57 protein-coding genes (2 of these 57 running past the window's edge) are annotated in these 55,639 nt (G+C 62.0%); 28 read left to right on the top strand and 29 right to left on the bottom strand.

Translation table 11 applies throughout. The features are described from left to right. From ACSSVG_RS14450 to ACSSVG_RS14440, 3 genes are all read right to left on the bottom strand, one after another. Positions 1–291, bottom strand: the 5' portion of a protein-coding gene (locus ACSSVG_RS14450; RefSeq protein ID WP_492415314.1) for an adenylate kinase. 288 nt of this gene lie to the left of the window's left edge; the window shows 291 of its 579 coding nt (coding positions 1–291); the start codon lies at positions 289–291; its stop codon lies off the left edge, out of view. A 102-nt stretch (positions 292–393) separates the two neighbouring features. Next, positions 394–891 (bottom strand): SRPBCC family protein, encoded by a 498-nt coding sequence (locus ACSSVG_RS14445; RefSeq protein ID WP_492415313.1) that lies wholly within the window; start codon positions 889–891, stop codon positions 394–396. Further along, a complete protein-coding gene (locus ACSSVG_RS14440; protein WP_231341970.1) occupies positions 888–1,253 on the bottom strand; it encodes an ArsR/SmtB family transcription factor in 366 nt (121 codons plus the stop codon). Before ACSSVG_RS14440 ends, ACSSVG_RS14445 begins: the two co-directional genes overlap by 4 nt. Positions 1,254–1,392: 139 nt before the next feature. Between ACSSVG_RS14440 and ACSSVG_RS14435 the strand changes: the two genes are divergently transcribed. After that, positions 1,393–4,065 (top strand): exo-rhamnogalacturonan lyase family protein, encoded by a 2,673-nt coding sequence (locus ACSSVG_RS14435; RefSeq protein WP_492415312.1) that lies wholly within the window; start codon positions 1,393–1,395, stop codon positions 4,063–4,065. Positions 4,066–4,084: 19 nt separating this feature from the next. Here the strand turns inward: ACSSVG_RS14435 and ACSSVG_RS14430 are convergent, their stop codons facing one another. Continuing rightward, complete coding sequence (locus ACSSVG_RS14430; protein WP_159705853.1) at positions 4,085–4,963, bottom strand: MurR/RpiR family transcriptional regulator; 879 nt, start codon at positions 4,961–4,963, stop codon at positions 4,085–4,087. 108 nt (positions 4,964–5,071) lie between these two features. Here ACSSVG_RS14430 and ACSSVG_RS14425 point away from each other — a divergent pair, with 108 nt between their 5' ends. From ACSSVG_RS14425 to ACSSVG_RS14415, 3 genes are read left to right on the top strand one after another with little or no spacing between them, the layout of a single operon-like run. Then, positions 5,072–6,460 (top strand): MFS transporter, encoded by a 1,389-nt coding sequence (locus ACSSVG_RS14425; RefSeq protein ID WP_492415311.1) that lies wholly within the window; start codon positions 5,072–5,074, stop codon positions 6,458–6,460. A gap of 5 nt (positions 6,461–6,465) precedes the next feature. Next, a complete protein-coding gene (locus ACSSVG_RS14420) occupies positions 6,466–6,960 on the top strand; it encodes a GAF domain-containing protein (protein WP_492415310.1) in 495 nt (164 codons plus the stop codon). Then, positions 6,961–8,193 carry a metal-dependent hydrolase family protein gene (locus ACSSVG_RS14415; RefSeq protein ID WP_253464412.1) on the top strand — a complete coding sequence of 411 codons (1,233 nt, stop codon included), beginning with the start codon at positions 6,961–6,963 and terminating at the stop codon, positions 8,191–8,193. It abuts the gene before it with no gap. Positions 8,194–8,276: 83 nt separating this feature from the next. On the opposite strand, the gene ACSSVG_RS14410 is transcribed toward ACSSVG_RS14415, so the two are convergent. Further along, the gene (locus tag ACSSVG_RS14410) at positions 8,277–10,310 is read right to left on the bottom strand and encodes a rhamnogalacturonan lyase (RefSeq protein WP_492415309.1); all 2,034 of its coding nucleotides are present in this window, start codon (positions 10,308–10,310) and stop codon (positions 8,277–8,279) included. 587 nt (positions 10,311–10,897) lie between these two features. Between ACSSVG_RS14410 and ACSSVG_RS14405 the strand changes: the two genes are divergently transcribed. The 3 genes from ACSSVG_RS14405 to ACSSVG_RS14395 all read left to right on the top strand — a co-directional run bounded on the left by ACSSVG_RS14405 (position 10,898) and on the right by ACSSVG_RS14395 (position 12,623). After that, positions 10,898–11,068: a hypothetical protein gene (locus ACSSVG_RS14405; protein WP_018778796.1), complete on the top strand. Its 171-nt coding sequence runs from the start codon at positions 10,898–10,900 to the stop codon at positions 11,066–11,068. 242 nt (positions 11,069–11,310) lie between these two features. After that, entirely contained in the window at positions 11,311–12,441 is a 1,131-nt protein-coding gene (locus ACSSVG_RS14400; protein WP_492415308.1) for a glycosyltransferase family 2 protein, read from the top strand. Between the two features lie 5 nt (positions 12,442–12,446). Next, on the top strand, positions 12,447–12,623 hold the full coding sequence (locus tag ACSSVG_RS14395; RefSeq protein WP_200846855.1) for a hypothetical protein: 177 nt from the start codon (positions 12,447–12,449) through the stop codon (positions 12,621–12,623). A gap of 73 nt (positions 12,624–12,696) precedes the next feature. On the opposite strand, the gene ACSSVG_RS14390 is transcribed toward ACSSVG_RS14395, so the two are convergent. Continuing rightward, complete coding sequence (locus ACSSVG_RS14390) at positions 12,697–13,986, bottom strand: hypothetical protein (protein WP_492415307.1); 1,290 nt, start codon at positions 13,984–13,986, stop codon at positions 12,697–12,699. A 320-nt stretch (positions 13,987–14,306) separates the two neighbouring features. Between ACSSVG_RS14390 and ACSSVG_RS14385 the strand changes: the two genes are divergently transcribed. After that, complete coding sequence (locus ACSSVG_RS14385) at positions 14,307–14,786, top strand: NUDIX hydrolase (protein ID WP_492419209.1); 480 nt, start codon at positions 14,307–14,309, stop codon at positions 14,784–14,786. Here the strand turns inward: ACSSVG_RS14385 and ACSSVG_RS14380 are convergent. Continuing rightward, positions 14,781–15,560 carry an SDR family NAD(P)-dependent oxidoreductase gene (locus ACSSVG_RS14380; protein WP_492415306.1) on the bottom strand — a complete coding sequence of 260 codons (780 nt, stop codon included), beginning with the start codon at positions 15,558–15,560 and terminating at the stop codon, positions 14,781–14,783. The genes ACSSVG_RS14385 and ACSSVG_RS14380 overlap by 6 nt on opposite strands. A gap of 82 nt (positions 15,561–15,642) precedes the next feature. Between ACSSVG_RS14380 and ACSSVG_RS14375 the strand changes: the two genes are divergently transcribed. Beyond that, entirely contained in the window at positions 15,643–16,242 is a 600-nt protein-coding gene (locus tag ACSSVG_RS14375) for a TetR family transcriptional regulator (protein ID WP_231342969.1), read from the top strand. Here the strand turns inward: ACSSVG_RS14375 and ACSSVG_RS14370 are convergent. The 3 genes from ACSSVG_RS14370 to ACSSVG_RS14360 are packed head-to-tail and all read right to left on the bottom strand — an operon-like array spanning position 16,239 to position 17,698. Then, positions 16,239–17,018: an alpha/beta fold hydrolase gene (locus ACSSVG_RS14370; protein ID WP_492415305.1), complete on the bottom strand. Its 780-nt coding sequence runs from the start codon at positions 17,016–17,018 to the stop codon at positions 16,239–16,241. The two genes, ACSSVG_RS14375 and ACSSVG_RS14370, sit on opposite strands and share 4 nt — an antisense overlap. A 54-nt stretch (positions 17,019–17,072) precedes the next feature. Then, the gene (locus ACSSVG_RS14365) at positions 17,073–17,264 is read right to left on the bottom strand and encodes a helix-turn-helix transcriptional regulator (protein WP_159705893.1); all 192 of its coding nucleotides are present in this window, start codon (positions 17,262–17,264) and stop codon (positions 17,073–17,075) included. Then, entirely contained in the window at positions 17,261–17,698 is a 438-nt protein-coding gene (locus tag ACSSVG_RS14360; RefSeq protein ID WP_492415304.1) for a hypothetical protein, read from the bottom strand. The genes ACSSVG_RS14365 and ACSSVG_RS14360 overlap by 4 nt, the downstream gene beginning before the upstream one ends. A gap of 64 nt (positions 17,699–17,762) precedes the next feature. On the opposite strand from ACSSVG_RS14360, the gene ACSSVG_RS14355 reads away from it, so the two are divergent. Further along, complete coding sequence (locus ACSSVG_RS14355) at positions 17,763–18,335, top strand: MOSC domain-containing protein (protein ID WP_492415303.1); 573 nt, start codon at positions 17,763–17,765, stop codon at positions 18,333–18,335. 98 nt (positions 18,336–18,433) lie between these two features. Here the strand turns inward: ACSSVG_RS14355 and ACSSVG_RS14350 are convergent, their stop codons facing one another. Both ACSSVG_RS14350 and ACSSVG_RS14345 read right to left on the bottom strand, forming a co-directional pair. Next, the gene (locus tag ACSSVG_RS14350) at positions 18,434–20,404 is read right to left on the bottom strand and encodes an ABC transporter ATP-binding protein (protein WP_492415302.1); all 1,971 of its coding nucleotides are present in this window, start codon (positions 20,402–20,404) and stop codon (positions 18,434–18,436) included. Further along, positions 20,401–22,134, bottom strand: coding sequence for an ABC transporter ATP-binding protein (locus ACSSVG_RS14345; protein ID WP_492415301.1), 1,734 nt, complete (start codon positions 22,132–22,134; stop codon positions 20,401–20,403). Before ACSSVG_RS14345 ends, ACSSVG_RS14350 begins: the two co-directional genes overlap by 4 nt. A 263-nt stretch (positions 22,135–22,397) precedes the next feature. Here ACSSVG_RS14345 and ACSSVG_RS14340 point away from each other — a divergent pair, with 263 nt between their 5' ends. After that, complete coding sequence (locus ACSSVG_RS14340) at positions 22,398–23,234, top strand: alpha/beta fold hydrolase (RefSeq protein ID WP_253464433.1); 837 nt, start codon at positions 22,398–22,400, stop codon at positions 23,232–23,234. A gap of 50 nt (positions 23,235–23,284) precedes the next feature. Here the strand turns inward: ACSSVG_RS14340 and ACSSVG_RS14335 are convergent, their stop codons facing one another. The 5 genes from ACSSVG_RS14335 to ACSSVG_RS14315 all read right to left on the bottom strand — a co-directional run bounded on the left by ACSSVG_RS14335 (position 23,285) and on the right by ACSSVG_RS14315 (position 27,842). Further along, positions 23,285–24,811, bottom strand: a complete 1,527-nt coding sequence (locus ACSSVG_RS14335) for a CYTH and CHAD domain-containing protein (RefSeq protein ID WP_492415300.1) — start codon at positions 24,809–24,811, stop codon at positions 23,285–23,287. 136 nt (positions 24,812–24,947) lie between these two features. Next, entirely contained in the window at positions 24,948–25,451 is a 504-nt protein-coding gene (locus tag ACSSVG_RS14330) for an SRPBCC family protein (protein ID WP_492415299.1), read from the bottom strand. 120 nt (positions 25,452–25,571) lie between these two features. After that, positions 25,572–26,027, bottom strand: a complete 456-nt coding sequence (locus ACSSVG_RS14325; RefSeq protein ID WP_492415298.1) for a hypothetical protein — start codon at positions 26,025–26,027, stop codon at positions 25,572–25,574. 400 nt (positions 26,028–26,427) lie between these two features. Continuing rightward, positions 26,428–26,691 (bottom strand): hypothetical protein, encoded by a 264-nt coding sequence (locus ACSSVG_RS14320; protein ID WP_492415297.1) that lies wholly within the window; start codon positions 26,689–26,691, stop codon positions 26,428–26,430. A 386-nt stretch (positions 26,692–27,077) separates the two neighbouring features. After that, on the bottom strand, positions 27,078–27,842 hold the full coding sequence (locus tag ACSSVG_RS14315; protein WP_253464441.1) for an IclR family transcriptional regulator: 765 nt from the start codon (positions 27,840–27,842) through the stop codon (positions 27,078–27,080). Positions 27,843–27,972: 130 nt separating this feature from the next. On the opposite strand from ACSSVG_RS14315, the gene ACSSVG_RS14310 reads away from it, so the two are divergent. The 3 genes from ACSSVG_RS14310 to ACSSVG_RS14300 all read left to right on the top strand — a co-directional run bounded on the left by ACSSVG_RS14310 (position 27,973) and on the right by ACSSVG_RS14300 (position 30,700). Then, the gene (locus ACSSVG_RS14310; RefSeq protein WP_253464444.1) at positions 27,973–29,208 is read left to right on the top strand and encodes a CaiB/BaiF CoA transferase family protein; all 1,236 of its coding nucleotides are present in this window, start codon (positions 27,973–27,975) and stop codon (positions 29,206–29,208) included. After that, the gene (locus tag ACSSVG_RS14305; RefSeq protein WP_492415296.1) at positions 29,205–30,038 is read left to right on the top strand and encodes an enoyl-CoA hydratase/isomerase family protein; all 834 of its coding nucleotides are present in this window, start codon (positions 29,205–29,207) and stop codon (positions 30,036–30,038) included. The genes ACSSVG_RS14310 and ACSSVG_RS14305 overlap by 4 nt, the downstream gene beginning before the upstream one ends. Positions 30,039–30,103: 65 nt before the next feature. Next, positions 30,104–30,700, top strand: a complete 597-nt coding sequence (locus ACSSVG_RS14300; RefSeq protein WP_492415295.1) for a nucleoside/nucleotide kinase family protein — start codon at positions 30,104–30,106, stop codon at positions 30,698–30,700. Between the two features lie 632 nt (positions 30,701–31,332). Here the strand turns inward: ACSSVG_RS14300 and ACSSVG_RS14295 are convergent. Next, the gene (locus ACSSVG_RS14295; RefSeq protein WP_492415294.1) at positions 31,333–32,064 is read right to left on the bottom strand and encodes an NUDIX hydrolase; all 732 of its coding nucleotides are present in this window, start codon (positions 32,062–32,064) and stop codon (positions 31,333–31,335) included. A gap of 106 nt (positions 32,065–32,170) precedes the next feature. On the opposite strand from ACSSVG_RS14295, the gene ACSSVG_RS14290 reads away from it, so the two are divergent. From ACSSVG_RS14290 to ggt, 5 genes are all read left to right on the top strand, one after another. Further along, positions 32,171–33,187, top strand: a complete 1,017-nt coding sequence (locus ACSSVG_RS14290) for an SPFH domain-containing protein (RefSeq protein WP_492415293.1) — start codon at positions 32,171–32,173, stop codon at positions 33,185–33,187. 9 nt (positions 33,188–33,196) lie between these two features. Next, positions 33,197–34,099 (top strand): diacylglycerol kinase catalytic domain-containing protein, encoded by a 903-nt coding sequence (locus ACSSVG_RS14285; protein ID WP_492415292.1) that lies wholly within the window; start codon positions 33,197–33,199, stop codon positions 34,097–34,099. Positions 34,100–34,411: 312 nt separating this feature from the next. Then, entirely contained in the window at positions 34,412–34,858 is a 447-nt protein-coding gene (locus ACSSVG_RS14280) for a hypothetical protein (RefSeq protein WP_492415291.1), read from the top strand. A gap of 126 nt (positions 34,859–34,984) precedes the next feature. After that, on the top strand, positions 34,985–35,926 hold the full coding sequence (locus tag ACSSVG_RS14275) for a hypothetical protein (protein WP_492415290.1): 942 nt from the start codon (positions 34,985–34,987) through the stop codon (positions 35,924–35,926). Between the two features lie 107 nt (positions 35,927–36,033). Then, positions 36,034–37,869, top strand: a complete 1,836-nt coding sequence (gene ggt, locus ACSSVG_RS14270; RefSeq protein WP_492415289.1) for a gamma-glutamyltransferase — start codon at positions 36,034–36,036, stop codon at positions 37,867–37,869. Positions 37,870–37,877: 8 nt separating this feature from the next. Here ggt and ACSSVG_RS14265 read toward each other — a convergent pair whose 3' ends face one another. Continuing rightward, entirely contained in the window at positions 37,878–38,480 is a 603-nt protein-coding gene (locus ACSSVG_RS14265) for an NUDIX hydrolase (RefSeq protein WP_492415288.1), read from the bottom strand. Positions 38,481–38,819: 339 nt separating this feature from the next. On the opposite strand from ACSSVG_RS14265, the gene ACSSVG_RS14260 reads away from it, so the two are divergent. The 4 genes from ACSSVG_RS14260 to ACSSVG_RS14245 all read left to right on the top strand — a co-directional run bounded on the left by ACSSVG_RS14260 (position 38,820) and on the right by ACSSVG_RS14245 (position 41,347). Next, on the top strand, positions 38,820–38,978 hold the full coding sequence (locus ACSSVG_RS14260) for a hypothetical protein (protein WP_231343151.1): 159 nt from the start codon (positions 38,820–38,822) through the stop codon (positions 38,976–38,978). 7 nt (positions 38,979–38,985) lie between these two features. Beyond that, on the top strand, positions 38,986–39,135 hold the full coding sequence (locus ACSSVG_RS14255; protein ID WP_253464466.1) for a hypothetical protein: 150 nt from the start codon (positions 38,986–38,988) through the stop codon (positions 39,133–39,135). 83 nt (positions 39,136–39,218) lie between these two features. Then, a complete protein-coding gene (locus tag ACSSVG_RS14250; RefSeq protein WP_492415287.1) occupies positions 39,219–40,136 on the top strand; it encodes an ABC transporter ATP-binding protein in 918 nt (305 codons plus the stop codon). Then, positions 40,136–41,347: an ABC transporter permease gene (locus ACSSVG_RS14245; RefSeq protein ID WP_492415286.1), complete on the top strand. Its 1,212-nt coding sequence runs from the start codon at positions 40,136–40,138 to the stop codon at positions 41,345–41,347. Before ACSSVG_RS14250 ends, ACSSVG_RS14245 begins: the two co-directional genes overlap by 1 nt. 496 nt (positions 41,348–41,843) lie before the next feature. Here ACSSVG_RS14245 and ACSSVG_RS14240 read toward each other — a convergent pair whose 3' ends face one another. Together ACSSVG_RS14240 and ACSSVG_RS14235 are read right to left on the bottom strand one after the other, a co-directional pair. After that, entirely contained in the window at positions 41,844–42,329 is a 486-nt protein-coding gene (locus ACSSVG_RS14240; RefSeq protein ID WP_492415285.1) for a DUF6301 family protein, read from the bottom strand. Then, on the bottom strand, positions 42,326–43,492 hold the full coding sequence (locus tag ACSSVG_RS14235; protein ID WP_492415284.1) for a TY-Chap domain-containing protein: 1,167 nt from the start codon (positions 43,490–43,492) through the stop codon (positions 42,326–42,328). The genes ACSSVG_RS14240 and ACSSVG_RS14235 overlap by 4 nt, the downstream gene beginning before the upstream one ends. Positions 43,493–43,633: 141 nt before the next feature. Between ACSSVG_RS14235 and ACSSVG_RS14230 the strand changes: the two genes are divergently transcribed. Next, positions 43,634–44,068, top strand: coding sequence for a hypothetical protein (locus ACSSVG_RS14230; RefSeq protein WP_492415283.1), 435 nt, complete (start codon positions 43,634–43,636; stop codon positions 44,066–44,068). Between the two features lie 249 nt (positions 44,069–44,317). Here ACSSVG_RS14230 and ACSSVG_RS14225 read toward each other — a convergent pair whose 3' ends face one another. Further along, positions 44,318–44,812 carry a DUF6301 family protein gene (locus ACSSVG_RS14225; protein ID WP_492415282.1) on the bottom strand — a complete coding sequence of 165 codons (495 nt, stop codon included), beginning with the start codon at positions 44,810–44,812 and terminating at the stop codon, positions 44,318–44,320. Between the two features lie 208 nt (positions 44,813–45,020). On the opposite strand from ACSSVG_RS14225, the gene ACSSVG_RS14220 reads away from it, so the two are divergent. After that, on the top strand, positions 45,021–45,347 hold the full coding sequence (locus tag ACSSVG_RS14220) for a hypothetical protein (protein ID WP_253464482.1): 327 nt from the start codon (positions 45,021–45,023) through the stop codon (positions 45,345–45,347). 142 nt (positions 45,348–45,489) lie between these two features. Here the strand turns inward: ACSSVG_RS14220 and ACSSVG_RS14215 are convergent, their stop codons facing one another. From ACSSVG_RS14215 to ACSSVG_RS14205, 3 genes are read right to left on the bottom strand one after another with little or no spacing between them, the layout of a single operon-like run. Beyond that, on the bottom strand, positions 45,490–46,812 hold the full coding sequence (locus ACSSVG_RS14215; RefSeq protein WP_253464484.1) for an MFS transporter: 1,323 nt from the start codon (positions 46,810–46,812) through the stop codon (positions 45,490–45,492). Further along, positions 46,809–48,401 (bottom strand): acetate--CoA ligase, encoded by a 1,593-nt coding sequence (locus ACSSVG_RS14210; protein WP_492415281.1) that lies wholly within the window; start codon positions 48,399–48,401, stop codon positions 46,809–46,811. The genes ACSSVG_RS14215 and ACSSVG_RS14210 overlap by 4 nt, the downstream gene beginning before the upstream one ends. Positions 48,402–48,418: 17 nt before the next feature. Then, positions 48,419–49,183 (bottom strand): enoyl-CoA hydratase/isomerase family protein, encoded by a 765-nt coding sequence (locus ACSSVG_RS14205; protein WP_492415280.1) that lies wholly within the window; start codon positions 49,181–49,183, stop codon positions 48,419–48,421. A gap of 116 nt (positions 49,184–49,299) precedes the next feature. Here ACSSVG_RS14205 and ACSSVG_RS14200 point away from each other — a divergent pair, with 116 nt between their 5' ends. The 3 genes from ACSSVG_RS14200 to ACSSVG_RS14190 all read left to right on the top strand — a co-directional run bounded on the left by ACSSVG_RS14200 (position 49,300) and on the right by ACSSVG_RS14190 (position 52,376). Further along, positions 49,300–50,193, top strand: coding sequence for a LysR family transcriptional regulator (locus ACSSVG_RS14200; RefSeq protein ID WP_492415279.1), 894 nt, complete (start codon positions 49,300–49,302; stop codon positions 50,191–50,193). A gap of 876 nt (positions 50,194–51,069) precedes the next feature. Beyond that, entirely contained in the window at positions 51,070–51,507 is a 438-nt protein-coding gene (locus tag ACSSVG_RS14195; protein ID WP_492415278.1) for a hypothetical protein, read from the top strand. A gap of 146 nt (positions 51,508–51,653) precedes the next feature. Beyond that, positions 51,654–52,376, top strand: coding sequence for a hypothetical protein (locus ACSSVG_RS14190; protein ID WP_231343094.1), 723 nt, complete (start codon positions 51,654–51,656; stop codon positions 52,374–52,376). A 138-nt stretch (positions 52,377–52,514) separates the two neighbouring features. Here ACSSVG_RS14190 and ACSSVG_RS14185 read toward each other — a convergent pair whose 3' ends face one another. The 4 genes from ACSSVG_RS14185 to ACSSVG_RS14170 form a co-directional block, all read right to left on the bottom strand. Then, positions 52,515–52,700, bottom strand: a complete 186-nt coding sequence (locus ACSSVG_RS14185; RefSeq protein ID WP_253464506.1) for a type 1 glutamine amidotransferase family protein — start codon at positions 52,698–52,700, stop codon at positions 52,515–52,517. A gap of 962 nt (positions 52,701–53,662) precedes the next feature. Beyond that, positions 53,663–54,877 (bottom strand): Gfo/Idh/MocA family protein, encoded by a 1,215-nt coding sequence (locus ACSSVG_RS14180; protein ID WP_492415277.1) that lies wholly within the window; start codon positions 54,875–54,877, stop codon positions 53,663–53,665. Between the two features lie 3 nt (positions 54,878–54,880). Next, on the bottom strand, positions 54,881–55,624 hold the full coding sequence (locus ACSSVG_RS14175; protein WP_492415276.1) for a ThuA domain-containing protein: 744 nt from the start codon (positions 55,622–55,624) through the stop codon (positions 54,881–54,883). A gap of 1 nt (position 55,625) precedes the next feature. Next, a protein-coding gene (locus ACSSVG_RS14170; RefSeq protein WP_253464508.1) for a Gfo/Idh/MocA family protein crosses the window boundary here: on the bottom strand, positions 55,626–55,639 show its 3' portion. The gene runs 1,090 nt beyond the window's last position; the window shows 14 of its 1,104 coding nt (coding positions 1,091–1,104); its start codon lies beyond the right edge, outside the window; it ends in the stop codon at positions 55,626–55,628.

Genomic DNA, 55,639 nt, shown 5'->3' with positions numbered 1-55,639 from the left:
CAGGGCTCCGATCTGAATCACCGTTCGCGGGTAGCCGTCCAGCAAAAACCCGTCGCCGGCATCGGCTTCTTCCATACGCTGCTTGAGCATGTCCGTGGTGACGTGGTCCGGTACGAACTCACCCCGATCCATATACTCGCCCGCCTCCAGGCCGAGATCCGTTTTGTCCCGGACGTGGGCGCGGAAAAGATCGCCTGTGGAAATAGCGGGGATCCCAAAATGCCTGGCGATGTGCTCCGCCTGAGTGCCTTTACCGGAACCCGGAGGGCCCATGATGATCAATCGCGCCATGACACTGGTCCGTTTCGAGAGGCAGCCGGGACTTAAACCATACGCCGACGACGGCGGGAGGCACCCGCCGTCGTCGGCTTCTTTTTGCTTTCGGTTCAGTCGTCAGACGTTGGCCGGTTCCGCAAGAACGGCATCGATCTGCTCCATCGCCTCACGCATTCCTTCATCCATGCCCATCTCGGCCATCTTCTGCATCTGTTCCTCGGACTCGAAGCTGGAGGTGATGGTCATTCGCGTGCGGCTATCCACGGGCTCGAGCTTCACGACGGCGTGCGTGATGCCGAGGTCATCAACGGGCTCACCCTTCTCGTCAGCGAAGCCGTCGTCAAACTCCAGGTGGTCCGGGGCGTTGATGGCAGTGAACTTCCACCAACCGCGGGCTTTGGTACCGTCCGGGCCGGTCATGTAGTAGGCGGCCTTGCCCCCGGCAGTGAACTCGTGGGTTTCAAAAGTCGCGGGCCAGGTTGGCGGTCCCCACCAGCGTTCGAGCTGCCGGGGGTCCTCCCAGATCCTCCAGACGCGCGTCACCTCGGCATCGAATTCGGCCACGATGGTGAAGCTCAGGGCCTCAGCATCCTTGCTTACGCTGACAACAGTCATGGCAGATCCCTTTCGTCATCTTCAGCGAGTATGTCCGCGATCCGGCTGGCCCGTTGCCGCCAGATTATTTCGAAGTGGTCCAACAGATGCCGGGCTTTTTGCAGTCCATCGTGATTCCCCCGCACAATCTGTTCCCTCCCACGCTTTTCCTTGGTCACCAGGGAGGCCCGTTCCAGGACCGCAACATGCTTCTGCACGGCCGCGAAACTCATGGCGTAGAGCGCAGCCAGCCCGGAGACCGAGTACTCCCCTGCCGTCACCCTGGCCACGATGTCCCTGCGGGTGGCGTCGGACAATGCCTGGAACAGGCGGTCGAGTTCGAGGTCCCGTTCGGGTACTGGACTGAGCTGATCTACAACCATTTGGTTGTACGATACGCCCGGGCTGGACGGGTGTCAATGGACCAGGGCTTGACCACCCCTTGCGGCCCCGCACCACCACGGGTAAGTTATTGAAACGTCTCAAGAAAGCGTTTTCCCAGACTCTTAGGTGGAATAGACCATGACTCAGCACGCCCCGATCACGTGGATCGATGGCGAACCGCCCGCCGGACTCAGCGGCGGCACGACGTGGGGAATGCCGTTCCAACGCGGCACCGTGCACGACGCGGCCGCACTCAAGGTTCTCGACTCCAACGGCAGCACCGTCAACGCCCAAACCTGGCCCCTTGCCACCTGGCCCGATGGCTCGCTGAAGTGGGGCGGCGTTGCCCTTGGCGCAACGGATCAGCCTGCTGACACCTACTTCGTCACCCACCCGACTGAAGCGAACGACGGCGGCGCGGCAGCCGCCGTCGAACGCTCCACCGAGGTGACGGTCACCGAAGAAGAAGGGACCATCACCGTGTCCACGGGCACACTGGAGATGGTCCTGCACAGGAGTGGCGACTCCCTGTTCAGCGAACTCCGCCGCACCAATGAAGTGGTGGCAAAAGACGGCCGCCTGGTGAGCCTGCTGCAGTCGGGGCTGGCCGAGGGTACAGGTACCACCACCCGCATGGGCTTCACCGGCCACACCACCAGCGTCACCGTGGAGCAGGCTGGTCCCGTCCGCGCGGTGGTCAAGGTGGAGGGCTCGCACCGCGCCGATGACGGCACCAAGGAATGGCTCCCGTTCACCGTCCGCTTCTACTTCTACGCGGGCGCCCGCAGCGTGAGAATGATGCACTCGTTCATCTGGGACGGCGACGCCGACCAGGATTTCCTTGCCGGGCTCGGCGTCCAGTTCACGGTGCCCCTGGAAAGCGAACTGCATGATCGGCATGTCCGGATCGCCGGGGCCGACGACGGATTCCTGGTGGAAGCCGTCCGCGGGCTGACCGGGCTACGGCGGGATCCCGGCGAGGAAGTACGCGCCGCGCAGATCGCCGGCCGTCCAACGCCGCCACTGGGCGAATGGAGTCCGCTGGTTTCCGAGCGCCTCCATCTCATCCCGAGCTGGAACGACTACACCCTCACGCAACTGACAGCCGACGGCTTTGACCTGCGCAAACGGACTGCTCCCGGCCACGGCTGGGTGGGGATTTCGGGTGGCACCAGGGCGGCCGGGTTCTGCTCGTTGAGCGAGGCCCGTGGCGGCTTCGGTGTTGGCATCCGGGACTTCTGGCAGTCCCACCCCGGGCAGCTGGACATCCGCGGGGCAGCCACCGATCAGGCGACGGTCACTGCCTGGCTCTACTCACCCGAAGCCCAGCCGATGGACCTCCGCTTCTATCACGACGGCCTGGGCCAGGACACGTTCGAGGACCAGCTTGAGGGCCTCGAAATCACGTACGAGGACTACGAGCCGGGCTTTGGCAACCCCACGGGCATTGCCCGCACGCACGAACTGACGCTGTTCGCCTACGACTCGACCCCCAGTACGGAGAATCTCTCCGCGGATGCCCGGTCCGCGTCCACTCCCCCGCTGCTGCAGCCCTCGCCCGAGTACCTGCACGCGGCAGGCGTCTTTGGTGACTGGGCGCCGGTGGACCGCAGCACTCCGGCGAAGGCGGAGCTGGAAGACAAGCTGGATTTCCTGTTCGACTTCTACCAGGGCCAGACCGAACAGCGCCGCTGGTACGGATTCTGGAACTACGGCGACGTCATGCACACCTACGACACCGACCGGCACGTGTGGCGCTACGACGTGGGCGGCTACGCGTGGGACAACTCTGAGCTCTCCCCCGATCTCTGGCTCTGGTACATGTACCTGCGGACAGGCCGTGCGGACGTCTTCCGCTACGCCGAGGCCATGACCCGCCACACCGGTGAGGCGGATGTCTACCACTTGGGTCCGTGGCGCGGATTGGGTTCACGGCACAACGTCCAGCACTGGGGCTGCAGCGCCAAGCAGCTGCGCATCAGCACGCCAGCCTACCGGCGCTTCTACTACTACCTGACCGCGGATGAGCGCACCGGCGATCTCCTCACCGAACTGGTGGACAGCGACCAGAACTTCCTCGGCTTGGACCCCGTCCGCAAAGTCAGGCCCGACGCCGATACGTACCGTCCGGACCGCGGCGCCTTGGGCGTCGGGCTGGGTACGGACTGGGGCTCCCTGGCCGCCACGTGGCTCACCGATTGGGAGCGTACCGGCAACCCGCGCTCACGGGATCGACTCCTCGGAACCATGGCAGACATCGGCGCACTGAAGTATGGCTTCTTGACGGGCGAGGCGCTGTACGACCTGGATGCAGGAAGGTTCGACGCCGGCAGGGAAGTCATCAGCGTCTCGCACCTGAGTGCCGTGTTCGGTTTGGTGGAAATCTGCAGCGAACTGATCAACTTGGTGCCGGACAAGGACTTCGAGGAAGCCTGGATGCAGTATTGCCGGCTCTTCCTGGCCACCCCCGAGGAGCAGATCGCAGAGGTGGGCCAACCTTTAGCGGGCATCTACCTCACCCAGGCGCACAGCCGGCTGACGGCCTATGCCGCGGCCCGGCTGGGTTCGCCGGAACTGGCGGAGTTGGCGTGGGAGAGCTTTGCCGAGGGCGGGGAGAACCTGAACCACGCCGAGGCTTTCACGCTCAAGAAGATCCTGCCGCCATACGTGCTTCAGCCGGTCGATGAAGCCCCTACCGTGTCCACCAACGACACCGCCCAGTTCGGCCTGGCCGTTATCCAGAACCTGGCCCTGGTCGGTCACCACCTGCCGGCGGCGGCCGATGCACCGCAGGAGGTCCCGGCGTCGTAAGTCCTGCCTGGGCGCGGACCTAGGAACTGCTTCGCGGATGCATGATCCGCATCTGGTCCCAGGTCCGCTCCGAGGCGGCGATGTTCTGGTTGGAACGCTCTCGGTCCAGGGAGGCAAGCTCGACGGCGATCGCCTGGACCGCGGACACCGCACCTGTCAGGGACGGGAAGAAGCCGGCGCCTTCAGTGGGCACCACAATCCTGTGATCAGCATGCACCGCGACGGGCGATCCCGCACTGTCGGTGATCGAAACGATGGGCGTGCCCAGGTTGTGCGCGATCTCGACGGCCCGCATGGTGCTGTCGTAGACCCGCCAGAGGCTGATGGCGATGACCAGGTCTTCTGCACCAAGCCGTGCAATGGCGTTGGTGAGGGCGGCGACGTCGGCGTCGAGGAGCCGGACGTTGTAACCGGCGATGATCGCGTTGTGCTCCAGAGCTTTGCCCGGGATCGCGTAACTACCCGCGGCAACGATGTAAGTCTGCCGTGCGCCTGCGATCGCCTCCGCAATATTATGAAGAGTGTGGGCGTCCAAAGTGCGCTCGAAATGCGCCAGGTTCGCCCGGTCGGTGGACACCGCCGCCTGTGCAGGACTACTGATGTGGCCGTTGTGTTCGGCCGCAACCTCCACTGCGCTCAGCGACGCAAGAAACCGTGAACGCAGCTCAAATTGGAAGTCTGCCCACCCCTTGAAGCCCAGTGTTTGCGCGGTTCTGGTCACGGTCGAGGCGTTCGAGGCGGCCACTGCGGCGATGTCGCTGACCGAGCCGTAGGAGGCAAGGCGGGGCTGGGATCGGAGGATGCCGATCACTTGCATTTGGCGTGCCGCGAGCTTCCGTCCCTGGACACGACTATCCAGCCACTCGGTCAACGTTGACGAGTCGAAATCTTCTTCCACCTATTGACCTACCTCACACTTTGGCCGTAACTTCGATACATCGCTTCTGCACAGATCCGTGCATATTCCTAAAAATGTACAACTTGGCCCACTTTGGCAGGAATCACCATGTCACTCACAGCACGCCTTGATCGTCTGGCTCTCAGTCGACCACACTACAAGCTTCTCCTCATAGGAGGCCTCGGCTACTCCTTCGACGGCATGGACGGTGCCGTGGTGGCCTTCCTCCTCCCCCGTATCCAGGAACTATGGGGCCTCAGCACCGCCAGCCTCGGACTGGTGGGCTCAGCAGCCCCGTTCGGCTTCTTCTTCGGCGCGATCCTTGCCGGTTGGATGGGCGATCGCTTTGGCCGCAAGAAGGTCATGCTGTGGGCTCTGGCCTTCTACTGCCTCATGTCGGTAGTTGCTGCCATGGCCCCCAACTTCGAAATCTTCCTGATTGCACGGATCTTTGCAGGATTGGGCGCAGGCGCAGAAAGCGTGATCATCGCCCCGTTCCTGTCGGAGTTCATTCCCCCGAAGCGCCGCGGCTGGTTCATTGGAACCTTGGCCGGATTCTTCTCCTTTGGCTTCGTGGCTGCGGCACTGATCGGCCGATTCGTTGTTCCCCTCGGCGAGGACGGCTGGCGCTGGGCGCAGGTCATCACCGCCGTTCCCATCCTTCTCCTGCTCTGGTGGCGTCGCAGCCTGCCCGAGTCCCCACGCTTCCTCATCAGCCGGGGCCGCATCGCAGAGGCAACCGAAGTGGTGGACCGGTTTGAGCAGAGTGTAGTGAAAGCCACGGGCAAACCACTCCCGGCCCTGCCACCCGCAGAGGAAGAGATCACCAAGCACGAACAAAAGATCAGCATCTGGAACGCCCTGAAGTTCATGTGGTCCAAGGCCATGCGTCGCCGGACCGCCGTGATCTGGCTGATCTGGTTCGTGATTACGTTCTCCTACTACGGCTTCTTCTCCTGGATTCCAACGCTCCTTGTAGGACGCGGCATCACCATCACCAAGAGCTTCGAGTTCTCCATCCTCATTTACCTGGCACAGATCCCCGGCTACTTCTCCGCCGCCTGGTTGTGTGACCGGATTGACCGCAAGAACACCATCGCCCTTTACTTGGCGGGATCGGCCATCAGCGCTTTCTGGCTGAGCCAGTCCAACGATTCCGGCATGATCCTGCTGGCCGCCGCAACGTTGTCCTTCTTCCTCAACGGCACCTACGCCGGCGTCTACGCCTACACTCCGGAACTCTTCCCCACATGGATGCGTGCCACCGGTGTTGGCCTGGCCAGCGCAGTGGGTCGCATCGGCAGCATCCTTGCACCGTCCATCATCGGCATCTTCGCCGCCTCCCTCGGCTTCGGTGGCGTGTTCACCATGACCACCGTGGTGCTGACCATCGGCGTCCTGGGCGTGGTCATCTTCGGCGCCTCCACCGCTGGCAAGTCGTTGGAGAACATCAACGCCCGCGCCGAGCATGACCCGGCAGCGGCAGAAAGCAAGTAAGAGTGATGAATACAGACGCAGTTTTCCAGCAGACCTTCGAGGCCATGCAGCAGGAACCAGGAGTCATTCTGTTTACTGCACTGCAGTGGATCCCGCAGCGTTCCAGTCTCAAACGCCTCTTCACCAGCCACCCGGACGAGTATCCGGTGGGGGCCGAGAAGACAGTGGAGATCTCACCCGGCTGGCTGGGGACGGTCATCGAGGACAAGAGGCCCTTCCTGGCCGCGGACCTGACAGCACTCCGGGACGTTTTCACAGATTCAGAACTCATCCAGCAACTGGGTTGCGGCGCCGTCATCAACGTGCCGGTCCTCGACCGGGAGCACAACGTGGTGGGCGTCTTGGCGCTCCTTGATGCAGAAGGCAAGTACACGCAGCAAAGTGTGGGAATCGCCGTCGACGTCGTCAGCTCCAACGTGGCCCACCTTGTTCAGGCCTTTGAAGCCCACCCCACCGAAGTCCCTGAAGGCACCGAAGAACCAGCGAAGGACAACGTTTAAATGAGCACCGCCCCAGAAAGCACTCCCCTGGTCATCCGCAACGCCAGCGTCCTGGACGTTGAAGCGGGCACCTACTCAACTGCCGACGTCGTCAGTGTTGACGGGAAGATCAGCAGCGTCGGGCTGAATGCCGAAGCGCCTTCCGGCGCGCGGGTCATCGACGGCACTGGCAAGTTTGTCATTCCCGGCTTGATTGATGCCCACGTCCATGTGGTTGCCTCGAGCGCTGACTTCCGGTCGCTGACCTACACGCCGGCGTCGTATGTCTACGCGCAGACTGCCCGCATCATGGGAGAAATGCTGCGCCGCGGCTTCACCACCGTGCGCGACCTGTCCGGCGCCGACTTCGGGTTGGCCATGGCACAAGAGGAAGGACTGCTGGAGGGACCGAAGATACACTTCTGCGGCCATGCCCTCAGCCAGACCGGCGGTCACGGAGACATGCGCCTCCCGGGCGAAGACCACGATCCCAACGGCCGTGGGTGCTGCGGCATCGGCCGCGTAGCCGACGGCGTTGACGCTGTCCGCGCCGCCGCCCGCGACGAGATCCGCAAGGGTGCCCACCACATCAAGATCATGGCCTCCGGCGGCGTATCCTCCCCCACGGACCGCATCGACTCCACCCAGTACTCCATGGAGGAGATGCGCGCAGCGGTGGAAGAAGCCGAGGCGGCAAACCGCTACGTTGCCGCCCACGCCTACACCGCCAGGGCCATCAACCGTGCCTTGGAAGCCGGCGTCCGCTCGATTGAACACGGCAACCTCCTGGACGACCAGAGCCTGAAGCTGTTCCTCGAAAAGGACGCGTTCCTGGTCCCCACGCTTGTCACGTACTGGGCGCTGAAGGAAGAGGGCAAGGAATTCGGGCTCACGGAGGAAATGTGGGCCAAGGTGGATTCCGTCCTCACCAGCGGCCTCGAAGCGATCTCGCGTGCCCACGAAGCCGGCGTCAAAATGGCCTTCGGCTCGGACCTCCTGGGTGGCATGCACCGCCACCAGAACGAGCAGTTCAGGCTGCTCGGCAAGGTCCAGCCCGCGATTGACGCCATCCGCTCCGCAACCACGACGGCGGCCCTGCTGCTTGAGCGCGAAGGCGAACTGGGTGTGATCGCAGCTGGGGCAGACGCTGACATGCTGGTGCTCGGAGCCGACCCGGTGGCGGATATCTCCGTGCTGGCCGACATTTCCGAACACCTGGAGTTCCTCGTCCAGAATGGCCGGGTTATCGACTGACCCCAGAAAGCAACGCGGGGTCACTTACGGCCCTTAAAAGGCGCCCGAATGGGCCGTAAGTGACCCCGCATTGCTGCTGTGCGCTACTTCTTCGCGCCGGTGTAAACGACGGCGGGAATCGCCGGAGCCTGCATGCCCTCACCGATGAAGAAGCTCGGGTGCGGCGGCTGGTTGTAGGCAACATTCTCCCGGGCAACGGCCGTCCGGTACACGGTGTCGTGCATCAGCGTCCGCAGCCGCACCTCCGTGGGAGCCGTGGTGGTGTAGATCCGCAATTCGGTGCTGTCCGTGGACGGCCAGGCGATCTCTTCGCGCCAGTCACCCAGGATGTCGGCCTGAATGGAAGGGTTGCCCTTGGTGGTGTTGTTGCTGCGGGCACCTTCAGCGGTCAGGAGCCGGTCGCTGGTTTCCGTTTCCCAATTCCACTTGGAGATGGTGGGTACGCCGCGGGACACTGTGGCGTCGTAGTCGTGGTCCACGATTTCGCGGAGCAGGTCGCCATCCCACCAGGCCAGGAAGTTGGCGGCTGGGATCTTCTCCGCGATCAACTCACCGTTGGCGGACATGAGCTGGCCAACGGGTGAATCCCACGCCGCAGAACCGCCGATGGCCCACCCTTCAGCTCCCGCGTACCGCGGATCAATATCGCCTGCCGCGCCTCGGCCGGTGTCCTTGATGGCAGGGATGCTCCACAGCACTTCACCGGTGGCGGCATCACGGAACGTTGCCCCGCGATTACCGCTCTGGCTCATGCTTTCGTGGACGGCGAACGTTTCCAGTCCGGGCCGTGACGGGTCGAGGTCTCCGGTGTGGATGGCATCGCCGTGGCCGAGCTTGGTGTTGTACAGCGGCTGGCCGTTGTCATCGATGGTCATGGAGCCGAAGACGAACTCGTCCTTGCCGTCCTGGTCAACGTCAGCGACGGACAAGTTGTGGTTCCCTTGCCCCTTGTACTCATCCCCGGCGAGGTTGGAATCGAAGCTCCAGCGCTTCACGAGCTTGCCATTGACGAGGTCGTACGTGACCAGCACCGTGCGGGTGTAGTAACCGCGGCTGAACATCATGGAGGGGTGTTCGCCGTCCAGGTAGGCCACGCCGGCCAGGAAACGATCCACGCGGTTACCGTAGTTATCGCCCCAACTGGCCACTGTTCCGCGCTCGGGCTCATACGCGACCGTGTCCATGATGGTTCCGGTGTCGCCCTTGAAGACGGTAAGGAATTCAGGGCCGGCCAGGACATAACCCGCCGAGTTGCGGAAGTCGGCGTCGGCGTTTCCAATCACGGTACCTGCCGCGTCCCGGGTGCCATCAGCTGTCTTGAGGGACACCTCGGCCTTGCCGTCGCCGTCGAAGTCGTAGGCCAGTACCTGCGTGTAATGCGCGCCGGCCCGGATGTTTCGTCCCAGGTCGATGCGCCACAGCTTGGTGCCGTCCAACTTGTAGGCATCCACGTAGACGTTGCCCGTATAACCGGACTGGGAGTTGTCCTTGGCGTTGGACGGCGACCATGTCTGGATGACCTCGTACTTGCCGTCGCCGTCGAGGTCCGCCACCGTGGCGTCGTTGGCGGAGTAGGAGTAGGCCTTGCCGTCCGGCGTGACGTCATCGGCAGGCTTGTCCAGCTTGATGGCCAGATAGTTCTGGGTCAGCGGCTTCACGGCTTCGGTCAGCTTGTCCTGTCCCTGTCCGTTGCCAAAAGTCTTGATGACATAGCTCGACTCCGCAGTGCCATTGGGGTCCACGAACATGGTGGAGTTGCGCAGGGGCTCCGGGGTGATGTTGACGCCGTCGCGCAGGACCTGGAAGCCGATACTGTCCTTGTCCAGGCCCAGCATGCGCCAGCTCACCGTGACACCGTGATCGGTCAGAACGGCAACCGGAGCGCGGTCAAGGTTTTCCACCTGGCGTTTCAGCGCGGCTGGATCTTTTGCGGCAGGCACGACGCCGGGAAGGTTGGCTTGCGCTGCCTGCGGGACCTGGACAGGGGCTGCTTGCGCGAGCGGGACACCGGTCAGCGCCATGGCGGCGGCGGCGAATGAAGCAGATGCTGCGAGGGGAACCGCCTTCCACGAACGAGCGCGGGAGTTGCGGTAGGAACATTTCGAGGGGTGAGTCAAAGAACATCTCCTTTGATGCTGGGCGGCAGTGGGTCTGCCCGCCCCGGATTGGAACGTTTCACTCATGCGCCGCATTGCCAACCAAGATTGATGGGCGATGGTGGGGTGGGTGAGAAAACGCTTTCCGCCAACAAGATTTACCAGCGGTTCCACAGCATCGTCAAGGGTTTGACGGGAAATGACTGGGAGATTTCGGTGCTATTTGTTCGCAGTTGTCCGTCTCTTCACCACCGGCTTTGGCCTCGCCTGAACGCGAAAACAACCACATCGGGCCACTTTCCGGGGAGTGGGCCTTCAAAGCAGGTGGGGACGGTGCGCCGAAGGTGCAGTTGGTGGCTTACACGCTGGACTTGCCGGGTTGGACCGTTGGAGGAAACTGAGCGTGCGCTCCGGTTACACAGAGTAATCAGCAACGTGTAATCGGTCACACTTGGCCGGATTCGCTTGTCAACCGTGGTGGGCACCATGAACCATGAATGAGGGAATTCGTTTCCCATACAAGCTGAATCAGCAATCCTCACCGACGAGGATGCGGCCCCGGGCGAAGAGGCTTGGGGCTGTTAACGGCCTGAGTGAAAGTACTGACAATGACGACACATACTGACTCCATCACGCTGAAAATCTGGGACAAGTCGGCCATCGACCACACCATCGACGCCGCCATCCAATCCCTGTCACACCGGGCAGCTGCAGAAAACTGCGGAATCGCAGTCACCCTCAGCGGTCCCAAAACCTTCACCGTGAGCCTGAGCCGCTAAGCAGCTCACCGCAAACACAAGAGGACGACGCCGGTACTTACCGGCGTCGTCCTCTTGCGTTTAAGGCGCGTCCCCCGTGGCGCTCAAACCGCTCAAGTGGTCCTGAACCCCCGTTCGTGACGCCGTCAAGGAAGTCCTGAGCAAACCTTGAGACTTCCTTGACGGTTTCCCTCCCCTGATCTTGCGTTCGCATTGGAACTCTAAGTGAGTCAACGCTTCAAGGCACGAACGGAGGGATCACAATGCTCACGGAAATCACGGCCGACACAGCCGCAACGGACACTGCTGCTGCGCCACGCGGATCCCACCGTGCGGCCGGTGGCGTGGTCACCGTACTGGTTCCGGCCCACAACGAATCGGCCGGCATCACGGAAACCCTTACCTCGTTGAACAACCAGACCCGCCGTCCGGACCGCATTATCGTCGTGGCGGACAACTGCACCGACGACACCGAGACTCTCGCGCTTGCCCAGGGCGTCGAGGTCATGCGGACCGTCGGCAACAAGGACAAGAAGGCCGGTGCGCTCAACTTCGCCCTCAGCGAGCTGCTTCCCGACGCCGACCCCGAGGATCTGGTCCTGGTTCAGGATGCCGACTCGCAGCTCGCCCTGGACTTCATCGAGAACGCAACGAAGAACCTCCTGACCGACGAACTGCTCGGCGCCGTGGGCGGCGTGTTCAGCGGCGGGCCTGGCGGAGGTTTCGTCGGGCACCTGCAGCGCAACGAATACGCCCGCTACGCCAGGGACGTCAAGCGCCTCCATGGCAAGTGCCTGGTAGTGACCGGAACGGCAGCCCTGTTCCGCGTCAAAACACTCCGAGACGTGGTCGCAGCCCGGCTGGAGGGCACACTTCCTCCCGGCAACGGCAAAGGCGGTGTCTACGACACGTCAGTCCTGACCGAAGACAACGAGCTCTCCTTTGCCCTGTTGACCTTGGGCTACCGCATCGCCTCTCCGTCCAACTGCACGCTGGTTACCGAGGTGATGCCCACATGGCGTGAACTGTGGGCCCAGCGGCTCCGCTGGAAGCGCGGCGCGGTGGAGAACTGCGTGCAGTACGGGTGGACGAAGATCACCAGGCCTTACTGGGGCCGTCAGTTCCTGTCCATGATCGGCGTCATTGTGACCCTGGCCTACTTCGGCTCCATCATCTTCGCCCTGACCACCGGAATGGGACTGAACCTTCACCCGTTCTGGATCGCAGTCACCGGCATCTTCGTCCTGGAGCGCATCGTCACGGTGCGGTTCCGGGGCTGGAGGTACATGCTGCTGGCCGCCACCATGTACGAAACCGTCATCGATATCTTCCTCCAGGCTGTCCATGCAAAGGCCTACCTGGATGCAGCACTCAACCGCAAGAAAGTTTGGTAGCAGTCATGTACAACAACCCAGTAGCTCCCCTCACCGGTGTCACCGCGGCCGGAATGGGCTCAGGCACACTCGCAGCGACCGGAGCCGGAGACCTCTTCTGGTTCGCGCTGGCGGCTTTCGCCATGCTGGCCCTGGGCCTCGCCATCAAGAGGATTGTGCCGGTCCGGGCACAGAAGAACTAACAAGCCCAACATGCCCGCAGTTGTGTCGCTTTTCCCCCAGCGCGACACAACTGCGGGTTTGTTGTATCCGCGCCTACGTCACTGGTGCTGTGCTTGCCGAGGTCTTGGCCACCGTGGTGTAACCAGCCTTGGCCCCCGTGACCCGAACGCTCATGGTGTCCGCCTGATCAGCGCTCACCAGCACGTAGTTCTTAGCCGTCGCCCCGGAGATGGCCACACCGGACCTGTACCACTGGTAGGTCAGGGTGGTTCCGGAGGTCCAGGTGCCAGGGTTGGCGGTCAGCATGGAGCCAACTGTCAACGTCCCGGTGATGGTCGGAACGGGTGCCACCAGGGTGCCAGCTACCACTGTGGCCGTTTGGGCCGATTCCTTAGTGGTTGTTGCGTAGCCGGACTTGGTTCCCGTGACCCGCACTGTCAGTTTTGTGCCTTGGTCTGCAGCCGCGAGAACGCGGGTGGACCCAGTAGCTCCGGAGATCGCCGCCCCGTTCCGGTACCACTGATAAGTCAGTGCAGTTCCCGTGGTCCAGGTTCCCGGGTTTGCTGTCAGCGTTGAACCGACGGCTGCGGTGCCTGACACCGTAGGAGCCGGAGCCACCAGCGGGATGCCCGGAACGAAGGAGAAATCGCGAATAGTGACGGTCTCAGGGGCAACGTGTGCCGCATCCCCGCCACCGCCACCGGTCACCCAGAGGTTGAAGTGAATTTGTTCATTGGCCGGCAGCGGAACGGTGGATCCCGTCAGGACGGTCCTTTTCAGAAGGGTCCCGCTGTAGCCCTCGCCGGCGAACGTCTCGAAGGTCAGCTTGCCTGGCTCCCAGACCATCCTGTGGGTGAGAATCGGGGCGTTCGTGACATCAAACGTGACGGTGTTGTTGCCCTGGCCCGGAGGTTTCGTGGCATCGAACCAGTACCCGTGACCCTGGGTTACCGGCCAGTCTTCACCGTAGGCGGCCCCTCCGCCCCACGCTGATGCTTCACAGAGGTCGATCTCCGTGTACCCCGGCTCCGCAGCGGGGTCGTAGGTGAACAAGCAACCCCACACAACTTCTTTTTGGAGCGCACTGACGTCCTTCTCCACCGTGGTGCTGTACGTGCCGTAGCCGAACCCTTCACGGGTGGACTGGAACTCTGCGCCCTTCGGAGCGGATCCGGTGGGGTTGGAGATGGAGAGTTTGACGTAGCCGTTGGCGTCGGGATTGCTTACGTTGTTGGCATCCCAACTCGCGTTGTACATGGGTGCCCCACCCCAAAAACGCTTCTGCCAGTTGAACCCTTTCCAAGCAAAGCTGCCCACAGGCCCGGGATCCTCGGCCATGGGAGTGGTATCCGCGGCTTGCGCGGAACCAATCCCAGTGAACATCGATAAACCTACCGCCATAACGACGGCCAAACCCATGACTTTTCTTCCCCCATGTGGAAGGAGCCTCACTGACAATGCCATAGCTGTGTCCTCCTGCTGATGCGCCCAGAACGCCTTCGGCAATTGCCGAAGACCGCAGTCACGTTCCACCCCCGAGGAACGTGCAACTCCTCGATTATCAATTAGGCGGGACGCTGCCGGAAGCGAAATGAACCAGCAACATCGGCAATTCAACGTCAATTCGATAACGGCACCGCGGGGCGGAGTAACCTTGACCTGTCCGTCCGACTCACCCGCAGCACCATCACCCGGGGGCTCTCATCGCCATTCGCAGCGCAGGCATACTCCTTTACCGACAGACCTCGGCTGGGCCATTGGAATTGTGGATCGCCCACATGGGTGGGCCCTTCTGGGCTCGGAAGGACCAGCATGCCTGGTCCATACCCAAGGGTGAATTCCCCGAAGATGAGGACCCTTTGGCCGCAGCGAAACGGGAATTTACGGAGGAAATAGGTTCCCCTCCCCCGCCCACAGACTACGAATTGTTGGGCGTTTTTAAGCAGCCTTCCGGCAAACTCATCACCACTTACGCCGCCGAGGCCAGCGACTTTCAGCCGGAGCAGATCGTCAGCAACACGTTCCCTATGGAATGGCCCAAAGGTTCAGGCGTCATCAAGGAATTCCCGGAAATTGACGACGCCCGTTGGTTTGAAGTGACCGAGGCCCGGACCAAGCTCGTCAAAGGGCAACTGCCCATAGTGGACGCGCTGATCCGGCACCTTGGCGGGCAATCCCTATAGAGCCGACCAGCCGCCGTCGGACGCCAGAATGGCGCCGTTGACATTTGTGCCGTCCTCACTGAGCAAGAACGTGATGGACGCGGCCAGCTGTGCTGCGGTGGCAGGAGTCGGAACAGTCGCCTGCATCAAGGGGCCCAGCCGTTCGGCAGCGAGCTGCGATCCCCAATTGGCCACAATGTTGGTGATGGTGGGGCCGGGGGCCACGGCGTTGAACCGCAGACCCTTGGGTCCGTACATCACAGCGGAGTTCTTGGTGAGGCCAACCACGGCGTGCTTGGACGCTGTATAGGCGGCACCGGCAGCAGAACCACGCAGGCCTGCCTCGGACGCAACGTTCACCACAGATCCGGTTCCGGCTTCCAGCATGAGCGGCACCACTGCGCGGGTCAGGCGCATGAGGGAGGTGACATTGATGCGGAATACACGTTCCCAGAGCTCGTCATCCACCTCATGGATGGGGGCGAAGTTGTCCATGATGCCGGCAACGTTGGCCAGGGCGTCCACTCGTCCGGCTGCGGCAGCCAGGACAGCGGCTACGGTTTCCTCAGTGGAGATATCACCCGCCACGGGCACCAGATCGAGGCCACTGTTCTGCTCCACCAAGGCGTCCAGACGTTCCTTGCTGATATCGGCCGCGACGACCCTGCCACCTTCCTTGGCGATGCGTAGGGCAGTAGCTTGGCCGATGCCCGAAGCCGCGCCCGTGACGATGATGGTCTTGCCGGCAAAACGGCCAGAGGTGGTGGCCTCCTGCCATGAAGCGTCGTTGCCCATGATGTCCTTCCGATGGTTGCTGAGTGGTTCACCCCCACCTTATGACACTCTGTGTCATTATGTAAGAGTGAATACTGGAGGGATGATTTCGGAAGATGCCAAGCCCGCGCGCGCCAGCGGTCGTCCAGCCACCATCGACCCCGACGCTGTGGCGGGACTCGCCTTGGACTTATTCGCCGAGCACGGGTATGAGAACACCTCCATGGAAGACATCGCCCGTGCTGCCGGCATCGGCCGCAAGAGCCTCTACCGCTATTTCGCCAGCAAGGCGGATCTCGTCTGGGGCGGCACCGAACCTGTGATCGAGGCGTCGACGCTCGCCTTCGGCTCGTTCCACAAACACGGAAAGTCCGACGGCGATGTGCTGGCCGGGTTGCGTGAAGCAGCGATCGCCGGAGTCGCCGTGATTCCGGATCTGTCGGTAACCCGCGGGCGCCTCCGCTTGATCGCCGAGCATGCCGAACTGACCAGCCGTAGTTACGAATCTTTGGCGCCACGGCGCGAAAGGGCCTTGGGCTTCCTCATCGAGAACGGCCTTTCCGATTCCGCGGCACGCTACTTGAGTGCCGCATACCTTGCCGCAACCTTCGAGGCGTGGATGCAATGGGCCGCCGGATCAGATCCGGATCCAGTGCCCTATTTGGTGGCTGCGCTTGAGGTGTTGCGGGTTCCTGCGCTTTAGCTGCTCTTTCGGGCGATGAACTGCCGGATCCATTCGATCGTCTCGGGGTGGTCCAGGTGCAGGCCGTGCCCCCCTCCGGGTACGCGGACCAGTACCGAGCGAGGGATGTGTTCACGAAGGACCAGGGCATTGGGCAAGGGAGTGAGTCGGTCGTCCGTACCGTGAAGGATCAGCGTAGGAGCCTTGATGGATCCGAGCTCGCTCCAGGCATCGTGATCACGACTGGCCTTGAAATGTCGTGCTTTGGCCCACGCCGAAGCCTGGGAATTGAAGAACGTGTACGTCGCTTCGGGATTGGCGCGGACCCATGCAGGGTCGAAGAAGAGCTCTTCGAGCCGGGACATGTCGCCGCTGACCAGGGCCGCCAGGGCAGCTTTGTCCGGTTGGACACTGGCGTCCGGCCACCTTCCTCCACTCGTCGCCGCCAGAACCAGGGTCCGGACTTTCTGGGGGTAGTCGATGGCCAACCACTGGCCGATTCGCCCGCCCATCGAGTGGCCGTACACGTGTGCTAAATCCGCATTCGCCGCTTTGAGGACGGCAGCAGCATCTTCGGCAAGGAGTCTGGTGGTGTAGCGCTCGGCGTCGCCCTTCCCACTCCGCCCTATCCCCCGGTGATCGAAGCGGATGACGCGGTAAGAGCGGGACAGTAGTTCCGCCGTCGGGCCCCAACCGTCCATGGCCGTGGCCTGCCCGGCGATCAACAACAGTGGTTCGCCCTCGCCAGCCTCGGTCCAGACGAGTTCGGCGCCGTCCGGGGCTTCCGCAAAGTTCACGGTGCCACATTATCGGGGCGGCGGCCAAAGCGCTGCGGCGTGGGCCACAGTGCATCAATCAGCAGTGAAGATCTCCTCAATGGCGCAGTCGAAGGTCCTTGCGATCAGGAAGGCCAAGGGCAGCGAAGGGTCAAACTTCTCCCGCTCTATGGAGATCACCGTCTGCCGGGAAACACCGAGCGCAGCCGCCAAGTCAGCCTGGGTCCAGTTGCGTCCGGTCCGGCGCTCGGCGAGGTTGTTCTTCACTTCAACGCCCGGTAGCGAATTACCAAGTAACGAACTCCCGCATCCAAGGCACTCAACACAACGAGGCCGAGAAGGACCGGAAGCGCATCAACCGTGAACCGCCCGATGACCAGCACCAGGACAGCAACGATCGTGGCCACCAACACGTCCAGGAAGGCTCCGGCCCCGGCTTGGCGCATCCACTGCAACTCGACACTTTGCTCGCCGTGGGCATCGCGGGCCACGGTGTGGTTGGCCACGAAGACCTTGGCTCCCAGCGACATGGCCGGGTAGACAGTACAGAGAGCGCCAATCCCGGCAGCGAGCCAGAAGTCACGGGGGTTTGATGCACCCACCAGGACGGAAACCGCGGTGGTCAGGATGGCGCCGAGGATGATCGCCAGCACATAGTGGTGGACCGGCGCACGCCTGGATGTAAAGGAAGCTTTACTCATATCTGAAGTAAAGCACCCTTTACATTCCCAAGCAATGGTTGCCTCCGAGGGCTAGCGTTAGGGAATGACCACCGAGTACAAGTACGACGTCGAGGTGCTGCACCTTTTGGTGTCGCCGGCCCATGCTTACTTTGGCCGTGCCCGCGAAGGAGCCGCGGATGTCCCCACCACCGACGCGGAGCAGGCGGAGCTGGTGACCGGCAAAGGGATTGTTGGCGACAGGTTTTTTGGCAAGGCCGCCCACATGGATGCCGCTGTGACGGTTATTGCCATGGAGGCCCTGGAGTCCATCGCGGCGGAACTCGGGGCTGGGCCGTTCGATCCCCTGCTGACCCGACGGAACGTGGTGGTGCGGGGAGTCGAGCTGGCTCCCCTGCTTGGCCATGAATTCGCGCTGGAATCCGGCGGGGACGTGGTGCGATTGAAGGCAGGACGACCTGCCCACCCCTGCGCCTGGATGGACGAAATGCTGGCTCCGGGTGCCCATAAGGCGATGCGCGGGCGCGGGGGTGTGCGCTGCCAAGTGGTTTCGGGAGGCCTGCTTCATCGCGGCCCGGCGGTGCTGGTCAGCCCAGTCCCTCTTGACCCAAGCAAGGCCGGTGAAGCGAAGGTGCTCCGGCCATCGCGGTTGCCGTAGTTTCCCTCAAAGGAAAAGCCCTGCAACCCACCCAGGTTGCAGACCGGCCTTCCTCACTCCAATCAAGGTCAGGAAGCCACGCCCCCCGGCGTCAGAGCTCAAACCTCTTCAGCCGCCGGCGCCGCGAATTGGGCCTCGTACAACCGGGAGTACGCCCCACCCTCGGCCAGCAGTTCCGAGTGGGTTCCCTGCTCCACGATCTGCCCGGCTTCCATCACCAGGATGAGGTCGGCGTCGCGGATGGTGGAGAGCCGGTGCGCAATCACAAAGCTGGTCCGGTCCGAGCGCAGGGCATTCATGGCTTTCTGCACCAACACTTCGGTCCGGGTGTCCACGGAACTGGTGGCCTCGTCCAGGATCAGTACCGACGGCCGGGACAGGAAGGCCCGGGCAATGGTGAGCAGCTGCTTTTCACCTGCGGAAACATTGCCGCCCTCGTCGTCGAGCAAGGTGTCATAGCCCTCCGGCAGCGACTTCACGAAACGGTCCACGTACGTAGCCTGTGCGGCCTCCATGATCTCCGCCTCTGAAGCCAAAGGCCGCCCGTAAGCGATGTTGTCGCGGATCGTCCCGCCGAACAGCCACGTGTCCTGCAGGACCATCCCCATCCGTGAGCGCAGTTCCTGCCGCGAGAGCGAGGCGATGTCTACGCCGTCGAGTGTTATCCGCCCTGAGTCCAAGTCGTAGAAGCGCATCATCAGGTTCACCAGGGTGGTCTTGCCCGCACCTGTGGGCCCAACAATGGCGATGCTCTGCCCCGGTTCGGCCACCAAACTGAGGTCCGTGATGAGCGGTTTGTCCGGCGAGTAGCGGAAGGACACGTTCTCGAAAACGAGCCGCCCGCGGCCCACACCCGAACCGGAAGGAGCGGGTTCAGCCGACTCTTCCTCCTCATCCAGTAGATCGAACACCCGCTCCGCCGAGGCAACTCCGGACTGCAGCATGTTCGCCATTGACCCGAGTTGGGCCAGCGGCATGGTGAACTGCCTCGAGTACTGGATGAAGGCCTGGACGTCGCCCAGCTGCATGGAGCCTGAGGCCACCTGCAGGCCACCCACCACGGCGATCCCTACATAAACCAGGTTTCCGATGAACGTCATGGCCGGCATGATCAGCCCGCTCACGAACTGCGCCCCGAAGCTGGCCTGGTACAGCTCGCCGTTCTTCGCCCGGAACTTCTCCTGGACCTCGTTCTGCCGTCCGAACACTTTCACCAGGGCGTGCCCGGTGTAGGTTTCCTCGATCTGGCCGTTGAGTTCGCCGGTGTTCTTCCACTGCGCCACGAACAGTTTCTGCGAGCGTTTGGCGATGAACAGGGTGGTACCAAGGGTCAGCGGAATGGTCACCAGTGCGATCAGCGCCAGCAGTGGCGAGAGCAGGAACATCATCACCAGCACCCCCACCACCGTCAGAAGTGAAGACACCACCTGGCTGATGGATTGCTGGAGGCTTTGCGAGATGTTGTCTACATCGTTGGTCACCCGGCTCAGCAGCTCACCGCGCTGGATGGAGTCGAAATAGCGCAGGGGCAGCCGGTGGATTTTCGCTTCGATCCGCTCGCGGAGGCGGTAGACGGTCCGCTGCACGACGCCGTTGAGCACGTACGCCTGCATCCAACCGAACGCTGAGGCCAGGACATAAAGCGCCAGCGCCCACAGCAGCACCGAGGCCAACGCACCAAAGTCGATTCCGACGCCGGGAGTCAGGGTCATGGCGCCCAGCATGTCCGCTTTGCTGTCATCACCGGAGGCGCGCAGCCCTGCGATGACGTCGGCTTTGGAGACCCCCGCGGGCAGCTGTTTGGACACGACGCCGGCGAAGATCAGGTTGGTGCCTTCCCCCAACAAGCGTGGGCCAATCACGGACAATGCCACGCTGACCACGGCGAACACCAGCACCAAGGTAAGCCAGAACCGCTCCGGACGAAGCGTTCCCAGCAAACGCCGGGCAGAGGGACCAAAGTTGGACGCCTTCTCCGCCGGAATATTCATCCCGGCGAACGGTCCTCCGCGGCCTGGTCCCATCGCTGGCCGCTGGGGACCGCGCGGGCCGGCTGATACGGCGCTCATGCGGCCTCCTCCGCAGCGAGCTGGGAGGACACGATTTCCCGATACGTCCCGGACGTCTCCAACAACTCCTCATGCGTTCCGCGCCCAACGATCCTGCCGTCGTCGAGCACTAAGATCTGGTCCGCGTCGGCGATGCTTGAGACCCGCTGGGCGACGATGACCAGGGTGGCTCCGTTGGTATGGCGTTTGAGGGCTTGCCGGAGCCTGGCGTCGGTGGCGGTGTCCAAGGAGGAGAAGGAGTCGTCAAAGATGTAGAGCTCCGGCTGCTTCACCAAGGCGCGGGCAATTGCGAGCCGCTGCCGCTGCCCGCCGGAAACGTTGGTGCCACCTTGCGAGATTGAGGCGTCCAGGCCGCCTTCCATTTCCTCAACAAAGTCCCGGGCCTGGGCCACGGAAAGTGCCTGCCAGAGTTCGTCGTCGGTGGCGTCGGGTTTGCCGTACTGGAGATTACTGCGGACCGTACCCGAGAACAGGTAGGGCCGCTGCGGCACCAGCCCGATATGTCCCCACAAGAGGTCCGGATGGAGTTCGCGGACGTCCACGCCGTCCATCCGGACGGATCCGCTGGTGGCGTCGAAGAGACGTGGCATGAGGTTCACCAAAGTGGTCTTGCCGGCCCCCGTGCTGCCGATGATCGCCGTGGTCCGGCCAGCGATGGCCGTGAAGGAAACCCCGCTCAACACTGGCTGTTCGGCACCCGGGTAGGCGAATCCAACGTCGCGCATTTCCAGTTCGCCGCGGCGAATACCGCCGGTGACAGGGTTCGACGGCGGCTGGACACTTGAGTCGGTCTCCAGCACCTCGCCGATCCGGTCGGCAGAAACGGACGCACGAGGGATCATCACGGCCATGAACGTTGCCATCATGACCGACATGAGGATCTGCATGAGGTAGCTCAGGAAAGCGATCAGGGTTCCCACCTGCATGGAGCCGTCCTCGATCCGGAACGAACCGAACCAGATCACCGCCACGCTGGACACGTTCATCACCAACATGACCACAGGGAACATGAGCGCCATCAAACGTCCGGCCCGCAGCGCAACGTCCGTGACGTCGTCGTTCGCTTTCGCGAACCGGGCGGCCTCCACGTCCTCCCGGACGAAGGCACGTACCACGCGGATGCCGGTGAGCTGCTCGCGAAGGACCCGGTTCACGGCGTCGATCCGGACCTGCATCTTGCGGAACAGCGGCACCATCCGGGTCACAATCAACCCAACAGCCACCAACAGCACCGGCACGCACACCGCGATCAGCCAGGACAATTGGGCGTCCTGCCGCACGGCCATGATCACACCGCCGATACTCAGCATGGGAGCCGCCACCATCAGCGTGCAAGACATGAGGACCAGCTGCTGCACCTGCTGGACATCGTTGGTGGAGCGCGTGATCAGTGATGGCGCTCCAAACCTGGTGACCTCCTGCTCCGAGAACTCCCCCACCCGGCTGAAGATCGCGTCACGGAGATCCCGGCCCATCCCCATTGCGGCCTTCGCACCGAAATAGACCGCAACCACAGCGCACGCGATCTGCAGGAGGGTGATCAGCAGCATGAGGCCGCCCATGCGCAGGATGTAGTCCGTGTCCCCGGTGGCCACGCCGTGATCAATGATGTCGGCGTTCAGCGTCGGCAGGTACAGCGACGCGATGGATTGCGCCAGCTGGAAGACGACGACGGCGATCAACAGCCGCTGATGCGGCCGCAGGAAACGAACAAGTACCTTCCACAGCATGCGGACTCCGAGCCAAAGCGTTGTGAACCGAAGGCCAGTTTACGTCTGGTTGCTGCGGGCAACTAGAGGGAGATGAGGGGTAATGCCAGCGACTCCCTCTCTTGGCTGCGGACCCAGGCCGGGATTGCCCAGAGCAGGGCGCGACGCCGGGACAGGTCGCCTTGGCCTGGCTGCTGGCGCAGAAGCCCTGGCTCGTGCCGGCGTCGCAGTAGGCCAGTAGGCTGGAAACGTTCGTGTTGAACCGCATCGAAGGGACTTGAGTTTTGGCTTACATCACCGTCGGAAACGAAAACAGCACTGAGATCGAGCTCTACTACGAGGACCACGGAACAGGCCAGGCGGTAGTCCTCATCCACGGCTACCCGTTGGATGGTTCATCCTGGGAGAAGCAGACCGCTGCCCTGCTCGACGCAGGCTACCGCGTGATCACCTACGACCGCCGCGGATTCGGCAAGTCCAGCCAACCCACGGAGGGCTACGACTACGACACCTTCGCAGCCGATCTGAAGTCCGTCCTGGACACCCTGGACCTGAACGACGCCGTGCTGGTGGGCTTCTCCATGGGCACCGGCGAAGTTGCGCGCTACATCAGCACCTACGGTTCGGCCCGCGTTGCCAAGGCAGTCTTCCTCGGCTCGCTGGAACCGTTCCTCTTGAAGACCGATGACAACCCGGACGGGGTGCCGCAGGACGTGTTCGACGGCCTTGCCTCGGCAGTCAAGGCAGACCGGTACGCCTTCTTCACCGATTTCTTCAAGAACTTCTATAACAGCGACACCTTCCTGGGCACGGAACGCCTCAGCCAGGAAGCCGTGGACGCCAGCTGGAATCTCGCCAGCAAGTCCGGCGCGTTCGCATCGGTTGCCGCCCAGCCAACGTGGCTCACGGACTTCCGGGCCGACATCCCCAAGATCGACGTGCCGGCCTTGATCGTCCACGGCACGGCTGACAACATCCTGCCCATCGACGTCACCGGCCGGCGTTTCAAGGATGCACTGCCCAGCGCCGAATATTTGGAAATCGAGGGCGCGCCGCACGGCCTGCTCTGGACGCACGGAGCCGAGATCAACGACGCCCTGTTGGGCTTCCTCAAGAAGTAGCCGCTCCACCCTGATGGGCCCGACGCACGGTTGTTACGGCGTCGGGCCTGTCACTTCTTGAGCCGCAACTTCCGCGCCATTCCGCCGTTCTGCAAGTAGTCCTGCTCCGTAGCATCGGCGGCGTTGCGTTCCATGGCGTGCAGCAGTCCGAAGGTGAAGGCACTGTTGCCGACATCCGACGCCGTGCCCAGCCTCAGCAGCTCAGCACGGGCCATCACACTGTCCTGGTGCTCGCCCAGGATCGACTGGACCTTGTGGGCAGCCTCGCCCAACCGGGCGGCCCTCTTTCCATGAACTCTCTCCGCGGCCTCGGCGGCAAAGCGCAGCTTCTTGGCGGCTTTCCGTACTTCATGAAACGCCGTATCGCGTTGGGGCCCGACGGCGGCACCCACCGCAGCCTTGTGGCGTTTGGCCAGCCGTTTGGCGGCTTTGTTGACGAGCTTCGCCGTGGTCTTTGTGGCCTTCCTCGTCGCCTTGCGTGTCAGCGGCGGGGCGTCGAGGAGGTCTTCCAACTCGTCCAGCAGCCGGAAATAGCGGGGGCTGTTCAACCGGTTCTTGACGGCCGACATAGCAGTGTCCGCCCTGACTGCCATGCGCTGATCGAGTTCATCGTGCAGTGGGCCGAGGACCAGAGTTCCGGGCAATTCATCAAGATCGTTCCTGAGGCGTTCGTGCAGGACTTCGGTGTCCCGGTACCGGCCCAGGGTCTTGGCCAATGATTTCAATCCGGTCTGGAGGTTCGCGGCTGCCCCCGCATCGAAAAGCTTGCGGTACGTGTGCAGCACGGACCGGATGCGGCGGATTATTGATCGCATCTGATGAACTGAGTCGTCCCGGCCCAACCTCACATGGGCATCCTGCAGGAGTAGCTCGGCCACTTGTGTTGCGAGATAATCGAGGACGGGAACCACGGCCGTGCTCTTGCCGCCCGGCGTTTCCCGGCCTGATCCGTTGGCCGCGGGCCAGGATTCACCCAACGCAGTGGCAAGCTTGGACGTCCGCTTGCTGGGCATGGCGCCTGCGTCTGAGAGCTGTCCGGCCAAGGTCTCCAGCACGGCGTCGTCGACGTTTCCGTCGTGGGCGGCCAGCTCGACTTCCCACTCACGCCACGCCAGCTGCCGGGGCTCACCGATGGCAACGTGGGCACGGACGTGATCGTCCACGAATTCGGCTACTCGTTCGCCAGCGCTGCCATACAGGGCATAACTTGTTCGCTCGGTACTGAGGGTGGCGATTGCTGCCACGGCATGCCCGCGGGTGTAGGCGAGCACGCGGTCCATGATCTCCACGGGGACGGTATCGGCACTGCCCAAGGGTGCATGGATCTCGGTCCGTTTACCGGGGCCGAGGGGTAATTTGAGGTGCCAGCCGGCATCCAGGCCGCCAGTCCGGCGTCGGAGAGTAATTCCGCGGGCAGCGAGGGACAAGAGGCGCGTATCAAAGTAGATGGCTTCCAGGCTGTGACGTGCCGGGTCACCCACCTTTCCGATGCCGCTGATCTTCTCCAGTGCAGGCAACGGAGTGGACTCCTCGGCGTCGAATTTCCGCTCGGCTTCCACGCTGCTGGACGTTCCCATTGCTGTCAGGACTCCCTTCCGGGTAAGGCGGAGGGCCGGCCCGTGATGGTGGCCGGCCCTCGTCGGACCTATCTCGTGGTGCTATGTCCAGTGTGAGTCAGTACGAAGCGCTGCGCTAGATGTCGATGGAGTCGCGCTAGATATCGACCGAACGCGGACGAGTGGACTCTCCGGTGTCATCAACGTCGCCGCCGGACACAGTGCCGCGCCAAGCGCCCGATGCATGGCCCTGCGCTTCGATGAACTTCTTGAATTTGTCCAGATCGGCACCTACCCGCATGCTGTCCACGCCAAGTGCTGATCCGGCCTTCTCTGCCAGGCCTTCCGGCTCCCAGACGATCTCCACGTCAACCCTCGTGCGGGATGGCTGGAGGGGTTCGAAGCGGACGGTGCCACCGTTGCGAGGACCGTCAACGCTTGCCCAACTCACCAGCGCGTCTGGAACCTGCTCAATGATCTGGGCGTTGTATTCGCGTTTCACACCGCCCACATTGGTGGAGAAGTGGAGGGCAGTCTCATCGATCTGTTCCACTGCCTCCACCCCGTTCATGAACTCGGGAAAGGCCTCGAATTGTGTCCATTGGTTGTAGGCGACATATACGGGGACATCTACTTCGATTGATTTGATGACCGTAGCCATGGATTTCGCTCCTTCGATCGTGTCTCGGGTGCTCATGCAGTACTGCGGGGCGGGGCGGCGCGCCAGCCAGCTGGCTGCTTAACCAGTGGCGCGCCAGTCTTAGCGCGCCAGCCAAAGCTCTTAGCCGGCGTCGAAACTTTCTTCAACATCGTCGTTGGGTGACTCTTCCTGGGGAAGGTCGTTTCCGCTGCCGTCCGGCAGCGAGTCGTCGTTGCCGTCGGGCTGCAAGGATTGCTCGGCGTGCGATTGCTCGTCTATCCCACCGAATCGGCCGGCCCCGGGCTCGCCCGCGCTGTCCGAGTTTTCCGGATCCAGATGGCTGAGGTTGGGAGCCCCTGTGGAATACGTCTCGCCGTCGGGGCTGTCCTGGCTCAAACCGGCTTCGGTGAGGTCCTCTTCGACGCGGGGCTGCGCCTGTCCTCCGCCTGCTTCCTGCTCGGCCGTAGGAGTGCCGTAGCCTCCTACTTCCTCTTCCGGTGCGGCATTGTGCGTGTCCATGCGACCTGTCCTTTCCTCAACGGTGAACGTGTTTATGGATCTCTTCGAACCTATAAGTGCAGCTGGCGGTGTGTCCATGCATCAACGAAATTAATCAGTAATCTTAGCAATTTTTGGATAAACGGGATAAGGTGCAGACTCGCATCCGGGTCATGAAGGCTGCGGAATTTCACAGCCACCCTGGGGATCCAACCCCGTGTAATTCAAAGGGCCTGCGACGATATTCAAGGCGATTGTTGCCAATTGCGAGCATTGCGCCGGCGGGGTGCCGAAGTAACCCCGCTGGCCAGCCGCCACGGCCCCGATGACGAGCCACACGACCACAAGCAACCCAATGATTGAACCACTTCGCATCACTACCCCAATCGCTGAACCGACAACCCCCAGCTATTAGTAAGCATACTGACAAAGGCGCCCATCACCAAAGAAGTGTGGCCGCGGACCGGGTGCCTCCCGTCCGCGGCCACACTTGGCCCGATCAATCCGTAGGACTGGTTTCGGCTGTCAGACCACGGCCGTCCGCAGTCTTTTCGTCCTTTTCTTCCGCCGGCCCAGGTGGGTTGGCTGACTCGCTGGGTCCAGCGTCGACGGCGTCGTCCGGACTTTCCGACGAGGCATCACCCACTGGAACCTGGCCACCCGACTGGGCGACTGCCGGGTCCCTCGGGATTGGATGCCCGGGGGTTGTCGTCCCATCGCGAACCTGCTCGAAACCGGCAACTTCACCAGGATCAGTCGTCATACGCGAGACCGCCCGCGGCCCAGAACCCAGCCGAGCACGGCCAGCACAAGCAGGATGATTCCCACCCATAGCAAGAAGCTGAGCGCCTGGTTAAGTCCGCCAACGAGGAGCAAGATGATCGCGATAACACCGGCGATTATTAAGAGTGTGTTCATTGAGCCACGCATCCCTTCAATAACTGTTGTCTATTCAGGAAGGCGTCCGCTGGTACTCCACTGATGGAGCGCCACCCATGCCAACGGGCACCGATTGGAGAATTTCGTCTCCACATCGCTTGCGTACCCACCCGGGAAAGGCTCAAACGGAACGGTTGCCCGGGCGGAGCACGTTCACAGGCTCATAATAAGCACCCTTTGCGTCGCGGCGAAGTATTTTGGTCAGGAAACTTAGTATCCCTTGGTCGAGAAGGCTCCGAGGGCCCGGCTGATCTCGCGGGCAGTTCCGGCAGCAGCCTCTCCGTATTCCTGGTACTTGTCCGGAACAATCCGGCTTGAGGGGCCCGAGATGGAGATGGATCCCGCCGCCACGCCGCCCGGCCCCAGCAGCGGGACGCCGATCGAGGTGATGCCCGTACTGAGACCTTGCTCATTGATGGAGTATCCGCGGGCCCGGGTGTCCACGATCATCGCGCGAAGCTGCGTGGGATCCACAACGGTTTGTGGCGTCAACGCTTCAAGTGGTCCGGCAAGGTAATCGTTCACGAAGGCCTCGTCAGCAGCCGACAAGTAGGCCATGCCCGTGGAAGAAGCATGCATGGGCAGCCTCGACCCCAGTGGGAGGAAGGCCCTCAAGACGTGCGGGGTGTCGAGGCGTTCGATGATGAGCATGTAGCCGCGGTCCGGCACTGCCAGGTGCACCGTCTCGGTGGTGTCCAGCTGCAGTGCATTCAGCGGGCCCATGGCGGCATCGCGGATGGCCGAGCCGCTGCTTCCCCGGCTGGCAACGGCGAAGGCATGGTTGGTCAGAACCCATTTGCTGGCTTGGACTTCGGACTGCGCCACCCAGCCCAGTTCGGCCAGCGTCCTCAGCATTCGGAGCACGGTTGCCTTGGGCACATCAACTTCCCGGCTGAGCTCCGATAATCCGGCGGGCTGGTTGTCCGAGACGGCCTCCAGCACCCTGATGGCCGTGACAACGCTCTGCGTACTCATGCACCCTCCCGCTTGACCGACTACTCCCAGTGCCCTACATTACAGGCGACTTCCCAAAATGAACCAACGGTTCACCTAGTGAACCGTTGCCGATTGCGCAAGTTTTTCCGTCGCACGAAAGGTGCCCTCCATGCTCAAACCACTTCGCGGAATCACCGTGATCGATCTCAGCCGAGCCCTCGCAGGCCCCTACTGCACAGCCCTCCTGGCTGATATGGGCGCCAGGATCATCAAAGTTGAAAGCGTCAACGGGGGTGATACCGCCCGGCAATGGCCTCCTTTCCAGGATGGCCACAGCCTCTATTTCGACTCCGTCAACCGCAACAAAGTGTCCGTGTGCATCGATTTCTATTCGGACGAGGGCCGCGACATCCTCTCCGGATTGATCGCCGACGCCGATGTCCTGGTGGAGAACTTCAAGCCCGGAACGCTGGACAAGATGGGGTTCACGGCCTCCCGGCTGGAAGAGCTCAACCCAGGCCTCGTGCTTGGATCCGTCACAGGTTTCGGCAACACCGGCCCCCTCAAGGACGACGCCGGACTGGACCAGGTCATCCAGGGCATGTCCGGGCTGATGTCGGTGACAGGTCCCGGGCCTGGCTCGGCCTACCGTGTTGGCGTTCCAATCGTGGACATCACCTCCGGAATGATCTGTGCGTTCGGCATCGTTTCAGCGCTCCTGGGAGTCCGGAACGGCGAACGACCCAGCCGAGTGTCCACCTCCTTGCTGGAGACCGCCCTGAACCTCTCCGCTTTCCAAGGGCAGAAAGCACTCAGCCTCGGCGAAGCACCCACGCCGCAGGGCAACAACCACCCCGTCATCGCGCCTTACGGAATGTTCGCTACGGCCACGGAATCCATCAACATCGCTGTAGGCAGCGACAAGCAATGGCGGGCCTTTTGTGGGCTCCTGGGCGCTGCCTCCGCCGTGGATGACCCCCGCTTTATCACCGGAGCGGACCGGTCGGCCAACAGGGACCAGTTGACGGAGCTTATTGAAACAGCGCTTTCTTCGAAGACCGCCGCCGAATGGGTTCCCCTGATCAGCCAGGCCGGCATCCCCTGCGGCCCCATCTACGACTACACGCAGGCCCTGGCATCGGAGCAGGTTGCCGCATTGGGACTCGTGCAGCAACGCCAGCGGCGGGACGGATCCCGCCTCCCCCTTCTTCGTGGGCCACTCAGCCTGGATGGCGAGGCCAGCGAAATCCTCTCACCGCCGCCCCTGCTGGGCGAGCACACCGCAGAGGTACTGCTGGAACGCGGAATGACGCACGACGACGTCACCCGGCTTGAGCGCGAGGGCCGCGTTGTGTGCCAACCGGCTTCAGCCCAGGTTCCGGAAACGATGGGAGCACAGCAATGACCGTCGTATCCCCGGCCAACACTGCCCGCACCGAGGCTTCCCGTGCGGGCCGCATCTCCGTTTCAATCGCTGACGGCGTGGCTACCGTGGAAATCTGCAACCTTGCACAGCGGAATGCGCTGACCCGGGCCATGTGCCTGGAATTCCAGGAATTGATGCCGCGCCTGGACGCCGACGCCGACGTTGCCGTCGTTGTGCTGCGAGGTGCCGGCGGCACGTTCTGCGCGGGGGCAGCCATCAGCGAGCTTGCTTCGGTATTGGTGGACCAGCAGCCCGACGGATCGTCCATCGACCATCTCAGCCGCGCCGATGCCGCCATTTCCTCCCTTTCCAAGCCAACGGTGGCCTTGGTGGACGGCGCCTGTATGGGCGGCGGCTGGCAGATTGCAGCTGCCTGTGACTTCATCATCGCCAATGAGCGCGCCGTGATCGGACTGACTCCGGCCAAGATCGGAATCATCTACCCGCGTCCCGGCATGGAACGGCTTGTCAGGTTGGTGGGCCACGCCAACGCAAAGTACATCCTCCTCACCGGACAGACCTTCAGCGCAACCGAGGCCCGGGCACTTGGCCTGGTGGCCGACGTCGTACCTTCCGGGTCCTTTGAGGAAAAATCCGCAGCGCTTGTCAGTTCGCTGCGGAGCCGATCGCAGTTCTCCATGCATTCGATGAAGCGGCTGATTGACGCTACGGACACTGATCACTCAGACATCGATCACGAATGGGCCAACGCCTGGGGCGCCATGCCGGACAGCCCGGACATGGAGATCGGCATCAGCGCGTTCCTGAATCGCGAACAGCCCCGGTTCACGTGGCGGCCTGTGGGCTGACTCACGCCGCATCACGGCACAAGTTGGCACCTCACTTCGTTGGAAAGGAAACGAGGGGAGGCCTCATGCTCATTGTTCTGACTGGAATTGACGGTTCGGGAAAAACGACGGCGGCCCGCGCCTTGGTTGAATCGGCCCGCGCTGACGGGCGGAATGCCCTGCTGCTGGCCAACCACGCTGCCCGGCGGCGGCTGTCCCTGTTGTCCGAGCGGTTTGGGTGGACGTTGCCGCCACGGGTGGCCGACGTCATCGAGACCACCGTGCGGCTGTTCAACGTGCTGGTCAATCATGCGCGCGCCCACAGGTTCGACGGACTGGTGGTGATGGACCGGCACCTGCACTGCCAACTCGCGCTGCGCCAGGCCAACGGTTTACGCCGCGGCCGGCTGCTTCCGTGGCTGCTGGGAAAGCTCCCAGCGCCGGACCTCTCCGTCCATTTCGACGTCGACCCCCGACTCGCCCATCAACGGGTCACGGCACGCGGGACTGACAACGAAACACTGGCTGACCTTAAGGCATTCCGCGCCGCATACCGTTCGCTGCCCGAGTTTGACGACTTCATGGTGGTGGACGCTGGCGGGACACCGGAGCAGGTGTTAGGCCAGCTGAACCGGGTGGTCGCCGCCGGTGGACGCAAGGAACCCGCTGTCCCTTGTCCCTGAACCGGGCTTGACTTGCCCCCTGCCTCACCCCGGGTAGGCTCGGCCCATGCCAACTACGGCGTTCTTGGGGGGATTCATGAGTGCCAAAACCAGACGAAGCCTGCTGATCTTCGTGTTCGGATTCGGGACGTACGTTGCTTCTTTGTCGACGTTGGGTCCGCTCCCATCTTTGGCATTGGGTTGTGTTGTGGCCGCCCTCGCTGTTTTCGTTGACCGGTGGATTCGGACGCGGCGGGGAACCCCTGCGACTCAGTCACCCGATAATGCCTCCACTCCGGGTCAAGGGCATCCTTGAGTCAGTCCGTTGAACGCACGACGACGGACATCGCCTTAGCGGTCGCCGCTCGCCGGGGTGCCGGTCCGGTGACGCTGGCAGGAGCCGGGACCGAGTTCCTCTTTTATGAAGCCGCCGGTGGCTTAGTTCGTGAGGGCTACCGGATTCCCCGTTCACGTGAATTCAACACGGCGAACAACAGGGGTGTCTCGGCCGAAACCCTACAACGTCAGGAAATGGCATTGGCACACTGGGCTTCGGGCCACGGCATCCCCAGCGCGGCCGCCATTGACCTTGTGATAGGGGCTGGAACCGCAGCCCTGACCGCCATTGGAGCGATAACTGCCCCAGATCAGTGTCACCCGCTTTGGTCCCTCGGTCGCATCAGCGGCGGGTTCAGTACCGCGCGGGTGGGTTGGCCCGGCGTCGGGCGTGCTTCGGGGGCGAGCCTGAACAGCGCAGCCGGCCTCCCGGCGTCGCCCGCTGACATTCGCCCGGTGTCCTCCAGAAAGCCTGGCGTTCCGGTCGCTTTTCTATGGAAGTTCCGCGGGTCCAGGCGGGTGCCCCACACCGCTTCGTAGACCGAGCGAAGCTGGGCAATAGTGAATTCGTCGCCGCAGAATGCAGCACCCAACGGCGAGTACTCGAGCTTCGACTTGGCCCGTTCCAGGGCGTCATCCAGAATTCGTGCGTGGTCGAAGGCCAACTCTGGAACCTCAGCAACCGGATACCAGGCAGCGTGCTCGGCATCGCTGCCAGCAGCCAACACCGGAAAATCCGGCGCGAGCAACAAATGCGCCACAGTAAGGACATCACCACGGGGGTCGCGCCCCTTCGGGCCGTAACTTCCCAATTGTTCCAAGTGGCCAGGAAGGCGCTCGACGCCGGTCTCCTCCGCCAACTCCCTGGCAGCCGCTTCGAGCAGGTCCTCGCCCGCGAGGACGAAGCCGCCCGGGAGCGCGAGCTTGCCGCGGAAGGGCTCGATAAGTCTGGTGATGAGAAGGACGTTCAGTGCGCCATTGCGCACAGTCAAGGCAACGACGTCGACGGTCACCGGGAAGCGCTCTGGCGCCGGATGGGATTCAGGCATGCATCAATCGTAGGTACTTATCGTCATGTTGACAATAATGTGCACTTCCGTCTACGGTTTAGTTATCGTCAATTCGACGACAACTAAACGAAAGAGAGCGATCATCATGGCCACCATCAAGCGCTACCCCTGGATCAGCCACTTCCTTGGCAGCCCCACTGGCTACGTCGTCCACCTACAAAAGGGCGCCGTCAAGCACCAAGGAGTGGGCCAGGCCTTCTTCTTCCGCCCCGCCAACTCCGTGTTGAGCGAGGTTCCCGTGGACGACCAGGAACTGCCCACCCTCTTCCACGCCATCACCCGCGACCACCAGGACGTCAGCGTTCAAGCAAACGTGACGTACCGCTTCATCGATCCCGTTGCGGTGTCCACCCGCCTCAACTTCGGCCTGCAAAACGCCGGTTCCGCACCAGCAACGGGCCGCGAACAGGTGTCCACCATCATCGGGCAGCTCTGCCAAAGCCACGCGATCGATCAGATCGCCACCACCACGCTCGCCGAGGCACTCGAACGCGGCGTCAGCCAGCTCCGGCTGGTCCTCACCGAAGCACTGCGGGCCGATGCCCGGCTGCAGTCCACCGGCATCGAGATCCTGGCTGTGCAGGTCCTCGCGGTGCGGCCTGAATCAGACGTCGAACGTGCGCTGCAGACTCCCGTCCGTGAACAGCTCCAAGCCGAAGCGGACCGGGCTGTGTACGAGAGGCGGGCAGTCGCCGTCGAACGTGAACGCACTATTTCCGAGAACGAGATGGCGAGCCAGATCGAACTGGCTGTACGCCGCGAAAACCTGGTGGCCCAGGAGGGCGCGAACGCCCGCCGCGCAGCCGAAGAGAAGGCAGCAGCAGGGCTCATCGAAGCACAAGGTTCAGCTGAGAGAAAGGGCATTGGCGCAGCGGCCGAGGCAAACCAGATTCGCCTTGTTGGTGAAGCAGCCGCCGCCCGCGAGGCCGCCACCATGGAGGTCTACCGCAATATGGAACAGGCCACGCTTTTGGCACTGGCCTTGAAGGACGCTGCCGGGAGCCTGCCGAACATCGGGAACCTGACCATCACTCCGGATCTGCTCAGCGGCGCACTGGCCGGGCTGTTCAAGGAACCCGCCACAACTGAAGGCAGCAAGTAAGGTTCCGTCATGGCAACCCCGCGCATCGTCATCGTCCACCGGCGGACCGAACTTCAGGAACTCCTGGACCGGCACGCCACCCGCGGTCAAGCGGAGTTCTTTCTCCGCACCCGCGGGCGCAGCATCCAAGACGTGCAGGACCGGCATGATCGGCTCACCGGCACCCTCGCAACCATTCGAGCGGCAGTGCCGGCCGATTGGCGCACAGCGGAAGTGGAACGCGCGGACCTGAGCCGCTTCCTGCTCACAACCGAGGACATCATTGCTGTGGTGGGACAGGACGGGCTGGTGGCAAACGTCGCGAAATACCTCAGTGGCCAGCCGGTTATTGGCATAGATCCGGAGCCTGGCGCGAACCCCGGCGTCCTGGTCCGACACACCCCGGCGGCGGTAGCTGCACTGCTTCGTGCAGGAGACGTGGGGCGGCTGCACTGCCAGGACCTCACCACAGTGACAGCAACGCTCGACGACGGTCAGCAGCTTTCGGCGCTCAACGAAGTTTTCGTCGGGCACGCCTCGCACCAGTCGGCGAAGTACTCCATCACTGCGCCAAGTTTCACCCAGCCCGGCGGGCAGACGGAGCGGCAATCGTCGTCGGGCATTATCGTTTCCACCGGGACCGGAGCCACCGGATGGTGCGCTTCGATTGCCCTGGAACGCGGCGGACGCGCCTTGCCAGCACCCACTGATCCGCGGCTCGCTTGGTTCGTCCGCGAAGCCTGGCCTTCACCCATCACCGGCGCCTCGTTGACCGAAGGCGTTCTCGAAGCCGGCGAGGTGCTCCGGATCACCGTGGCGTCCGATCAGCTGGTGGTGTTCGGCGACGGCATGGAAGACGACCGGCTCACAGCCTCGTGGGGACAGGAGATCACAGTGCAGCTGGGGCAGAGGCCGCTGCGACTGGTTGTCTAGGTGGCAGCCGCGTACCGCCACCACCTACTTTGATCCTGGGGGCCGTCCGACACACCGTTTTCGCCGCGCGTCGAGGTGCTTCAGCACTCAAAGTTGGTGGTGACGGTACGGCGAAAGTCACCAAACGGCCGCGGCGCGTCCTAATCTTCGAAACCTCCGCTATGCGCTGCTGGGGAACTGAAGTACATCGGAGAACTTAAGAGGACGCTGGCGGCACAGTTCCGTGAGCCCGAAGACGAATGGGTAAAGTTCCTCACTTCCCGCGTCTACACCGGCCCCTACACGCAACGCGTTCGAGAGCAATTCACCGCATTGGTCACCAAGGCGACCAAGCAATTCCTGAATGATCAGGTCAACGAAAGGCTAAAAAAGGCCTTGGGTGCGCAAGCGTATCTACCGAATGATGACATCGCCGCGGTTGCCGTATCCAGCAAGCCCGTTGCCGAAGCTGACTTGGCAGACGCTGACGCATTAGAGACCACCCTGGAAGAAATCGAGGGGTACCAGATCGTCCGCGCAATTGTTTGCAGCGAAGTGAAGCCCAATCGTGTGGTTCAGCGGGATGCGAAGTCCTACTTTGCTGTCCTCTTGGATGACAACAACCGGAAGCCTATCGCGCGCCTTCATTTCAATCGGACTCAAAAATACATTGGGCTGTTCGATTCGAACAAGGAGGAGACCCGCGTTCCAATTACCTCATTGGAAGAGATCTACGAACATACGGAGGCCCTGCGCGCCAGCGTAAAGAGCTACCTCTGAAGTTGATCCCATGGGGTCGGTAGCCTCATAGATGCCGAGTTTATCCATTCGGCGTATTATTCATGGATCGTCCCTCCGCTCCATGACCAGGGCGCCCCACCCCGTGACTCAACCCTAGGAGCTTCCGTGAGCCACTCAGAGCCCGTTATGGGACAAGCCACATCCAGCAAACCTCCGCGGGCCTCCGTCAGTGACGCCGCGCTGGGATGGTTGCTCGGCATTGTTGCTGGAGCACTTGGTTTGGCCCCCTGGTGGATCACCGGCGCGACGTTGCCTTTGCAGAACCTATGGGCCACCGAGGTCCTGCCGGATCAGATGCCTGTGGGGCTGCTGCCCCTTAGCCAGTATCAACTGACCAGCATCGTGGCACTCCTTGGCGTGGGCGGTGCTGCCGCCGGATTAACGGTGCGGATCTGGGCACCGGTGCGCCGGCGTTTGGTCACGTGGTGCGCAGCTGGGGGCGTTCTCGCAGTTCAGTTCACGGCGACGGCGCAGTCCTTCGCGGTGCTCAATGAAGGCCTCGCTGTCGGATCAATGTCCAGCGTCTACCTCGCTGGGCTGCTGGCAGGCGTGATCGGATCCATCATTGCCGCACTGATAGCTCTTCTGTTGATGGCCTCACCTTCAACGGTGAAGACGACCATCGGCGTGGGACTCATGGCTGTTCCCGTCACCTCTTGGGGAGTCGAATGGGTGGTCAGCGTTGCGGGATACACCAATCTCCCCACCGCTGTGCCCACCATTGCGCGCTGGCTCCCTGCCGCACTGATTGGCTGTGCGCTGGCTTGGTGCGGCAACAAGCCCGCCCGCCGCACCGTGGCTTGGGTGGCCAACCTTGCCTTCTTGTGGTTTGTTCCCGCGCTCTTCACCTCCGTCCAATATGTCCTGGGGACACGCGTAGTGGCGGGGGACGTCCCGGAAATGCTCTTGATGAGCCGACAAATACTGACAGCTACGCTTGGCCCCGATGGAGGCGCAGGACCTACCATCCTCCTGGCTTTGGCCATCGGATTGGCGGGGCTGGGCGTTCGAGCCATCCTTGCCCGCCGGGTTTCGAACCCTGCCTAGCACCCCATTCCGCTTCAACAATCAACCGTTGTTCCCCGCACAGCCCCGCGGTAGGGTGACCGGACCGTCCACCCACATCACCGTCTGGACCAACTCTGGGAGACACCATGACACATGTGAGACGTCAACTGGCTGCTGTCACGGCAGCCTTGGCACTAACCGTGACAAGCGGCGCGATGGCCAGTCCGGCCTTCGCAGATCCACGCGAAACTGAAAAGAAAGCCACGGCCACAGGCTACGGAGGCGCTGTCAGCACCGTGGATCCGGAAGCTTCCGCGGCCGCCATCGACGTATTGAAACGGGGTGGCAATGCCGCCGACGCAGCCGTCGCCGCCGCCGCAACCTTAGGCGTTACCGAACCCTACAGCGCAGGCATCGGGGGCGGCGGATACTTCGTCTTTTACGACGCGAAGACCAAACACGTCAGCACCATTGACGGCCGTGAAACCGCTCCGGCGGGCATGCCAACTGACGCATTCATCGACCCGGCCACCAAGAAGCCGTACAACTTCACGCCTGAACTCGTCACCAGCGGCGTGTCCGTCGGAGTCCCAGGCACACCTGCGACGTGGGAACGTGCACTGGAACGTTGGGGCACGTTGGACCTCGGCGAAGCCCTGAAGCCGGCCATCAAGGTGGCTAACCGCGGTTTCGTAGTGGACGAGACCTTCCGGCAACAAACACTGGACAATAAGCTCCGCTTTGACGCATTTACCCCCACTAGGGATCTGTTCCTTCCCGGCGGTGACGCTCCCGCCGTCGGAAGTGTATTCCAGAACCATGACCTCGCGGCGACGTACAGGTTGCTCGCAAAGGAGGGCACCGACGCCTTCTACGGCGGTCGGCTCGCGGAGGAGATTGCCAAGACCGTCCAGGCCCCGCCGAAAACCGCGGAAACCAAACTTCCCGTTCCAGTCGGCTTCATGACCACGCAGGATCTTGCCAACTACAAGGTGTTGGACCAGGACGCCACCAAGGTGGAATACCGGGGTTACGACGTCTACGGCATGGCCCCTTCCAGCAGCGGCGGCACCACGGTGGGTGAGTCCCTGAACATCCTGGAGAACTACGACCTCAAGGACATGAAGCCGGTCGACGCCCTGCACCACTACTTCGAGGCCAGCTCGCTCGCCTTCGCGGACCGCGCCGCCTATGTGGGCGATCCCGCTTTCGTGAATGTTCCCACCCAGGCCCTGCTCGACCCAGTTTTCGCCAAGGAACGCTCATGCGAAATCGATCCCACGGCGGCCGCCCCTAAGCCTGTTGCTGCGGGAAACATACAAACGTACGACGGCGCGTGCCCGGCTGCCGTGGCACCACTCGCCAATGAGACGGATACAGAGAACATCTCCACGACGAATCTGACGGTCGCCGACAAGTGGGGCAACGTGGTGGAGTACACGCTGACGATCGAGCAGACCGGCGGTTCTGGAATTGTTGTTCCGGGCAGGGGCTTCCTGTTGAACAACGAGCTGACTGACTTCAGCACGGTCTATGACCCGAAGGATCCCAACCGGATCGAACCAAACAAGCGGCCGCGTTCCTCAATGTCGCCGACCATCATTTTGAAGGACCAGAAGCCGTTCCTGGCACTGGGGTCCCCCGGCGGATCAACCATTATCACTACCGCGCTGCAGACGATCCTCAATCGCGTCGATTTTGGCATGACGGTCTCCGAAGCGCTCGCTGCGCCACGTGCCGCACCGCGGAATGGAGCGACTGTCAGTTCCGAGCCTGCCTTCATTGATGTCTATGGTCCGGCGCTGGAGTCGTTGGGTCATGATCTGGTGCCGGCGGGTGATGCCTTCACATCGGCGGCGGAGATAGGTGCTGCGACGGCCATCGAATTCGGTAAAGACGGAAAGATGACCGCAGCCGCCGAGCCGGTTCGTCGAGGCGGCGGTTCAGCGCTGGTGGTGAAACCGGTAAAACCCGGTAGGTAGCGTGCGCGTCAGTAACCTGACAGGAGGCTCCGGACCGTCACCTGAAGCTTCTCCAAGGCAGCGTCCTGCTGGGAGCTCAGAGCAAATTTCAACAAACCACGGCAAGCAAGTCCAGCGTCTGTCAGGTCACCGCTGAGAAGGAAATCGAGCAGTTCGTCGCTCGGGAGTAGCCGTACAAAGCCCGCCTCGGAGGCGTCCCACGATGGGTCTCCCCCGGGGCGGGCTTCTGCTGCAATAGCCACATGCTTTCGACTGGACGAGCGGGCGGACCTCCACTCGGATCCTGCGTAGTAGATCGCCGATGATTCATAGCCTGTCTCTTCTGCCAACTCGCGTCGAGCAGCAGATTCCGGGGTCTCGCCCTGATTCACGTAGCCGCCGGGAAGTTCCAGTAGTGTCCGTCCCGGCCCCACGCGAAACTGTTCAAACATCACCACCTCGGCGCCACCCTCGGTGAAGGCGAGCATGGCAGCCGAATCGGGGCCGGCAATGACATCCCATTCGGAGACAGATCCGTCGGCCTCCAGATACGTGTCCCTGTTGATGGTGACAAAACCCTTGTAGGCCCGGGTGCTCCACAGTTTTCGCCACAGTTCATCCGGCTCGGTCAAGATGGGCGGTTGTTCCTGAGCTCCCGGCTGTATCTCCACACCATGACCAACGATGCAATGGCGATGATGATTCCGGAAACAGTAGACCACCAGTTCTGAGCTCCATTTCATGGCGGAGTCCTGGCATTCCCGTTAGGACCGGCGCCACCTAGACGACCCCAACAAACACTCAAATTTGGCCTATAGAGCACCTAGACGCCCTCGATCACCACTCATTCCTGCTATCCGCAACACCTAGTGCCTTTTTCATGTTGCAGGCTGAATCCAACGCGGTTCTCGATCTTGCCCATGGGGGAATCCGTTACAAGGAAAGCTGTTCCCCACTCTCTAGGAGAAGAAATGAACTGGCAGCAAATTAGCTGTTTGGCTGGGTTTCTCGGGCATATCGTCGCTACAGGTTCACTGATTGCGGCGGCGTTCACGGGCGGTGCGACACTCATTATCGGCGGTATTGCGTATTCATTGAGTGCGCTTGCAACGATGCTCGGCTGCGGTTAGGCCCAAAATGAAGTTACTGACGCTAACGGCAGCTTGCCTGTTCCTCATCACGGCTGTCATCGCGTTGTTCAGCAATCCCCCGATGGCCGCGCTCTCCTTCACGGCCTCAGTTGCGATGGTTGCAACTTGGGTCGTCTACAAGAAGCAGAGCAAGTAGTCGTTCATCACCGGAGCCGCGCCCGACGCTGAGTCAGGCCGGGCGCGGCTTCTCCAACGCGAAGTGACCCCGATTGAGGACGCATGAATTTCATCAACGTTGAGAACCTCTCCAAGAACTTCGGGCAATTCCAGGCCTTGAACGACGTCTCTTTCTCTGTGAAAGCCGGGGGATCGCTGGCGATCATAGGGCCGAATGGCTCGGGAAAGACCACACTGGTCCGCTGTCTCCTAGGACTGCTGAATGCCAGCGAAGGTACGGCAAACATAGCCGGCCAACCCTACGGCGCCGGCCATCCATGCACCGTCGGCTACCTGCCGGAGGAACGTGGCAACTTCCAACGCGATACTCCTCTGGACGTGCTGCGGTTATTCGGGAAACTTCGCGGCCTCACACATCATGACGCCAGTTCGCAGGCGTACGAGTACCTCGACGACGTCGGGTTGGCCCCGCATGCACGATCACCAATCCAAACACTGTCCAACGGTCAGCAGCAGAAGATCCATCTGGGAATCACGTTCGTTGGCAACCCTGACCTTCTGGTCCTGGATGAGCCGACGCGCGGCTTCGACCCTGTAAACCAGGCCATCTTTAAGACCTACCTGGAACGGCATCTCCTCCGCGGTGCCACTCTTATTCTGGTGACAAACCAAATGCATGAAGTTGAAGAGCTCACAAACAATGTCCTCTTTCTCCGCAAGGGCAAGCAACACTTTGCAGGCGAAGTGGAGGAAGCCAAGCAGAAGCTCGGTGGGCGCCGTACCGCATTGAGCTACACAGGTGTTCTTCCGCCGCACGCCAGTGAGTGGAATGTAGAGATGCCAGAGAATGGCACCCTCCTGCTGGACTCACGGCACGAGATCGATTCGGCGAACCAGCTGTTGGGTCGGCTGCTCAATTCCGGAGTTAAGGTGACAGACTTCAGCACGCGGTTGTCGAGCCTCGACGAGATATTCGTGGGCGTATATGGCGATTCAGCACAGTTGGGATCCTTGAACTGATGGTCATGCCAAACCGGACCCTTCTCGCTTTCGAACTCAAACGCCACTTCAAAAGGAAAAGCTACTGGGGAGCCACGTTAGCGGTTCCACTCGTTGTCATCGTGTTGGTGATTCTGGCACAGGTTGGCACTGCAGCCGCAGAAAAGAACGCCACAAACAGCACGGTGGGCGTGATGGACTTCAACTACGTGGACCCCGGCGGCGTGATAGACGTAAAGCTTGCCGAAGAGTCAGGTGGAACCCAGGTTTTTGATGTTGCTTCAGCCATCCATGACGTGGAACAGGGAAAAGCACAGACACTGCTGGTTTTCCCCACCAACCCCGCAAATGGCCGCATCGACATCTATGAGAACAATCGCGGACTGGTAGGCGACCAACGGTCTACGCCCCTGGCCCGCCACCTGTTGCAAATTTCCACGATCAGAGGTGCCGCACTACCTGGGCTAGCCAAGCCTTTGACCGGCAGCATTGAGGTCAATCGTGTTGGCTACAGGAATGGCAGTGCCGATCCAGGGTTGTCTTCCGTGGTGCCTCCCCTGCTCTTCCTGCTCCTGTACTTCGTAGTGACCATTTTTCTTGGCAACCAGATCATGTCCAGCTTCGCTGAGGAGCGCGAACAGAAAATCCGTGAGGTGCTCTTTCTGGATACATCCCCGGCGAGTGTCTATGCAACCAAGATCCTGACCACCGCTGTCCTGGGACTGGTTCAGCTCCTGAGCATGTCTCTGCCGTTGGTAGTGGTCTATGTGGCCGTGGGCCGGGACCTCGGATTGCCCCTACCGGCATTCCAAACCTGGGTGTTGGATGGCTCCAAAATGGTTGTGGGGCTGCTAATCCTTCTGCTCGGCGTAGTGTTCATGGTCTCCATTCACGCAGCTATCGGCGCACGGCTTCGAAGCGTCCGTGAAGGTTCGGCCTTCGCCACGCTATTCGTCATTCTGATGTTCGCCCCGGGTTACGCCTTGGGCCTGCTATCTGAGGAGCCTGGATCCCAGATTGTTCAGCTGTTCACGTTCTTTCCACCGACGGCCCCCAGCACCCTGCTCTTCAGGAACGCTTTCGGAAACGTCTCGGCGGCCGAGCTGATCGTCAGCTGCGCAGTCCTCCTAGTTGCCAGTTCCTTGGCCTTCTTCATTGGGCGCCGCGTGTACGCGGGGAAGGGAGCAAGACGCGGTGTAGTCGGAAGCCTGGGAAGTAGCGGCGGCCGGTGACTGCGAGCCTTGTGACTACGGGTGTGATCCTCAGTGGCTATGCTGGGCACCCGATGATGGGGGCGTCGTAACACTATGAAGATCCATGGCAAGAGTGCCACCGGTTATTGGTTGATGTTAGCGGGTTGGTACGGACTGACAATCGGCATGGCGACGCTGGCCCCAATTCCCTGGCTCTTGGTGGCTGGCGGGGTCTGCATCGTTTTTCCCTTAGTTGTGGGCTTGCTCTATGGGCAGATAGGCCGCAAAGCTCAGTACAAGACGGGTCCGGACAGCCCGGCGATTGTCATCATGGCTACTGTCTTCGCCGTGGTAGGCACACTTCTGCGCGGCTCCTCAATCGTTGGATGGGCGGGGCCGGTCCTAGGGTTTGCCACGTTCATCGGTATGTACCTTTGCCTACGCCGGTACGGTCACTTCCACGTAAGCGGCCATGAGGTTTCGCCCGACCAGCAAAGGGAAAACGCACGCTGATCAGCGAGCGCTCCTGCACACGTCATCGATCGCCGCTTTTCCGCTCCAGTTCTGCACCTTGCGGTGTCTCGTATTCAGCAGAGAGACCCCTGGGGAGGAAGCTGAAGGAGACTATTGCACCGCCGTCGACGTTCCATAGCGCTGTTGTGGTCTCTTCGAAGTACTCCAGCTTTGGCTTTTCCCACCGTGCTTCGCCCTCACGGACCATGAGCGTATGGGCGTCGCCGAGGAATGCGGTGGACTCCGGTGTCACCTCCCGGATGGTGTCCGAGGTGTCGAGGCTCAAATCCATCATCACGTTTTTGTAATCGATGGTCATAACATCAGCGGTGGTGAAGTTGGAGACTGTGTTCATTAGATATGGCGTGTCGTTCTCCACTTCGATGGTCCAACCGAACCGCTCCACAGCACGTTGCTGGGCCTCATCCTTCGACATCGGCCAAGGGGCTGCAATCCAAAAGTCCATGATGTCGCAGAGCTCAGCAGGGGGCATTGATTTCCAGGTCATATGTTTCGTCCTCTTCCGGGGGTAGCGTTCTTCGCTCGTTCGGTCCAGACCCTCCACGCGGAATAGCTGAAAAAGTTGAAATCGTACCCGGCCGCGGCAGCGGCATCCTTTAACGTCTCACCCACGCGGAAAAGGGGTCTGCCGTCATCGGCCTCGATTGACTGGGCGATCTCGGCGTCCGTGGCGTTGAGCAAGTGAATCAGAGGGTAGGCCGCACGGAAGGTCTCGAAGCCGCCGATGAAATCCACCCAATGACCGCGTCCCCAACGAATCTCCGTACCATGGGGCCCGACTTTTACATCAACCCCAGGTGCATCCTCAAAGGTGGCTATCTGCTTCTCCGGCCAAAGCATCCCCTGCACCACGTCAAGGGCGAAGGGCCGCACAGAGTCAGCCCGGGCCACTACCTTTGTGCGGTTGAGGCCGGCATGGCGCAATTCCAGAGTGCCATCGTCGGTCACGGCGATGACCTTCGTCGTCGACAGGTTTCTCCATTCCAGAACCGCGTCGGGGTGGGTGAGCAGGCTGAGCTGCACGCGAGGGTTGATCGCCTTCATGGGCGAGGTACTGAGAATTTCCTCGACCCGCGGGTGGTCCAGGGAGCTGACCCACACGGTGGGTCGCCGCTCCCGTTCCACAGTCCCCTGTGCGTCGACGTGGTTCGAGTCGAGCCCCAGACCGGGGAGGTCCAAGGAAGCGGAACCGGGGTCCATCCGGGCCACCCGTTCTGCGGACCAGGTCTGTCCTCCTGGTATCTGCTCTGCCTCCCGCCAGGCCCGATAGCTGAGCTCGTCAGGACTCTTTAAGCCGTAGGAACTCCGCAATGCGGCGACGCACCGCTCCGCGAGCTCACGGTACTCCGAGGTCAACGCTGGAAGCGGCAGAACGGAGGACCAGTTCGGCTGCGCAAGGCCGGGCGCCTGCCAGCCGGCGTCCCTCAGCACGGACTCGTCGGCGTTAACCGCTACATCCTTTCCTGGAGCCTCGGCGTCAAGACGGTCGCCCTGCCCCGCGAATTGCACATACCGGTTGGGGTACACGTCAGAGGCGATGATCAGATAGGCGCGATCCGATACGGATCGGAGGGTGGCTGCGAGTCGATCGCGGAAGTCGTTCCAGTCGAACGCAGCCTGCTCGCTTGGCTTCCGCTCAGTCCACGGCATCGGCACCCGTCTTCTGACAGTGCTGAAATGGAGGTCCGGGTCATCATGAGGGATATTTTTGACCCGATCCGGATCACGGGGATCAAGTCGTTCAAACCCCTCGTCACCAGCTGAGGGTTCCAGAGTGCTCACCATGAGTCCGTGTGGGCCACTCAGACGGACTTCGACGATCAAGCCTCGATAAGTGCCACGACGAACGACTTCATGGCACTCCAACTGCTCCTCCCGACCGATCTCCCGGATGAATCCGCGCTTACCCAAAGCAGTGAATCCCGGCGTTGGCTGATCCGTCCACAGCACCCAAACATCTCCTCGGGGCTGCAGCTGATACTCAACGCCGTCAAGAACGGCATAACGTCCCGGTCTTATGAGGTCTTTCATGTGGTCTTCCTCCATGGCATGGGAAAGGGAGTTCGCGTGGTGGTGATACTTAGGTCGGGGTCGTCCAAGGGGATGGACTTCCTGTATTCACCACGATCGACCTGCCGAAACCCCTCAGCAACTGACGTCGAATCGTTCGTCCAGGCCATCACCGGCCCTTCAGGCGATTGGGCCGCAATGGTGATGCCACGGTAGATGCCGTGATACTCGAGTCTGAAGCACTCCAACTCCAGCGGGTCCCCCACGGTGACTCGCCGCACATACCGGCCATACTCGTCTCTGGTGAAGCCCGCAGTTCGCTCGTTGCTCCAGAGCTCCCAGCCCTGGCCCTTTGTAGACAGTCGGACCTCGACGCCGTCGTACACGGCATAGGTGCCTGGGGCCAGAAACTTCGACGGCGGAGGTTCAGGAGAGCGGCGTTGGAGCCTTTTGGCGCGAGCCACCTCAGTTCCCCGACGTCCGGTCGAGCTCGACGCCCTGCGGCGTCTGGAACATTGCGCTGAGGCTCTTCGGATGGCAATTCAATGAGATGCGCGCACCGGAGGACAAGCACCAGCTCGCCGACTCCGAGCCCGCAGACGCTCGCATCAGCTGCTTTCCCCAGCGCTCCGTTCCTTCACGCACCATGAGCGCAAAGTTGTCCCCGAGGAATTCAGTTGATTCCGGCGTGATCCTACGGATTACGTCAGAGATCCGCAGGCTGATGTAGCTGAGAGCTCCCTCGCTACCAATCGTCGAAACGTCCGGGATAGTGAAGCCCGATACCGTGTTCATAAGGTAGGGAACGTCGTCCTCCACCTCGATGCTCCAGCCATAACGCTCGACGGCGAGGCGCTGCACTTCGTCCCGCGTCAGCGGCCACGCGGCGGCAGCCCAGAAGTCCATGAGGTCACAGACCTCGGCCGGGCTCATGGCTTTCCACGTCACGATTTCTGTCATTTGTCCTCCCCAGGGCCCAGGCCTCAGGACGCCATCGTCTGGGCATTTTCCCTAGTGTAGAAGACGTCTCGGACTGCTAATGACACGTAACTATCAATTCTTTTGCCCTTCCGGGGGCACTCGCCCGCGCCAAGTAGCATGCCTCGTGGAATCCTTCACCTGGGCAAGAAGCCTCCACGGCTGTCCGGGAAAAACCAAAATCGTCGCCATGTCGTTCAGTACTTTGTCTATCCTTTGGGCGGAGGAGACCCGTACCCCTGGAATCTGGCTGACCCCGCTGCTCACTGATGAGCGGCTCAGAAGCACCATCTGCGCATCGTCGAAGGACGACCTCTTTATCGGAGGTTCTCTGGACAAGCTCTGGGATGGAGGACGTGAATCTGAGAGTGCAGGAACGTTCTTTGAGGTGCCTGGGGCAGACCACTCTTTGCAGATCCCTGACGATTGGCGGGCCTCCCAGCAGGCCCAAGCCGAGGTATTCGCCAGGGTTGAAGAGTTCGTTGTGAGGCTGGGCGGTACACCTAGCTCTGCCTGAGATCCATCCGCCTGAGTTCGACCATGCGACCAACAACCGCGCATAAATCGCCGGGCGGGTACGCACTTTTTTCGTGCACCAGAAAGAGGTCGGGTGGGGCGCTGACGTGCGCCCGACCCGACCTCTCTCACAGGTGCAAAAACTACAGGACCGTGGTCCGCGACAGCGAGAGGTCCTTGGTCTCCCGGAAGAATAGGACAACCACCACAGCGGATACCAGCGCCATGCCCATCAGGTAGAAGGCCGGGGCCAGCGGGGTTCCGAAGCCAGCCACCAAGCCGGTGGCCACGAAGGGAGCGGTTCCACCGAACAGCACGTAGGCCAGGGTGTAGCCAATGGCTGAACCGGATGCACGGACGGATGACGGGAACATCTCTACTAGGGCCGGCACATTGGACGTTCCGATCACGGCCACCAATGCACCCAGGACACTGGTCCCCAGGATCGCGAACCCGAGCCCCAGCGGCATGATGGAGAACGCCGGAATGGTCATCACCACGAAGCCCACACAGGCCACCAGCAGCATTCGTTTGCGGCCGTACCGGTCACTGGCACGAGCTGCCAACGGGCAAACCGCGGTGTAGACAAGCATGGTGATCACACTAGTGATCATGGATTCTGCCGAGGAATAGCCAAGGCTCGAGGTCATGTACGCGATCATGTAACTGCTCATCAGGTAGTACGCGATGGCATTGGTGATGCTGTAGCCGAAGAGCGTGAAGATCTGGCGCGAGCACATCCGGATGGCATCGCCCAGAGGCCGCTTGGCAACTTCGCCCGTCTTCTCCAGACCGCGGAACACCGGAGTGTCATCCACACGGGACCGGATATACAGGCCGATCAGACCCAGCGGTGCCGCGAGCAGGAACGGAATTCGCCAACCCCACGCCTGCAAATCAGCAGGGCTCAACGTGGAAGTGATCGCAACACCCAGCAAAGCCCCCGCAACCGAAGCCAACCCAACAGTGGCCGGAATGATGCTGGCGTAGGTCGCCCGCTTACCTTCGGGAGCGTACTCAACAATGAAAGCGGACGAACCCGTGTACTCGCCACCGGTGGTGAAGCCCTGGACCGCGCGGAACACGAACAGCAGGATCGGCGCCCAGACACCGATCACCGCGAACGTGGGCAGGATACCGATGCAGAACGTCGCCGCGCTCATGATCAGCACACACAGGCCGAGCATCTTGTTGCGGCCAATCCGGTCACCGTAGCGTCCAAAGAAAGCCGCCCCGAGCGGCCTGGCGATGAAGCCGCCGGCGAAGATCGCCCACACGGCCAGGAGTGACGCCGTCGTCGAATAGTCCGGGAAGAAGAGTTTCGCGATGGTGACGGACATGACCGCGTAGGCCGCGGAGTCGAACCATTCGACAAAATTTCCGACGGCGGCTGCCGCGGCAACGCGCTTCAGGCTGCGCCGAGGGGAAGACTCAGTGTCAGCAACTTTCTCGGTCATCGTATTCATGATTGTTGTCCTTCGGGGCGGGGAGAGGCTACAACGTGTGGGAGTTCGCGGAGCTGGGCCCGCTGGACTTTTCCAGTGGCGGACATCGGCAGCGCGGTGACGTATTCGATGAATCGTGGGTAGGCGAAGCGGGAGAAGTTCTCCTTCACGTGCGCCACGATGGTTTCGCTCAGGTCCGCTCCCCCAGCGTGACCGGGCATCAGTTCGATCCATGCCTTGATGGACTGGCCGCGGAGCTCGTCGGGCACTCCGGTGACCGACACGTCCCTGACGGGATCGAGTTCGCGAATGACTGCCTCCAGCTCGTAGGGCCCCACACGGTATCCGGACGTTTTAATGACGTCGTCGGTCCTCCCCAGGAACCAGAAGTAGCCGTCATCGTCCGTATAGGCCTGGTCCTTGGTGTGGTACCAACCGCCTCCGAATGCGGTGGCGGACGCCTCCGGCATGTTCCAGTATCCCAAGGGAAATTGCGGGTTGGATCGCGCGCGGAGGCAGATCTCGCCGGTCTCGCCCGTGGCTACTTCCTGCTCGTTGTCGTCCAGCAGGCGGACTTCCCATCCAGGAAGTGGACGCCCCATGGACCCGGGTTTCACGGGAACATCCGGATAGTTGCCCAGCAGCGGGTAGGACTCGGTGGAACCGTAGTAGTCCAGCAGCGTCACGCCGTATTGCGCTTCGAACCAGGTGATCAGGTCCGGCGTCAGCGGCTCATTGGACGAGCAAACTGTCCGCAGGTGCAGCGGGAAGCGGGTACCGGCGTCGGGCACGTCTTCGCGCATCTTGCGCAGGAACGTCGGGTTCACCAGCGCGCTGGTGACGCGGTGGCGGCTCATGCTGTCTAGAAGGGCTGCCGGGTCGAAGCCGCCGTTGGGCCGGAAGACCAGGTGCGTTGCGCCGAGCCGGAGCGGGCCCATGAGCTTGGCCAGCGACCATGCCCAGTCCCCCGCACCGTAGAACACATCGCCGTCGCCCATCTGGTGGCAGTACTCGAACTCGTTGTGGCCCAGGAGGGTCCGATGCGCGTGGACGATTCCCTTGGCCCGGCCGGTGGTGCCCGAGGTGTAGAAGATGAGTGCGGGGTCGTCGGCTGTGGTTTCGACATCCTGGAACTCTGTGGACGCCTCTTTAATCGCCGGGCTGTCGATGTCGATGAAAGTGCCCTCGAAGTCCTTGAACAAGGGCTTCGCTGACTCCTCGGCGATGATCACCGACGCACCACTGTCCTCCAGCCGGAACCGGATGGGCTCCGCGGCCCAGAGCAGGGACATCGTGACCAGGATGGCACCGGTCCGCAGCACGCCCAAGTAGGCGGACGGGGTGTCGGAACGCTGCGGCAGCAGGACGGCGACACGGTCGCCCTTCTTGATGCCCGCCTTTTGGAGGGTGGCGGCGATCTGGCGGGAACGGTCCTGGATCTCGCCCCATCTCACCTCGCGTTGACCTTCGACGGCGGACTCCAGGATGAGTGCCCGCTTGTCCCTTGGGTGCCGGTCGGCGACGTCGACGGCCATGTTGTAGAGCTCAGGAACCTCCCAGCGGTGGCTGTTCCGCAGTTCGGTATAGCGGTCTTGGGTTGCGGTTTTCATGGTGGAGTCCCGTCCGATCAGCGGCGGCCGGCGAGGAAGCGGGCCATTTCGCGCTGCGGCTCGCCGGTGCCGTAGGCCTGGCGGTGCACGCGCTTCGCTTCTGCCATGGCGTCGCTGAGGTCGTCGTCTTCCAGGCTGCGCAGGCGGTTCTTGGTCAACCGGACCGCGCCCGGAGGAAGGAGGCTCAAGCGGGCGGCGAGGTCCTTGGCGTAAGCCAGCACGCCGCCGTCGTCCGCCACATAGTTGAGGAGGCCAAGCCGCTGAGCCTCGGCAGCGTCCACCAGCTCGCCGGTGAGGACGAACTGGGAGGTCTTGGACTTGCCCAGGATGCTCCACATGGCCCAGATGCCGGTGATGCTGGGGATGCCGGAGAGGACTTCCGGCTGGCCCATGCGGACTTTGGAGTCACCGACGCGGAGGTCGGCGAGGAGCGAGTACTGGAAACCGGAGCCGGCGGCGACGCCGTTGACCGCGGCGATGGTGATCTGGTCGAGGTTGCGGACGGCGCGATAGAGGCGGTCGAAGCCGTCGATCCAGGCCTCGGCGGACTCGTGATCCTCGGGGTTCATGGATGCAGTCTCGGCCAGGTCCTGCCCGGCGCAGAACGCGCGGCCGCTGCCGGTGAGGATGACCGTGCGGACTTCATCGTTGCCCTTGAGGCCTTCCAGGTAGTCGATGAGTTCGCTGCGCATGGCCTCGGTCCAGGCGTTGAGCTTCTCCGGGCGGTTCAGGGTGATGGTGGCGATGGGTCCGTTTTGTTCGAAGAGGACGTCCTGGGACATTGGGGAATTTCCTTTGGCTCGTTGGGGCTTCTTGATTCCCATCTGACCATCAGCGAATGTGACCCGTCTAACATCAATATGTACTCGCTTTGATACCAAACTGATATGGTGCGGCGATGGACCTCCACCATCTCAAGTACTTCGTGGTGCTCTCCGAAGAGCTTCATTTTGGCCGTGCGGCCCAGCGATTGCACATGGCCCAACCGCCACTTTCGCAACGGATCAAGGACCTGGAGAAAGAGCTCGGGGTTCAGCTGTTTCACCGGCGGCGCACCGGCGTGGAACTGTCTGAAGCAGGGGCTTTGCTGTTGGAGCATGCGCGTGGGGTGCTGGATCACGTGGCCATGGCGCAGGAGTCCATGCGGCGGATCCGGCCTGGTGCTTCCGGCATCCTGCAGGTGGCAGTGCCGCCTGATACGAACCCTGTTGCCTTGTCCACGATGGTTTCTACGTTTGCTGCGTCTGCGCCTGACGTTCTGCTGAACCTTCACGAGCTCACCACCGTTGAGCAGGTTGAGCGACTGCGCGACGGCGAACTGGACGTCGCGGTGGTCCGTCACCCGTTGAGCAGCGTGGGTTTTGAGTCGGGGCCGGTGTTCTCGCGGGCGCTGGGCGTGGTGATGAATGCTTCGCACCCGCTCGCTTCTGCTTCTTCCGTGCGGCTTGGCGATCTTGCCGGGAGCCCGTTGATCATCTTCCCGCGGCACATGGCGCCCACCCTGTACGACTCGTTCCTGCACACGTGCCGGGACGCCGGGTATCTTCCTGCCGCGATCGTGCACGCACGCAACCAGCACTTCACGCACGGGCTGATCATGGCTGGCCGCGGGGTGCATTTCAATGAGGAGCCGTGGACGCCGCTGCCTGCAGGGATTGTGTGGCGGCCGTTGGTTGGTGATCCGTTGGCATGGCGGACCTCGGCGCTGTGGCTGAAGAGCAGGAGGTCAGCTGAGACGGATGCGTTTGTGGCGGCTGTTGGCGCGGGGCTGGAGGCGGGTGGACACGGGTGATTTACTGCCGGTGCTGACTTTGGCTTAGTCGGCGACCAGCTATTCAGTTGGAACGGCGACCTTCAAAAGTTGCGCTCCGGTCGGCGTGTAGGACACCGATTTGGACCGATGGCGTAGGGGCAACGAAGAAATACATCTCCACGGCCGTTTGCCCGACCCTCCACATGGCGGAGGTCATTCCGGGTTTCGCATTCGTCTCATCCATTGGGGGACCATATTTGGCCCTAAGAAAGGCAAGGATCAGGTCGTAGCCCAGTCTGGACGTGGCAGATCGGCCGGAAGACTCCTCGTATAAGGAGAGGTTTATGCAAAACAAGTCACCTCTATACGACATCCAAGAGCCTGCTGCAGGGGCTAAATAGGGACTCAACAGTTCGCCACTAAGGACTGATGGAGAATCGGCATTCATTGCATGCTGCTGAAATCCGAGCCTTTGGAAGTACTCGGCCTGCTCCTGTTCCCCGTGAGGCCATTCTGAGGTCACGATCAGTTCGATGAGGGCAGCAAGGGACTCTGCACTTGGCACAAGACCAGGCAATGGTTTAACCCTCCTCGGAGCGTGCCGCCCTCTTCAACTCAGCGATTCGCAGCCGTAAGAAGATAATGGTCAAGACCAAGGCATACACCGCCAGGACGGCAATCGCGATCACAAAGATAACGTATAGAATCCCGATGATTCCAAAGGCCGGACCTAAATTCATTGCTCCCCCAAAGAGTTGTTGGGCCCAATGCTACGCAGACCATCGGCAATTCTCGTGGACGTTGGGAGGTGTGCCAGATTCGCAACCGTGGCCGGGAATGTCCATGACATAGAATCGCGGTGAGGCGAATCTCAAGGCCGAAATTCCGGCACCGCTGTTGGGGGGAGAGGTCAGAATGTTCGGTTCGAAGAAGAAGCTCAACGACCTGATGGAGCAGCTCAGGCCGGACTTGAGTCGGGAGTCGCTCGGCGTCGGACCCAGCTTCCCGGGCGTCGCCCCGAACCCGGTCCTCAGCGGTGAAGCGCGGAAGCGCAATGCGGAGCTGCGAAATGGGACGCTTGCGCTCGGTGTTCTGGTCGACTGGCGCGAGGTCAACAGCAACCCGCGCGTCGTCCTGATGCTCGACGTGGAAACCGCCGACGGAATCTCGTTCCGCGGCATCGCAGACGAAAGCCTAACGATCACCGCTCTCACCCGACTCGCCCCAGGACAGACTTTGCCAGTGCGCTACCGGCCAGCCGTCATGGACCACTACGTTGCACTGGCCACGGACGCGAACCTCGCCGATGTGCAGCACCTCTCTGACTTGATCGCGAGCCGCAAGCGAACCTGACTCAAAGCCGCAAAGGGACGCGGAGGCACGTTGGATGGCGAACTTCCCCCGTCTCAAGCCAGCGGCGCCCACACGTTGATGACCGATAGTGTTATCTCAACTGGGGACCACCCGGCCGTAAAAGTAGACCCAATGGGGGAAATAGAGTGAAGAAGTTTGCGCTGCAGAGCGTCGGTATGTCGGCGTTGGTAGTGATGGCACTGACAGGATGTGGTGGGTCAACGGGCTCGACTGATGCCGCTTCGCCCGAAGCCACGGCGTCGCCGACGCCCACCACCGCCAAGCAGTACACCAACGACGAGCTCGTTGAACTGGTCAAGCAGATCAAGCCGAAGTCTGGCAAGGAATTGACTGTTGCTTCAAGTGAGGAACTCGCCCAGGAGAATCCCATGAAGGCGCTCATGAGCATGTTCACCATCGAACCGGCTGAGTGCAAGGACCTTGCAACGCTGGGTGGCAGTGAGACCCTCGCCGGTTCAACCACCGCTGCCGGCGCAGATCTGGACGCTGCATCCGGGGTCATGACCATGGTGACCTTGACCTCCGGGCTCGATAAGCAGAAGCTCCAGGACAGCATCGATAAGAGCGGCGCGCAGGCCGAGAAGTGCGCGAAGATGACGCTGTCCATGTCCGGTCAATCGATGAACGTCGCCACTGAAAAGTTCGACGGCATCAGCACGGTCCCCGGAACTGTGGCCTACAAGACGGAAATGTCCACAGCTAGCGGCGCGGCACAAACCACCTACATGGCTTACGCCATCAAGGATGGGGTGCTGATTTCCGCTACGGCGTCCGGCAAGGGCGCTGACGCCAACGGCGTGGCCACGGCCAGCGACCTCATGGAGCAGGCAGCAGCACTGATCAAGTAGCAGCCCGCCCGCCCAGGGCCGCGACCCTCAAGGGTCGCGGCCCTCGCGGTCTGTACAGGTGCTGTTATTCGCAGCGCCACCGGACCAAAGGGGACCACGACGCCGGCACGCGCCTCTCGGACTATCCCGCCAAACGCTTTAGAGAAGTTCCGCAACCTTCTGGGAAGTCGCTTTGGCCGATCCAGGATTCTGGCCCGTGACGAGGTTACCGTCAGCAATGGCGTAGGAGACGAACGGGAGCAGGGCTTTCTCATAGAGTGCTCCGCGTTCTTTCATCTCTTCCTCCGCGTTGTACGGCACGAGCTTGTCGACCCGAGCCAGCACTTCTTCCTGCCACGCGAAGCCGGTTACTTTCCGGCCCTCCTGGTAGGAGGCTGCCGTCCGAAAGCCTGGTGTTGAGCAATCCGAGGTATCCGTGGCAGACCGAGGACACGATGGCGTCCTGTTCGGAGACGTGTCACCTCCCGTCAATGCCGAGCGGCTGACCTACCTACAAAACACCACAATCGATTCAGCGCCGCGAAACTCGCCTCGCGATTCCCGGACTTCGCCTGAACTTCACATCGGCACAGCCTGGCAATCATTCGCCGCGAAGCGGACTCAACGCGACCGGGTTCACACTAGGGGTCTCAAGCATCTGCTAAACCCGCCATCGTGGTCGAGGAAGGCGTCGGCGAGCCAGCGAGCAGCTTTCAGGCCGCACGGCTGCGGCTGGTTCATGGTTTCAGTATGCCGAGAACTTACCCTAATCAGACTTCCGTTGCTGGAATGGGGATTTAGTGCTGGCAGGCGAATCCACTTCCAATAAGTCGAGCAGCGCAGCCCTCAATTCTTTCCAAGTTGGCTCCGTCAATATGGTGCAGCTGGTCGCTGACCAACCCCCGCGAACTGAGCTTGAACTCAACCAGTGGTGCAGCGGCAACTCCTTCCACTGCGCGATGGCGGTAGGCGGGTTCTGGGCGTTCGTCAGCGGCATCTGGGGCGCGGCCACTAGCTGAAATTGAACCGATATGGCGCTACCACGACAAAACTGCCGTGGTAGCGTCATCCCATGAAAGTGGCTCCTCGAATGCGTCGCACTATCATCATCTTCCTGGCCGGATTCATCTCTTTCGCTGTATTCTGGCCGATCTATGGCGTATTGCCTGCACTCGGTATCGGTTTCGTTGTAGCGGCAGCCGCTATGGCTATCGATGCTGGAATAACTTCTCGCCGCAATTCCCGACGGGCTTAGATACTGTCCGGGCTCCCTTAATACTCCAACGCGGGTCCCTAGCCTGAGACCTCTAGACAACCTGTTTCTCTAAATAACTCTGGTTACGAGGGCATCTGGGGTCGTTGATCTCAACCATAGATCGAACCTCCGTCACAGTGCTCCTGTTCCGTGCCGACTCTTCGACGGCAGCCAGCACCCGCTGGATCTGCAGCCCGTCATCGAACGACGGCGACGGCTCGCTTCCGTCGCGAACGGCAAGGAGGAAGTCGCGGACCTGGTGTGTGAAGGTGTGCTCCCAACCGATGATGTGCCCCTGCGGCCACCACGCCGCAGCGTAAGGGTGCTCGGGCTCGTTGACCAGGATCCGCCGGAAGCCCTGTTCCCGCACGGGAAGCGTGGCGTCCAGGAAGCCGAGCTCGTTGAGGTTCTCCAGGTCGAACGTCAACGAACCCAAAGACCCGTAGATCTCTATCTTCAAAGAGTTCTTCTGCCCGGTAGCCACTCGTGACGCTTCTACCGACGCGCTGAGGCCGCCGGTCAGGCCCAAGGTGGCCCACGCGGCGTCGTCGACTGTCACTTTCTCCAGCCCAGCGGCACCTGGGCGCTCGGCGACGAAAGTCCTCAACGTTCCCGTCACCTCAGTAACGGTCTGACCGGTCAGGTGCTGGACCTGGTCGATGGCGTGGGAGGCGATATCGCCCAGCGCTCCGGAGCCGGCCGTCTCCTTGCGGAGCCGCCAGCTCATGGGGGTTTCGACGTCGGAAAGCCAGTCCTGCAGGTAGGCGGCACGGACGTGCCGCACGGTTCCGAGACGCCCTTCGGCAATCAGTTCGCGGGCCAATGCGAGTGCAGGGACGCGGCGGTAGTTGAAGCCGATCATCGATTGCACACCACGGTCCCGCGCCGAAGCAGCCGCTTCCGCCATTGCCTCGGCCTCTTCCAGAGTGTTGGCGAGCGGCTTCTCCACGAGCACATGCTTCCCGGCAGCCAGAGCTTCCAGAGCGATCTCCGCGTGCATCCAGCCCGGTGCGCAAATGTCCACAATGTCGATGTCGTCCCGCGCAATCACGGAACGCCAGTCCGTGGCTGACTCGGCCCAGCCATACTTGGCAGCGGCCTCGCTCACCGCCAAGGCATCCCGGCCAACCAGCACTTTCTGCTCGACGGCCGGGACGTCGAAGAAGCTGGCCACGTTCAGCCACGCGTTCGAATGGGCCTTCCCCATGAAGGCGTACCCGATCGCGGCGACGCCCAGCGGGCGGCCACTAGGAAGAGAAACGGTCATGGCCTACTCGAACCAGCCCCGCGCAGGGTTGGAGACCTCGGGCGCTTCGCGGAAGACACCGGGCTGGGCAACCCAGCCAACACCGTTGGCGATGACCTTCTGGATCTGCGGCTGGTGGTACACCGGGTATTCCTGGTCGCCGGGGCTGAAGTAGAAAATCCGGCCCTTGCCGCGCGCGAACGTCACGCCTGAACGGAACACCTCTCCCCCGGTAAACGAGCTGATGAAGATCAGGTCATCGGGTTCCGGAATGTCGAACAGTTCGCCGTACATTTCCTGCTGCGGAATGACGATCGGGCTCTCGATTCCAGCGGCGATCGGGTGCGAAGGCTTGACCGTCCACACGAGCTCGCGTTCGCCCTCGTTGCGCCACTTCAGCGAGCAGGTGGTCCCCAACAATCGAGTGAAGATCTTGGCGAAATGCCCCGAGTGCAGGACCACCAGACCCATGCCGCCGAGGACGTGTCGCTGCACGCGCTCCACCACTTCATCAGCCACTTCCCCGTGCGCTATGTGCCCCCACCACAACAGAACGTCGGTCTGCTCCAGGACTTCCTCGGAGAGCCCGTGCTCGGGATCGGCCAAGGTTGCGGTGGAGATTTCAGAGTCAGGGTAGACACCACGGAGGCCGGCAGCAATAGCGCCATGGATCCCCTCCGGGTACATGTCGCCGATAGTCGCGGGCTCGTTGCGAGCCTCGTGCACGGCCTCGTTCCAGACGACAATCTTCAATTTCGAATCAGACATTTCAGAGCACCACTT

The organism is Paenarthrobacter sp. E2MeOHC11 (genome assembly GCF_058744955.1).
This window is presented reverse-complemented; position numbering and strand designations above follow the sequence as displayed.

Excerpts from the sequence above, each read along its gene's own strand:
- ACSSVG_RS14445 (WP_492415313.1), bottom strand. The coding sequence starts at position 891 with ATGACTGTTGTCAGCGTAAGCAAGGATGCTGAGGCCCTGAGCTTCACC.
- ACSSVG_RS14440 (WP_231341970.1), bottom strand. The coding sequence starts at position 1,253 with ATGGTTGTAGATCAGCTCAGTCCAGTACCCGAACGGGACCTCGAACTC.
- ACSSVG_RS14435 (WP_492415312.1), top strand. The coding sequence starts at position 1,393 with ATGACTCAGCACGCCCCGATCACGTGGATCGATGGCGAACCGCCCGCC.
- ACSSVG_RS14425 (WP_492415311.1), top strand. The coding sequence starts at position 5,072 with ATGTCACTCACAGCACGCCTTGATCGTCTGGCTCTCAGTCGACCACAC.
- ACSSVG_RS14420 (WP_492415310.1), top strand. The coding sequence starts at position 6,466 with ATGAATACAGACGCAGTTTTCCAGCAGACCTTCGAGGCCATGCAGCAG.
- ACSSVG_RS14415 (WP_253464412.1), top strand. The coding sequence starts at position 6,961 with ATGAGCACCGCCCCAGAAAGCACTCCCCTGGTCATCCGCAACGCCAGC.
- ACSSVG_RS14405 (WP_018778796.1), top strand. The coding sequence starts at position 10,898 with ATGACGACACATACTGACTCCATCACGCTGAAAATCTGGGACAAGTCG.
- ACSSVG_RS14400 (WP_492415308.1), top strand. The coding sequence starts at position 11,311 with ATGCTCACGGAAATCACGGCCGACACAGCCGCAACGGACACTGCTGCT.
- ACSSVG_RS14395 (WP_200846855.1), top strand. The coding sequence starts at position 12,447 with ATGTACAACAACCCAGTAGCTCCCCTCACCGGTGTCACCGCGGCCGGA.
- ACSSVG_RS14390 (WP_492415307.1), bottom strand. The coding sequence starts at position 13,986 with ATGTTCACTGGGATTGGTTCCGCGCAAGCCGCGGATACCACTCCCATG.
- ACSSVG_RS14380 (WP_492415306.1), bottom strand. The coding sequence starts at position 15,560 with ATGGGCAACGACGCTTCATGGCAGGAGGCCACCACCTCTGGCCGTTTT.
- ACSSVG_RS14375 (WP_231342969.1), top strand. The coding sequence starts at position 15,643 with ATGATTTCGGAAGATGCCAAGCCCGCGCGCGCCAGCGGTCGTCCAGCC.
- ACSSVG_RS14360 (WP_492415304.1), bottom strand. The coding sequence starts at position 17,698 with ATGAGTAAAGCTTCCTTTACATCCAGGCGTGCGCCGGTCCACCACTAT.
- ACSSVG_RS14355 (WP_492415303.1), top strand. The coding sequence starts at position 17,763 with ATGACCACCGAGTACAAGTACGACGTCGAGGTGCTGCACCTTTTGGTG.
- ACSSVG_RS14350 (WP_492415302.1), bottom strand. The coding sequence starts at position 20,404 with ATGAGCGCCGTATCAGCCGGCCCGCGCGGTCCCCAGCGGCCAGCGATG.
- ACSSVG_RS14345 (WP_492415301.1), bottom strand. The coding sequence starts at position 22,134 with ATGCTGTGGAAGGTACTTGTTCGTTTCCTGCGGCCGCATCAGCGGCTG.
- ACSSVG_RS14335 (WP_492415300.1), bottom strand. The coding sequence starts at position 24,811 with ATGGGAACGTCCAGCAGCGTGGAAGCCGAGCGGAAATTCGACGCCGAG.
- ACSSVG_RS14330 (WP_492415299.1), bottom strand. The coding sequence starts at position 25,451 with ATGGCTACGGTCATCAAATCAATCGAAGTAGATGTCCCCGTATATGTC.
- ACSSVG_RS14325 (WP_492415298.1), bottom strand. The coding sequence starts at position 26,027 with ATGGACACACCGCCAGCTGCACTTATAGGTTCGAAGAGATCCATAAAC.
- ACSSVG_RS14320 (WP_492415297.1), bottom strand. The coding sequence starts at position 26,691 with ATGACGACTGATCCTGGTGAAGTTGCCGGTTTCGAGCAGGTTCGCGAT.
- ACSSVG_RS14315 (WP_253464441.1), bottom strand. The coding sequence starts at position 27,842 with ATGAGTACGCAGAGCGTTGTCACGGCCATCAGGGTGCTGGAGGCCGTC.
- ACSSVG_RS14310 (WP_253464444.1), top strand. The coding sequence starts at position 27,973 with ATGCTCAAACCACTTCGCGGAATCACCGTGATCGATCTCAGCCGAGCC.
- ACSSVG_RS14305 (WP_492415296.1), top strand. The coding sequence starts at position 29,205 with ATGACCGTCGTATCCCCGGCCAACACTGCCCGCACCGAGGCTTCCCGT.
- ACSSVG_RS14300 (WP_492415295.1), top strand. The coding sequence starts at position 30,104 with ATGCTCATTGTTCTGACTGGAATTGACGGTTCGGGAAAAACGACGGCG.
- ACSSVG_RS14295 (WP_492415294.1), bottom strand. The coding sequence starts at position 32,064 with ATGCCTGAATCCCATCCGGCGCCAGAGCGCTTCCCGGTGACCGTCGAC.
- ACSSVG_RS14290 (WP_492415293.1), top strand. The coding sequence starts at position 32,171 with ATGGCCACCATCAAGCGCTACCCCTGGATCAGCCACTTCCTTGGCAGC.
- ACSSVG_RS14285 (WP_492415292.1), top strand. The coding sequence starts at position 33,197 with ATGGCAACCCCGCGCATCGTCATCGTCCACCGGCGGACCGAACTTCAG.
- ggt (WP_492415289.1), top strand. The coding sequence starts at position 36,034 with ATGACACATGTGAGACGTCAACTGGCTGCTGTCACGGCAGCCTTGGCA.
- ACSSVG_RS14260 (WP_231343151.1), top strand. The coding sequence starts at position 38,820 with ATGAACTGGCAGCAAATTAGCTGTTTGGCTGGGTTTCTCGGGCATATC.
- ACSSVG_RS14255 (WP_253464466.1), top strand. The coding sequence starts at position 38,986 with ATGAAGTTACTGACGCTAACGGCAGCTTGCCTGTTCCTCATCACGGCT.
- ACSSVG_RS14250 (WP_492415287.1), top strand. The coding sequence starts at position 39,219 with ATGAATTTCATCAACGTTGAGAACCTCTCCAAGAACTTCGGGCAATTC.
- ACSSVG_RS14245 (WP_492415286.1), top strand. The coding sequence starts at position 40,136 with ATGGTCATGCCAAACCGGACCCTTCTCGCTTTCGAACTCAAACGCCAC.
- ACSSVG_RS14240 (WP_492415285.1), bottom strand. The coding sequence starts at position 42,329 with ATGACCTGGAAATCAATGCCCCCTGCTGAGCTCTGCGACATCATGGAC.
- ACSSVG_RS14235 (WP_492415284.1), bottom strand. The coding sequence starts at position 43,492 with ATGCCGTGGACTGAGCGGAAGCCAAGCGAGCAGGCTGCGTTCGACTGG.
- ACSSVG_RS14225 (WP_492415282.1), bottom strand. The coding sequence starts at position 44,812 with ATGACAGAAATCGTGACGTGGAAAGCCATGAGCCCGGCCGAGGTCTGT.
- ACSSVG_RS14220 (WP_253464482.1), top strand. The coding sequence starts at position 45,021 with ATGTCGTTCAGTACTTTGTCTATCCTTTGGGCGGAGGAGACCCGTACC.
- ACSSVG_RS14215 (WP_253464484.1), bottom strand. The coding sequence starts at position 46,812 with ATGAATACGATGACCGAGAAAGTTGCTGACACTGAGTCTTCCCCTCGG.
- ACSSVG_RS14210 (WP_492415281.1), bottom strand. The coding sequence starts at position 48,401 with ATGAAAACCGCAACCCAAGACCGCTATACCGAACTGCGGAACAGCCAC.
- ACSSVG_RS14205 (WP_492415280.1), bottom strand. The coding sequence starts at position 49,183 with ATGTCCCAGGACGTCCTCTTCGAACAAAACGGACCCATCGCCACCATC.
- ACSSVG_RS14200 (WP_492415279.1), top strand. The coding sequence starts at position 49,300 with ATGGACCTCCACCATCTCAAGTACTTCGTGGTGCTCTCCGAAGAGCTT.
- ACSSVG_RS14195 (WP_492415278.1), top strand. The coding sequence starts at position 51,070 with ATGTTCGGTTCGAAGAAGAAGCTCAACGACCTGATGGAGCAGCTCAGG.
- ACSSVG_RS14180 (WP_492415277.1), bottom strand. The coding sequence starts at position 54,877 with ATGACCGTTTCTCTTCCTAGTGGCCGCCCGCTGGGCGTCGCCGCGATC.
- ACSSVG_RS14175 (WP_492415276.1), bottom strand. The coding sequence starts at position 55,624 with ATGTCTGATTCGAAATTGAAGATTGTCGTCTGGAACGAGGCCGTGCAC.